A 57,671-nucleotide genomic window follows, 5' to 3' on the forward strand; every position below is an offset into this window, starting at 1 on the left:
CCTTTATAAATATAAATCCTACTATGACTACTAATGATACTATTGTAAATAGTGCTGATAGGTATACTAATAACTTTAATGTATTTTCTCTGAACTTTCTCATCCTAATTTACCGCCTTATTTGAAAGTTTATTTAAAACTAAGTTTAAGATTAATATAAATGTGAACAATACTACTCCAGTTGCAAATAGCATTTCTTGATGTGTACCAAACGCATATCCCATTTCAAGTGCTATATTAGTTGTAAGTGGTCTTACACTATCTGTTATTGAAGTTGGCATAACTGGTGAGTTCCCTGCAACAAGTATTACTGCCATTGTTTCTCCTAAAGCTCTTCCTACTCCTAATACCACTGCAGCTAATACTCCAGATTTTGCAGCTGGTAATACAACTTTAAATATTGTTTCTATTTTTGATGCCCCAAGTGCTAATGAACCTTCTTTATATGCTTTTGGTACTGCTCTTATAGCTGTTTCTGATACAGATATTATTGTTGGTAACATCATTACTGCTAATACTATTACTATTGCTAATAAACTTTGACCTTTTGGAAGATTGAATATGTTTTGTATCATTGGAACTATCACCGCAAGACCAAATACACCATATAATACTGAAGGTATACCTGCTAGAAGTTCAACTGCTGGTGACATTATTTTTGCTAATCTCTTAGGTGCTACTTCTGCTATAAATATAGATGTTAATATTCCTACTGGTACTCCTATCACAAGTGCTCCAAGTGTTGCAAATATTGAAGCTACTATCATAGATGATATTCCAAATTTATTAGCAGAAGGAACCCAATCTGCACCAGTTAAAAAATCTATAAATGAGTATCCCTCAAATATAAATGGTCTTAGACCTTTATAAAATACAAATCCTATTATCAAAAGTAAACTTGCAACTGCTACCAAAGCACTAAGTAGAAAAATATTTTTTGCTACTTTTTCAACTATATATTTTGTCTTGTTGCCATTATTGTCATTTTTTTCTAAACCTACTAACCTAGATTTTACTATCATAATATCCTCCCATTAAAATATACTTATCGATTTTAATTCTGTATTCAAAATTTAAATTTTTATAATTCGTATCAATTAAATTTTCTATACTTTTATTCTACTTTTTTTAAGTTAAATCTATATTAGGATTAAGTTAAACAAGTGTAAAATTATATTCACTTTTTTAACATCGATTTTACTTTTAGAACTATTTTTGACATTTAGTTTACATTATGATGTTATTTGATTATATTAAAATAGCAGATATAAGTAATAATACATTTTCCATGTAACTCATTACTTATATCTGCTATTGATATTTATTAATTAAATTTAGTCCTTTATAACCTATACATTCATATTATTCCTTATTAAAATAGTATCCTGCTCCTCTTATTGTTATAATTTTTTGAGGATTTTTATAATCTTTTTCTATTTTCTTTCTCAATCCGTTCACTGCAACTACTACACTATAATTATCTTCTAAATATTCATTTAACCACACATGTTCATATATCTCTTTAGTAGTTAATGTCTTTTCGGGATTCTCTATAAAATAATTTAATAATTTATTTTCTGTTGGAGTTAATTTTATTATTTTGTCTTCTAATTTTATTACTCCACTAGTTCTATTATATTCCTCTAATTTCGAATTACTTTCATTGCTATTTACATATGAATTTACTCTTCTTAAAATTGCTTTTACTTTTGCATATAAAATTTCCAGATTTAGAGGTTTAATTAAGTAGTCATCTCCTCCAGAATTTAAGGCATTTAAAATACTTTGGTCTTCATTTATGTAAGTCATATAAACAATTGGACAAGTAGTTACATTTCTTATTTTCTTGCAAAGAGTCCATCCATCACCATCAGTTAAGATTATCTCTAAAAATATTAAATCATATCTATTGCTAAATATTTTTCCAATAGCTTCTTCACAGCTATATGCTAAATCTATAGTTATCCCTTTTCCTTCTAAAAAGTTTTTCAATTCCTGGCAATTATTCTTGTCTCCATCTATTATTAATATCTTAGTTTGCATTATAATCACTCCTAAATATCATTATTCTTTTATATTAAATAACCCATTATTATGAAAAACATAGACTTAATTTTATTGTAAAAACAGTTCCTTTTCCTAACTGCGAATCTACAAAAATTTCTCCATTATGTTCTTTTATAATGGACTTTACAATATATAACCCTAACCCTTGACCTGTTGAAATGTCAGTATCTCTTGCTGTAAAGAATCGTTCAAATATCTTTGGTATATTTTCTGGTGGTATTCCTTTACCATTATCAGAAACCTTAATAACTGCAAATCCATCTTCTTTATTCATTGACAAACTTATCTTCCCATCATATGAAGTAAAGCTTAAAGCATTATAAATTAAATTTTCAAATGCTCTAGCCAATCTTTCTTTATTTATCTTTGCATATATTTTTTTATCTAATATACTCAATTCAAAATTTACACCACATGCTTGTGTGTCTGGTAAGTTATTTTCATATATCTCTTTGATGAAATCATTTAGACATATCTTCTCACTAATACCAATCTCTTTATCTTGTGATGTAAATTCTTGTAGACTACGTACTCTATTCTGTACCTCATTTGATTTTTGATTTATGGCATATAGATACGACTTTGTCTCTTCATCTACATGAATATTACCAACCTTTATTAAATCTATAAATGCCTGTATAGCTGAAACAGGTGCTTTTAAATCATGAGCTACATCAGCCAAAAACTTTTTACGTTCATTTAATAGTGTTGTAAGTTCACTAGTTCTTACTTCAACTTCATGTTCAAGATTCTTTGTGAGTTTTTCATTTTCCTTTATTATCATCCTGTTCCTATGTATCATCATAATAGAAAATAAAATTACAATTATAAATCCACAGTATTCTGTTTGCCATCCAGTAAATATAGGCTCAAACCTATTACTCGTTACTGCATCAAATAATACGCTAATACCAAACACAATGTTCACTGAAACTAAAATATAAGAACTTATATGTTTAGAGCATGTCCTTTTGTAGATTGAAACTAGTGAAGACACAAAGATATAAATAAATACAATATATTTATATATATCTATTAATTTTCCATACATGTCAACAAAATATATATCATATGGGAGAAGAACAACTGGTATCACAATAGATATGATACACATTGTAATTCCTAATGGCAAAATTAAAAATCTATATCCCTTTTTTTCTTCTATTTTTGATATACTCCCATTTATACAAATAATACATAAGACTGCTATAAAATATGATGCATCTTCAACTGCATATGTAAAGTTTACTAATGGAAGTCCCAGTAAATGTACAAAAGGATATGAGACATGTATTGCAAAGAAAATACACATACATCCAAAATAAAAGTAGAGTTTGCTTTTTTTTGATAAAAACCAAACAGCTAGTGAAAATACAGCTATTGCAAAAGTTGTGAAACAAATTATACTATAAAAAAGTAATCTATAAAATATCATATTACTTATATCTTTTGTTTCTCCTAATGCAGGTGGATAATACATACCACTATAATAATGTGAGAAATTAGAAACATTGATTATAATTTCTGTATCTTTCTTTGCTACAAAACTCACTACTGAATTTTTAATTTTTGGTCTATATTTTTCTGTTCCTACCTCTCCCAGTTTAGAAACTATTTCTCCATTTATCCATACTTCACTTGCACAAAAAATTTCAGGAATCTCTAGACTCAACACCTTATCCTTACCTTCATTTTTTATCTTCATACGATAAGTTGCATTGCCATATGGTGACTGATTCTCTTTTCTCATAGAAAAATCTGGATATTGACCTATAAAAATGTATTCTGGTTCTATATGTTGCTTTATAAAATCATTCGGTTTAAATATTTTATGATTATAAAACTCCCAGTCATCTATTAGGAAAACAAGTTTATTTTTAGTAAAAGTATCATTATTTATAGTTAAGATTCCATTACTTGCTCTAATAGACTTATATGTATATTTGTTATCATATTTATACAGAAGATTTAATCCTGTTATTGCCAACAGAGAGACTATCAATACAATGAGAGTTCCTTTTAGTATGTTATACTTTTTCATTGCATCAACCACATCTCTTTCATAGTAGTACTAAATAAAACAAGAACTATTTATTGATTACAGCATCTCACTTACGGTACAAACTTATATCCTTTTCCCCATACGGTTTGAATGTATTGATGTTCTCTGCTTAAAGAATTAATTTTTTTCCTCATCTGTGCAATATGAACCTGTACTGTATGTTGTTCTCCAATATCAGGCATTTTCCAAACTTGATTATATATTTCTATTTTTGAGAATACTTGTTCTTTATTTTCAGCTAGAAACAGCAGTATTTCAAACTCCATGGTGGTTAAGTCGATACTTTTTTCGTCAAAAGTTACTTTTCTTGAATTCACATTTATTACTAAAGATGAAAACTTTAACACATTAGGAACTGATGTAATATTTTTATATTGCCTCATACGCGCATATATTCTAAGTTCAAGTTCTTTTAAGCTATATGGTTTTGTTATATAATCATCCCCTCCAGCTAAAAATCCCTGAACTCTTTCTTCCTCATGTTCATAATTAGATAAAAATATTATAGGTATGTTAACCTTTTCTTTTATAGCATTGCATACTTTATATCCATCTAAGTCTGGCAATGAAATATCTAGAATTATACAATCTAAAACCACACTTTCTACTATCTTCATAGCACTTTTAGCTGTCTTAGATGTATATACATTAAAACCTATATTTGAAAAATAAATTTGATTTATATTTAAAATATCAACATCATCATCTACAACTAGTAAGTTATACATTACACCACTCCATTCAAAAATATTTCAATCATAGTCTCAGATTTTAATTATTACAAATTATGATGTTTTATTTTTTATATAACTGGTATTATTATTTTATAATATCTTTACAAACTAGACTATAAAACTTAAGTATTTTTGAATAATTCTTGAATATTGTATTAAATATTAAGATTCATTATTAAATACTAATCAAAGTCTCCGATTGTTGGAAAATGGAGCTTAAAGCAATTTTATATTATAAATTTATTATTTCTCTAGAAACTTGTCAATAAGCCAGTTTGAGTATTGATTTATATGGTTTATATAGTTATAATATAAAATAAATTGGATTATTTTGGTAAATGTATTGTTACAAAATGTTTATATTTCATGTCTTAATATTTATAAAGACTTTATTTTTTTATTATAATTGCATTATACTTTTTTAAAAATTCCCCTTTTCCAACAAATGGCTACTTTAAAAGCCAAATTTCCACGTATCAAATTAAATCTAACTACTAATGCAATAGCTTTTAGATTTTTAAATATTTTTGTTAAATTTAAAACAAAAAAAGGCTATGCAATATAAGATTACATTCATAGCCGGTTGCACCACTAACTCCATATACCTCTAGATGCCCAATAATAAGGTATACTTCTCAGTTTCTAAAATATTTTTGTTAAAAAATTTTAATACATTTTAATAAATTTCCTTTTTATTCTAACATTGTAATATTATTTTGTCAATATTCCAATATTCTTCAGAGATAATGTACTAAAATATCTATTATGTAATTAAAATGTTTATATTTATACCACCAATAATAGACAATACCCTGCAAATAAGCAACATTTTTAGGTGCTTATATTGCAGGGTACTGTATCTATTTTATATTAAATATTCATCTTATTGATTAACTTTAATAAATCCTTTTTCTGAAACAAGAGCTTGTCCTTCATCACTTAATATATAATCTATTAAAGCTTTGCCTTTTTCTGATAAGTTATCTTCTTTATTAACTAGTATAAATGGTCTTGATATTGGATATTTATTAGCTATTACATTGGCATCAGTTGCTTCAACATCATTTACTTTTAAACTATTCACTTTTTCATCAACATATCCAAATGATATATATCCTATAGCATTTTCATTTCCTTCAACTGTAGTTTTTATATTTCCTGAACCATCACTTATTTGTGCATCTTTAGTTAATTCTTCTGATTTGAATCCTACAATTTCTTGGAATCCATCTCTAGTTCCTGAACCTTCTTCTCTTGATACAATTACTATTGGTGCATCATTTCCTCCTACGTCTTTCCAGTTAGTTATCTTTCCTGTATAAATACCTTTAACATCATCCATTGTTAGATTTTTTACTGGGTTAGCAGTATTAGTTATTAATGCTATTCCATCTATTGCTATCTTAGTTTCCTTTAATCCAGCGCTTTTTTCTTCATCTTTTAAATCTCTTGAACTCATTCCTATCTCAGATGTTCCTTCCATAGCATTTTTTATACCTCCAGAAGAACCAATCTGTTGTACTTCTACACTAACACCTTCATTTTTTTCTTGAAACTTTTCTCCTATAGTTTCCATAAGAGGACCTATTGAAGTTGAACCTGAAACAGAAACCTTATTTGAGTCTCCTGAACCTCCTGAACCAGAGCCACATCCTACTGCTAAAACTCCAACTAACATTGTACTAGCTAAAAGAACTCCTATTTTCTTTTTAAACATTTCACTTACCCCCGCTTATATTTTAATTTTTTTGTTTTCATATTTTCTATATTTTAATAATACATATTTTTTGTTAAGTGAATATTAGAGCGAGGTTAAGTAAGTGTAAATATTGTTAAATGCATGTAAAAATTTAATTTCATAGGGTATATTCTAAATTAGTTTAATTTTTTTAAGTTATCTTTGATTGATTTATTATATTCTATAACTCTTTTTCTAGTTTATTAACTAAACCATCAAATACATTCAAGGCTTCCTCTATAGACTCTTTTTTTGTCATGTCTACACCAGCAGATTTTAATTGTTCTAAAGGATACTCTGACCCTCCACTTTTTAAAAAGTTTATATATCTATCTACAGCAGTACTACCTTCTGAAAGTATCTGTTGGCTTAAAGCACTTGCAGCCGAAAATCCTGTAGCATACTTATATACATAGAAGTTTGAATAAAAATGAGGGATTCTAGCCCACTCTATTCCTATTTGTTTATCTACTATTGCAGATTTTCCATAATACTTTTCATTTAATTTATAGTATATGTCAGTAAATTCATCAGCAGTAAGTGGCTCTCCACTCTCTACCCTTCCATGTACAATTTTCTCAAATTCAGCAAACATAGTTTGTCTATGAACTGTAGTCCTAAATTGTTCTAAATAATAATTTAATAGATATATAGTTTCATCTTTAGACTTAGAATTTTCTAATAAATAATTTATAAGAAGTAATTCATTTAAAGTAGATGCAACTTCTGCAACGAATATTTTATAGTCCGAATATAAAAATGGCTGACTTGTTCTTGAATAATGACTATGAACAGAATGCCCTAACTCATGAATTAAAGTAAATAGAGAATTAAGGTCATTTTTATAACTCATTAATATATAAGGATGCGAATCATAACTTCCCCAAGAATAAGCTCCTCCTTTTTTACCTTCATTATCATATACATCAATCCAACCTTCTTCAAATGCACTTTTTATAACTTTCAAGTACTCTTCTCCCAAAGGCTTAAGTGCCTCTAATATGATATCTTGTGCTTTATCATATGGTATATCCATGTCAAACTTATCTGTCAAAGGAACATATAAATCATACATGTGTATTTCATTTAGACCTAAAAATTTCTTTTTAAGTTCAACATATTTATTCAAAGTAGGGAGACTTTCATCTATAGCTGATATAAGATTATTGTAGACATCCAAACTTACATCATCTGAAAATAAAGAAGCTTCTATTGCCGAATTATATTTTCTAGTTTTTGCATAAAATATTTCTGACTTTACACCACCATAAAGTGTTGATGCAAATGTATTTTTATATTTTCCATAAGTTGAAAATACGCCTTCAAAAGCGTCTTTTCTAACTCTACCATTTTTACTTTTTATAAATAAAGAGTAATTAGAATGAGAAAGCTTAACTTTATTGCCTTCTTCATCTTCAATCTCAGGAAATTCCATATCTGCATATGTTAACATATCATATACATTTTCTGGAACCGTCGATAATTCTGATGTAGCTGCAAGTATTTCTTCTTCTTTCTCACTCAAAGTGTGAGGTTTATCTCTTAATATATCCTTGATATACTTTGTATAAAAAGATAACTTCTCATCCTTTAAATATTCATTCAATTTATTCTCTTCTATAGCCAGTATTTCTGGAACTATATAAGAAGTAGCTACACCCAAATCAGTCGATAACATCTCTGTCTTAGTAGCTCTACCTTGATTGTCATTAATTCTAGTGTCTTCATGTTGTTTCATATGAGTATATACATATAGATTTTGAACAATTCTAGATGCATTTTCAGAAATATTTAATACTTTATATAAATTCTCTTTACTCTCAGAAACTTTCCCTTTATATTCTTTTACTTCTTGAATAAGACTTTTTACTTTGCTTATATCTTTTTCGATATCTTCTTTACTAGAATACATCTTATCTATCTTCCACTTATACTTTTCTTCTATTTTACTTCTATCAGTTTCCATATAATACACCTCTATTTTGATTTGATTTATATTTTATTCTCTTTACAAAATATATTGTATATATTTTAGTCCAAATAATCTACATTTATTACTCCTTCTATCATATTTATTTCTTTCATAACATCATGTAAGTGTATTCTCTTGCCATAAGATACAAAAAAATTAACCTTCCAGTATTCTTCATTACGACATTCTATTTCCATGTTTCTTACAATAAGTTGACTTTTTTCAAATTTATCATATAAAAAAGGTATTGAATCCAAATTACTTAATTTTAATATCAAAACATTTTTTTCTTGACTGAATAGAAAAGTATTTATTATCCTAAGTACAAATAATGCTATCATTACAAATAGCCCACCTAAAATTGATAATTCATAATAACCATAACCTACTGCTATTCCGATACATGCAGTTGCCCACATCCCAGCAGCTGTAGTAAGCCCCTTTACTCCACCTTTATTTTTTAAAATTGCTCCTGCTCCTAAAAAACCAATTCCAGATAATACCTGAGCAGGCATTCTTGCTGGGTCGGCATTTGTATATAAATTATAATCAGAAAACAACTGAATTGAAGTTATTGAAACAATACAAGAACCTATTGCTATTAATATATGTGTCCTAAATCCTGCAAATTGCCTTATTTTTTCTCTCTCTAAACCTATTATTCCTCCAATTATTAGGGCTAAAAATAATCTTATTGCTATTTCCTTACTTCCTATATCAACCATAATATAAACCCCTCCTGACTTAATCATAATTATGTCCTACAGATAATTTACACACCAGAAATATTATTTTATATCTTAATATTATTATTAATATATGTAAAATATGGCTATCTGTTAATTTTTGATACAAAAAAACCCACAACTGTGGGCTATTTGCTTAAGTACATGTATTTATTTATTAATATATCTATTTTCTTACTTGATTCTACTAACTCTTCTTGAAATATTTCTGGATATTCTATGTATGTATTTATCTCTTCTCTAACTGCTTCAATCTCATTTTTTAACGCTTCTAATTCACTGTTCGCCATAATAATCACCACTATTACAAATTTGTATATTTTTATATACATTTTATCAAACAATATTATATTTTGTCAATATTATGTCAATAAAACTTACTATAAAAATGCTCCAGCTTGGGTACTGTATACCTAGACACTAAGCCTACAAACATACCCGTTACTAATGATGCCATTAACATAAATGGTAAGTATCCTATAGCAAGTATATTTTCTATGATTAAACTTGCAACTATTAATTGACCTATATTATGTCCTATTGCACCTATGATACTTATCCCTATCAATGATAGACCTTTTATTTTACTTGCTAAATACATAAATAAAAGACTTAGATAAGCTCCTCCTATACTAAATAGAAGATAGGACAAAGGACCTGCGAATATTGATGACAAAATTACCCTGATAGTAACAATTATAACAGTATCTTTGACACCTAACAACATTAATGAAATTAAAGTTATAATATTGCTCAAACCCAATTTTGCCCCTGGAAATATAACTATAAGAGGATTTGGTATATATGTCTCTAATACATATAAAGCTAAACTATACCCTATCATAAGACCTAAAAATGTCATTTTTCTAGTTTTCATTAAGTTAATTCCTCCAAATTTTATCTATCATCTTACATTATAATACAAAAGATATAAAAACACCTAATTTAGATTAAAATATTTTTCAATTTATTTAGAATAAATATTAGGGGTCTCAGTGTTCAATTGCCTCTATAATTCTTGACTTTTTGTATCATACTTGTTACAATTTTAATGATAATGAATTTCATTAGGAGGTGCTAATAATGACTGTTTACGATTTAAAAATAGGAGAAAAAGGACTTATTAATAGTATAGATGGAGATATTAAATTATCTAAAAGATTACTTGCACTTGGATGTATAAATAGTACTGAAATAGAAGTTAAAAAGGTTGCTCCATTTGGAGACCCAATTATAATCAGATTTAGAGGCTTTGACCTTGCTATTAGAAAATCTGATGCTAAAAATATTTCTTTACAATAATAGAGGAGGAGCTACCTGTGATTAATGTAGCATTATTAGGAAACCCAAACGTTGGTAAAACTACTGTTTTCAACCTACTTACAGGTTCAAATCAATATGTAGGTAACTGGCCTGGTGTTACTATAGAAAAAAAAGAAGGATTTATTGGGAAAGAAATAAAGGTTGTAGATTTACCAGGTATATATGCAATGGATACTTTCTCAAATGAAGAAAAGGTTTCTAAATCATATTTAGAAAATGAGGATGTTGATGTAATAGTGAATGTAGTTGATGCATCTAACTTATCGAGAAATCTCTACTTAACGACTCAACTTATGCAATTTAACAAACCTATAGTCATACTTCTTAATATGTTAGATATAGCAGAATCTAAAGGTATTAATATAGATGCTAAAAAATTAGGTGAAGAACTTGGAGTAATTGTTGTTCCAATTATTGCAAAGAAGAAAAATGGTGTTGAAAAAATAGAAGAAGAAATTAAAGAAGCTACTCAAAAATCTTTTATATATCAAACAAACTTTGGAAGTGAAACGGAAACATACAAAAAATTAGAATCCATTTTATCAAGATGTACAAAAACTACATATACAGAAAAAAAATCTATCAGTGATAAAATAGACAATATAGTTTTAAATCCTATATTAGCCTATCCAATATTTATTGGTGTATTGTTCCTCTTATTTAAATTTACCTTTGATTGGGTTGGAGGACCATTACAAGAGGGCTTTGCTGGTCTTATAGAAACTTATATCTCTACACCTGCTAGTGATATGTTATCTAACTCTAGCCCTTGGTTTAAATCACTTATAGTTGATGGTATAATTGGAGGTGTTGGTGGGACTTTACCATTCTTCCCTTTAATATTCACATTATTTTTTGGTATATCATTGTTTGAAGATAGTGGATATATGTCAAGAACAGCATTTTTAATGGATAAAGTTATGAGAAAAGTTGGCCTATCTGGTAAAGCTTTTATACCTATTGTTATGGGTATGGGATGTTCTTCTCCAGCTATAATGGCAACTAGAACATTGGAAAGTGAAAAAGATAGAAGAGTCACAGCTCTTATTGCACCACTTATGACTTGTGGAGCAAAACTGCCTATATATGCACTATTTGTAGCTATATTCTTCCCACATAATGCTGCCTTAGTAACTACATCACTATACTTAGTTGGTATAGTTATGGCAATAGTAATTGCACTATTCTTAAATAAAACAGCATTTAAAACAGAGTCTGAACCATTTATATTAGAATTGCCAGAATATAGAATACCTACTATAGATGCACTTATTAAAAATACATGGAATAAATCAAAAGGTTTCTTAATAAGAGTTGTTACTGTTATGTTTGCAATGTCAGTTGTAATTTGGGGACTTTCTTCATTTAATGTTTTTGGATATACAGAAGATATAAATGTAAGCTTTTTAGCTACCTTAGGTCATATTATAGCCCCTATATTCAAGCCTCTTGGTTTTGATGATTGGAGAACTTCAGTTGCTATTTTAAGTGGCCTTGGCGCAAAAGAAATCGTGGTAAACTCTTTAAACATACTATATGGTAATCTAACTGTTGTATTGCCAACAATATTTAATGGAGTTACTGCATATACTTTCTTGATATTTACTGCTTTATATACTCCATGTATAGCTGCACTTGCAACTATGAAAAAAGAATACGGCAATAAAATGATGTTTGCATCATTTGCATATCAGTTTATATTAGCATGGGTAATGGCATTTATAGTTAAAAGTATTGGTGGAGTATTATTTATGGGTAATTCAATAATGGAAGCTTTGATAGGTGGAATAATTATAGTTCTTGCATTTGTGATTTTATTTAATAAATTCAAGTCTACAAAGAATGGAGATAGCTGTAGTGGATGCTCTGGTTGTTCTGGATGTCCAAGTTCTAATTCTTGCTCAGATGAGAAAGATAATAAAAAAAGCAGTACACACTAATATATGAATATTTTAATTTGAAAATAAATTTAAGGGACTATCCTTTAAAGATAGTTTCTACAAAAATCTTATTATAACAATAAAAGAAGCCATCACACAAACAATTTTAAATTGCTCTGTGATAGCTTCTTTTTTTATAAGTATAAAGAGATATTAAAAAAAGTATTATAGGGATTTATTTTTAATTATTGTCAATCTATTTTAATCTATTAATTATAGACTTGTTCATGTTATTTTCTATCAACTAATATATTATCTAATTTCTCTTTTGCAGTCATTTGTCTAGTAAAAAAATTAACTAACACTAATTTTCTAATTTTATTGTCAAATATAATATATTTTCTTTTCATTAACTAAGAATACCAGAATCACTAAATTTTAGTAGTCTATATTGTGGCCTTATGTTTATATTTTGAAATATCAGTACAACAAACTAGAACTGCGTCTTTCTCACCCTCCCATTTCATTTTTGAAGCTGCTGAATTTACCCATCTATCTAATACCTCAGAATAAATTTCTTCTGATGCATAATGAATTTCATCATTAAAGTTATTTATAGGACAATTTTCGCAAGGTTCCTCTGAACCAAACGCCATTTTATAACAAGATTCTCCAGTACTAAGCCCTAATTCTTGAATTGCACGATTTACATAAAGTACTTCATAGGTATTAGGGTCAATAACATAAACATGTCCATTTAGGTTTTCTACCATCTCTTCATAATTCTTGTAGCTAGTTCGTAATTTTGTTGTTGTAGTGTTCTTAATTAAAAATACAGAAAGAATTCGAGAAATGTATCCAATAATAGCAATCTCCTCTCCTGTCCAACTATAATTCTCTCTACATACGTCAAAACCAATAAAACCAGTCATAACTCCTTCATTATATATGGCACAATGAAGAAGGGATTTTATTCCCTGTGGAGCACAAATATTGCGAATCTCAGGTGTTGTATTTTCAATGTCTTTACAACAAAAAATACCTTCATTACTGTATTGACTTATATATGAAGTAATCTCTCCTAAAGGAATATTTTGTAAAGAATCAATTTCAGATGAGATACCTGGAGCACACCATTCATATGTATTACTAGTCTGCTGTTTTTTTTCATCAATTTCAAAAATGTATACTCTATCCATGTTATATCTTTCACCTAATAAATTTAATATACTTTGAATGCTTTTAGATACATTTTTTGTTTCGTAAAGCATTTCAAAGACACGAAAAGTTATATCATTTTGAAAATATGTATTTAAAAAATTAGTTGTATATTCTACTTGGTTGCTATTATCCAAAAGAGAATTGGTAATATTGTTGTCATATAAAGTATATCTATCTTTTCCATTGTTTTTGGAATTATAAAGAGCAATATCAGCAAAACGATAAAGCATATTAAAAGTATCACCATGTTCAGGATAGAAAGATATTCCGACACTTCCTGAAATTTCATACTTACTTACAGCACCATAATAAGATAATCTAAGTGATTGAGATAAATACTCTGCTTTACTTCTAATTATATTACTATCTGTATAAGGAAAATACACTGCAATCTCGTCACCACCTATTCTTCCAATCATATCTGTTTCAGGAAAAACACCACTTATTTTATTTGCTACATCTATTAATATATTATCACCCAACTGATGACCAAGAGTGTCATTCAATCCTTTAAAATTATCAATATCTATAATAAAGAAAGCACCTAATTTATTATTGGATGATTTTAGAAATTGGTCAATTCTATTTTTAAATTCAGCTTTATTTAATAATTTCGTTAATGGGTCTAACTGTGATTTTATAATTAAGTCATCTAATTGTTGTTTTTGTGCATTAATATTAGAAAATACACCTACAGCTCTAATTATATTTCCTTTACTATCAGAAATAGCAGTTGAACGACAATTCATCCATAAGTAATTCCCCTTAATATCCTTAATTCGATAACTAGATACTGAATATCCTGGTTTTTTATATGTATTTACAATCCATTCTTCAAAAACTTCTAAATCATCTGGATGAATCTTATTACGTACTTCCCTGTTAGTAGTAATATGCCTTGTAAAAGGCGAATATCCAAATAAGGTTTCATACCTTCCAGAAAATATAATTGTATCTGATTTAAAATCCCATTCAAACATAATATCATCACTTTGTTCTATAATAATACGATATTTTTCTTCACTAATAAGAAGTGCTTCTTTGGTTTCTTGTTCAGATGCTATAGATTCTTCCAATTCTTTTATTTTATTTTCTAGAGATTGCTTTAATTGTACAGTTTTATCCAATTCATCTGTAACATCTTGAAATGCATATAAACCAACAGGTCTTCCTTGATTATCAATAATACATGAAGAACGCCCTTGTAACACAATAATCTTTCCATCTTTACGAATAGCACGAGTTTGAAATTTCAATGGCTTTCCACTAGATATAAGTTCCTCTGCATTCTTCTGAACAATATGCGCATCATCTGGATGTGTAAATGCAATTATACTATTATTAAATACTTCTCTAAATTCTTGTCTAGTGTAACCAAGGTATTCTAATGCACGGTCATTGACATACTGAACTGTTGCTTCTCCATCAAGATAACCTTTCATTAGACCCATGTCAATATTTTTACCTAGCGTATAAAGTTCCCAATTATCCATTTGAAATTCTTGTGGAATTACATAAATATGAGATTTATCCTGTTTTTCTTCAGTCTTTCCACTAATATGTTTCTGTATATCTTCAATAACAGAGCCACTATTAACAAAATCGATATAGTTACTAGCAGGCATTGGCTTAGCATAAAAATATCCCTGTCCTAAATCACAGTTTAACTTTTGAAGAAATTTTACTTGTTCATCATTTTCTACGCCTTCCATAACTGATAGGATACGTAGAGATTTAATCAATTCTATAACTTTAGCGATAATAATCTTTCCCTTATCTGTATTAGTGGATGCATTTAAAAATGCTTTATCAATCTTGACAATATCAATTGGAATATCTTTTAAATAATTAAGAGAAGAATAAGCACTTCCAAAATCATCTAGAGATACTTTAAAACCAAGCATTTTAAGTTCAGAAACAATTTCAATTAATTTATTAATGTTGTCTGAAAATAAATTTTCAGTAAACTCAATTTCAATCATATGAGTAGAGACACCTATTCGATTTACAGTTTGAAAAATTTTTTCAACTAATTTATCTGTTTGTAAATGTGCTTTAGAGAAATTAACTGAGATAGGAAGCTGTGGGATTCCCTTTTCTTTGCTACATTTTAGGAAATGGCAGGCCTCCTCCAACATAAAAAAGTCAAGTTGTCTAATAAATCCGTTTTGCTCCATGATTGAAATAAACTTATCTGGATAAATCATACCTAACTCAGAACTATTCCAACGTACAAGTGCCTCTGCTCCAACAACTTCACCCGTTTTAATTAACAATTTTGGTTGTAAATACATTTCAAACTCATGATTTTTCAATGCAAAGTCCATCATAAATGTAATTTGTTTTTTCCATTCAACTTCCTGACTCATTTTATCATCATAAAAGCTAAATGTATTCAAGGTATTTCCCTTAGATTTTTTACGAGCATAGTTTGCTTTATCAAGTAATGCAGAAAGTGTTATGGCATCATCTCTAACCACAATAATTCCTGCACTTGCAACTAAATTATAATGTGGTGGAAGAATATTCTCCAACGCCTTCTTTAAATCTGTAAGTTGTAAAAACATTTGTGATGCAATTACTTGATTGTCTGTATGCAAACAGAATAAAAAATGGTCCGCATGAACTTTACAGAAAATATCATCTCCTTGAAGATGTGTATTAAAATGTTCACTTATCTTTTCTAGTGTTGAATCTCCAGCCTTATACCTAAAGAAGTCATTTATATAATTAAAATTATCAAAATCTAATGTAATTAGTGTTAATGCCTGTTTAGTAGTTTTAATTTTCTTTAATTTTTTTCCTACTTCTTTATAAAATTCTTCTGAAGCAAGCTGGTGGTTTTTTTTATGATTTTCATTACACATACAAATCACCTCTTTTTATCTTTTAAATTTACTTTTTACATAAATCAATATGTGCTCATTATAATAAAATAAAAAAGCTTACTTCATTTTTGAAAAATAAAATAAGTTCCTTAAATTCAAGCTCAAATTTTTTAAATTTGTCTTAATATTATTTTTTAATGTCAATAGGTCCCATTAAAGAAACACTCCAACATAAGACTTGATTAAAATATATCTATAAAAAACATTACATAGTATCTAGAAATAGGTGATTTATTATTGTAATTATTTTAAAATGTCATTAACTTTTTACTAGAAATATGAATAAATATACATCTTCTCAATACCTATTTTAATCTTTCATTAACATCTATTACTTTATCAATATTATGAATACATATTTATAATATTATATAACAAAATACAATAAAAGAATAGATTTTACTAGTTATTTATAGAAAGATTATATTATAGAATAAAATCAAAAATATCAACTCTATAGATAAATTTGTATCTAAATAAATTAGCATCTATTTACATAATTTAAAAGGAAAAAATATAAGAAGTCCTTCTTTTTATAAAATATATTTACTAATATCTATAGAAAATGTCTCAAAACAAACTAAAGAATTTATTTTGAGACATTTATTTTTACATTATTCTTAATTTACTATTTACTCATATCTTTAGATTTATCTGTAGCGGCAACAATAGATTTTATAACTGCTGCTCTAAACCCTTCTTCTTCTAATACTCTAACTGCTTCTATAGTAGTCCCTGCTGGAGAACAAACCATATCCTTTAATTCACCTGGATGTTTACCAGTTTCAAGAACCATCTTAGCTGAACCCATAACTGCTTGTGATGCAAATTTATAAGCTTGTTGTCTTGGCATACCAGCTAATACTGCTGCATCTGCCATAGCTTCTATAAACATAAACACATAAGCAGGAGAAGACCCACTAACACCTGTAACAGTATCCATTAAATATTCTGATACTATCTCTGCCTCTCCAAATGATTCAAATAAAGCCTTAATCATATTTAATTCTTCATCAGTCACATTATTATTTTTACAAAGAGCTGACATACCTTCCCCAACAAGAGCTGGAGTATTTGGCATTACTCTTACTATTTTTTTATCTGAACCTATAATATTTTCCAATGCTTCTATAGTTTTTCCTGCTGCTATTGACACTATTATTTTATCTGCATCTATTAATTCTTTAAGTGGAGCTAAAGCTTTTTCACATATATTAGGCTTAAGTGCCACTAATATTACATCAGAATTTGAAACAGCTACCTTTGAATCAGTCGTAGTGTTTACTGAAAATTCTGCTTTTACTTTATCTAAAGCGATTTGGCTTAAGTCTGATACAGTTATATCTTCTGCTTTTACTAGACCTGATTTTACTATACCACCTATCATTGCACTTCCCATATTTCCTGAACCAATAAATCCTAAAGTTTTCATATCAAATCTCCTTTTTTCTATTAGTTTTTATTTTAAAGTAGCTAAATTAACTATATTTTAACTGCTTAAAATTGTCTTATACACATAAAACTTAATATTATTAATATAAATTATTGCTCTGTATAAAGCTTATTAAATATAAATTTAACGATTTTTTCATTAAACTTAACGAGCTAACTTCCAATTTAGAAAGTTAGCTCATAATTAATCTGAAATTTTTTAAATGGTATCTATAGTATATACTCTATTATACCAGTTGTGTTTTTATATAGTGATAAATTTTGTTTACAAACAATCCTAGAATGTTTGCTCAGTTCTTCCTATTATCTCATCTTGTAGTGTTCTACTTAGATTATTGAAATGGTCACTATATCCTGCAACTCTAACTATTAAGTCTTTGTAATCTTGAGGATTTTTTTGAGCCTCTAATAATACATTTTTATCAAATACATTGAATTGTATATGATGCCCATCCATATTAAAGTATGCTCTTACTAGATTAGCCATATTATCCAATCCTTTTTCCCCTTGAACTACTGATGGCGCAAATCTTTGATTTAATAATGTTCCACCAGTTTTTATATGGTCCATCTTAGCACAAGATTTTATAACTGCTGTAGGTCCATTAGTATCTCCACCTTTTTCAGGTGAGATTCCCTCTGAAACTGGTTTTGCACAAAGTCTACCATTTGGACTTGCTCCCATAATTTCACCAAAGTATACATGACAAGTTGTTGGTAACATATCTACGCTATATTCTCCACCACAAACAGTTGGTCTACCAGTTACCTCATTATAATATGTGTTGAATATATCTTGCATTATTTCATCAGCATAATCATCATCATTTCCATATTTAGGAGTCTTATTTGAAACTAAATTAAGTATAGCTTCATATCCTTCAAAATTAGCATCAAGTGCTTTAAGTAATGTATTCATATCAAATTTTTGCTTATCGAATACATTGTATTTTATTGCTGTTAAACTATCTGTTATAGTTCCTATACCAACACCTTGTATATATCTAGTGTTGTATCTTGCTCCACCTCTTTGATAGTCTTTACCTTTTTCTATACAATCATCAACTATTGTAGACATAAGTGGGCAAGGCATGTGTTTTGCACATATATTTTCTATTACAGCATTTCCTTCTATTTTTATATCAATCATATAGTGTAATTGCTTTTTAAATGCCTCAAATAATTCCTCATAAGATTTAAAACTTCTAGGGTCTCCAGTTTTTATACCTATTTGCTTTTTGCTAATTGGGTCATATCCATCATTTAATGTTAATTCAAGTATTTTTGGAATATTCATATATCCAGTTAAAACATATGCTTCTTTACCAAAACATCCAGTTTCAACACAACCACTAGTTCCACCAAGTCTTGCATCTTCTATAGTCTTTCCAGCTTCCATAAGTTCTTGCACTATTGCCTCAGTATTATAAAATGCTGGTTGACCCCATCCTTTTCTTGATATTTCACAAGCTCTCTTTAAGAATTTCTGAGGAGTTTTTTTACTTATTTGAACGTTTGAACTTGGTTGTATCAACTTCATTTCATCCATAACATCAAGTATTATATAACTAACTTCATTAACACCATCTTGACCATCTGGATTTATTCCACCAGTGTTTATATTTGCGAAGTCTGTATATGTGCTACTTTCTTTTAATGTTATACCAACTTTTGGTGGTGCTGGTTGATTATTAAATTTAACCCATAAACATTCAAGTAATTCCTGCGCTCTATCTCTATCTAGTATCCCACTTTCTACATCTCTTTCATAGAAAGGATTTAAATGCTGGTCAAGTCTTCCTGGAGTAAAAGCATCCCATATATTAAGTTCAGTAGTAACCCCTATATGAACGAACCAGTACATTTGTATAGCTTGGTGATAAGTTTGTGGTTTATGAGCTGGTACAACATCACATGTTTCAGCAATTAGTAATAAATCTTTTTTCTTAGCTTCGTCTGTTTCTTCTTCTGCCATTTGTCTTGCTTTTTCAGCATATCTCTTACCTAATATCACCATTGCATCACAAGCTATTGCCATAGCTTCTAAATCAGCTTTTTTATTATATGCATCTAAATCATTAAGAAAATCTAACTCTTTTAGTCTTGCTTCTACATCTTTCTTTAAATCTAAAAACCCTTTTTTATATATTGTATCTCCACAAACTGTGTGCCCAGGAGCTCTTTGCTCCATAAACTCTGTAAACATACCTGCTTCATATGCTGCTAGCCATTCTGGTGTCATTGCATTTATTATTTTTTCTCTTGTTTGTCTCTTTTTCCAGAAAGGTATTATTTCTTCTTGTTGTATTTTTCTAGCTTCTTCAGATACACTGAAATTTATTATATCTCTGTTATGCATTACATCTAAATCTTCTAATGTATGACAACAAATTTCTGGGTATGTTGGTGCTCCATTAGGAGAATCACCTTTTTCACCTACTATTAATTCGCCATCATTTATGCTAAGAGTTCTATTCTCAATATAATGCTTAAATGATAAAGCACGAAGTACAGGAATCTCTACACTTCCCTCGTATTTTTTATAAGCTTCTGTCATAAGTACTGCTCTTTCAATAGATATGTGTGGTTCTGCATTAACACTTTCTTCTCTTAATTTTTTAGTTCTCTCAAAAGTTCCTCTTGACATTTTATTACCCCCCAATCTTAGTATTGAAATTACTTGCTTCAAACAGCCTTTTTATTTCTTCTAATTTTTCTTCAGTTGGTCTTTGTAACTCTTCTCCCTCATACTTTTTATAAATTTTATCATACTTGTGTTTTCCAATATTATGATATGGAAGAAGACTTACAGCTTTTATATTCAAAGGCTTTAAAAATTCTATCATTTTTTTAACCTCTAAATTTTCATCATCTACATTTACCCCTACAATTAGTGGTATCCTTATATTTATGTTAGCTCCTAATTCACTCAAAAGTTTGACATTTTTTAATATCAAGTCATTTGATTTTCCTGTAAATTTTATGTGCTTTTCTTCATCAATAAGCTTAATATCATATAAAAATAAATCTGCACATTTTGCAACTCTTTCATAATTTTCTGACTTTGCGTAACCACAAGTATCAATTGCTACATGAATCCCCTTTGATTTGCACATATTTATTACTCCACAAATAAAATCCATGTCTTGAGCCATTACTTCTCCACCTGATAGAGTTACCCCTCCACCTGATTCTTCATAGAAAATTCTATCTTTTTCTATCTCTTTAACCAAGCTTTTTACAGAATACTCTTGACCGACAATCTCTCTTGCATTGTTTACACAATAGTCTAAGCAAGTTTCACAAAATTCACACTTATCTTGGTCTAAACATATTTTTGTTTCCCCTTTGAAAATTGCTTTATGAGGACATATGTTTATACATGCTTCACATCTTGAACATCTTTCTTCATTATACAAAACTTGTTTTGTATATGTTTGACTCTCTGGATTATGACACCAAACACATTCAAGTGGACATCCTTTAAAAAAAACTGTACTCCTTATTCCTGGTCCATCATGTATACTACATTTTTGTAAATTTATAACTAATGGATTCATAATTTTTCACCCCTAAATAATATCCATTCCATTTTTTCATTATTATGCAATTCATCTTCATATACTACATCTATGAAAAGCATTTCTACAATTACATAATACTATACTTGTTATTATTTTGTCTATATTTTTTTAGTGATATTAAAAAATTTTATTTTATTATGATATTTATATTGATTTTATAAATTAAATTTAAATATTTATTAAATTTATTTTTATAAGTAAATATAGCTATAACACATAAACAATATATTATTTTTGTTAATTTAGATATATCTGCTATAAAAATTAAATAAAAATAGAGACTACACTTTATCATGTAGTCTCTACCTTTATAGTCATATTTAGAAATTCACATTTATTGTTACTGCTTTTCCGCCTCTATTTACTGTAATTTTTGTACTAGCTCCTTTTGAGAAAGTATATAGTTTTTTATTTAGGTCATTCATACCTGTTATATTTGCATCTCCTACTTTAGTTATAATATCTCCTACTTTTACTCCAGCTTTTTCTGCTGACGAACCAGATATTACTTCTGCAACATAAACTCCTTTATCAGTACTTAATTTTGTACCTGTAGCTGCTTCATAGTTTGATACATCTGTACCTTTTATACCTAAAGTCACTTTTTCATATTTTCCAGTTTTTATTACTTCTTCAACTATGCTTTTAGCTGTATTAATTGGTATTGCAAATCCTAATCCTTCTGCTTGAGAAGCTTTCGCTGTGTTTATACCAATTACTTGACCTTTTTGATTTAATAATGGTCCTCCACTATTTCCTGCATTTATACTTGCATCAGTTTGTAATAAACCAGTCATATTAGTTTTTTCTGTTTGTATAGTTCTATCTAATCCACTTATTATACCTTGAGTAACTGTTTTTTGGAAATCTAATCCAAGTGGATTACCTATTGCTATTGATATATCTCCAACTTTTACTTTATCACTATCGGCAAATTCTGCTGGTGTTAATCCAGTTTTATCGACTTTAACTATAGCTAAATCAAGTTGCTGGTCAAACCATACGACTTTACCTGAAGTTGTTGAACCATCATTAAATAGTACATTTACACTTGTAGCCTGACCATCTGATATAACATGAGAATTTGTAAGTATATAACCATTTGAATCTACTATGATTCCAGTTCCTACACCTTGTGTTTCAGTTGGAATTGCAAACATATTATTAGTATCAACGCTAGTTGTCGTAATACCTACAACAGATGGTGTGGCTTTTTCTGCAACTGCTTGATAAATATTTTGACTCTTACCATCATCATTTACAACTATTGGCGTAGAGCTGCCTGTACTTTTACTTCCTAAATTATCTTTAACTAAAATTATTGTTAGCAAACTACTAAGTATTGAACTTATTATAGCGACTAATATTACTAAACTTATACCTTTCTTTCTTCTTGACATCTCATACCACTCCCTATCTAATATAATATAAATTATCAAAATATATTTTTCCCAATTTTTCATAAAAAAATGAAATCATCTATTTTGAGTAAACTCCTTTTCGATGATTTCATTATATTATTTTAATCTTAATTAAACCTTAACTATTTGAAATTATTTAAGTCTTTTTTCTAATTCTTCTTTTTCTTTTTCATAACCTGGTTTTCCTAGTAAAGCAAACATATTTTTCTTGTAAGCTTCTACTCCTGGTTGGTCAAATGGATTAACTCCCAATAAATATCCACTTATTCCACAAGCTTTTTCAAAGAAGTACACTAAATACCCAAAATTGTATTCATCTAATTGAGGTATATTTATTACTAAATTAGGTACTTTTCCATCTGTGTGAGCTAATAGAGTTCCTTCAAAAGCTTTATGATTGACAAAATCTACAGTCTTACCTGCTAGATAGTTTAGACCATCTAAATCTACTTCTTCTGAATTTATAGTTATATTTCTTTTACAGTTTTCAACATTAAGTACTGTCTCAAATAAAAGCCTTTTTCCATCTTGGATATATTGACCCATAGAATGTAAATCTGTTGAGAAATCTACAGAAGCAGGGAATAAACCTTTATTTTCTTTTCCTTCACTTTCTCCATAAAGCTGTTTCCACCACTCACTTACATAATGTAATTGAGGCTCATAGTTAACCAATAGCTCTACATCTTTTCCTTTTCTATGTAAAATTGTTCTAGCAACAGCATATCTATAACTATCATTACTTTTTAAATCAGGATTTTGAAATGCTTCTCTAGCATCATTTGCACCTTTCATCATAGCATCAATATCAAGTCCTGCAGCAGCGATAGGAAGTAATCCAACTGCTGTTAATACAGAAAAACGACCACCTACATCATCTGGTATTACAAAAGTCTCATACCCTTCTTCTGTAGCTAACTGTCTAAGTGCACCTTTACTTGAATCTGTTGTTGCATAAATTCTCTTTTTCGCTTCTTCTTTACCATACTTTTTCTCTAAATAGTCTTTAAATATTCTAAAAGCAAGAGCTGGTTCTGTAGTAGTTCCTGATTTAGATATTACATTTACAGAGATATCTTTACCTTCAATTACATCCAATAAATCCATAATGTATGTTGAGCTTATATTATGCCCTACGAAATATACTTCAGGAGCCTTTCTCTGCTCTTTTTTAAGTCCATTTCTAAAAGAATGGCTTACCATGTCTATAGCAGCTCTTGAACCTAAATAAGAGCCTCCTATACCTATCACCAAAAGAACATCTGAGTCAGATTTTATCTTTTCAGCTGATTTTTTTATTCTATCAAACTCTTCCTTATCATAATTTTCAGGAAGGTCTATCCAACCTAAAAAAGTATTTCCTAGACCTGTTTTATTATGTAACATGTCATGTGCAACATCTACATATGGTTGCATAACATCTATTTCGTTTTGACAAAAAAACTCCGTAGCTTTACTATAATCAAAATTTATTTTTCCCATTTAAATCCCTCTTTTCAGCATATTCGTTTTAAAGAGATTATAACACAAAATATAGGTGTTTTTTTTAAAAGTTTGCCACAAAATTGTACATATATCACCATTTGTTATCAGGAAATCGATTCTTCTAAATGCTATAACTATCTATAAATTATAAATTTTTAATCAAATAAAATTATGAAAAATCATTACTTGTCTGAATTTTTAGTAAATACTAAAATATATTCATTGTGAATAGTTATACACTCAAGATAACTACATTATAAATAACTAATTCAACAAAAAGAAACTCTAAACTTATCATTTAGAGTTTCTTTTTTTATTGATTTTCTATTTTAATTTTTATATTATTTTTAATCGTTTCCTAATCTCTTAGCTATAACTTGTTGTGCTATGTTGACAGCATGGTCAGATATTCTCTCTAGATTACTTATTACATCTAAATAAATAACTCCATTCTCTATACTACATAAATTATTATTCAATCTATACATATGATTAGCTCTACAAGATTTCTCCATTATATCAACTTGCTCTTCAATTTTTATAACCTTGCAAGCCAAATCTACATTATCAGTTCTCATTGATTCTAATGCATAAGTATATGCTGAAACAACTTTGTTGTACATAACATCAAGTTCAGATTGTCCTTCTTCGGAGAAAGAAATATTTGAATCTATTGCAACTTGTGATAATTCAGCTATATTTTTAGCATGGTCACCAATTCTTTCTATATCATTAACTGTGTTAAACAAGGTATCCACAACTTCTCTTGAATCATCATCTAAAGGTGCTTTTGAAAGTTTAAGTAAGTAATTCAAAATAGCTTTTTGTAAATCATTGATTAATCTCTCTCGTCTATATGTCTTGTCTATTTTTTCAGTTGAATGTTCTACTAAAGCTTCCATAGATGCATTTAAACTTTCCTTAGCCTTTTCACCCATACGAAGTGCTTCTTTTATCGTATTTGCAAGGGCTATAGAAGGAGTTTCTATCATTCTATCATCTATATATTTAATAGTCTTAGCTTCATCTTCATCTATATCGCCTTCTTTATCAGGAACAAGTTTTATTGCTAACTTTATGATAATCTTTGTAAATGGTAATAGTATTAAGACAGATATTATATTAAACAGTGTATGTGTGTTAGCTATTTGTCTTGCGACATTACTTGGGTCCCAACTTGTAACCAGGTTTACTACTGGTTTATTTAATAATATTAGGAATATCACCGTCCCTAAAACATTAAAGATTAGATGCATCATAGCTGCTCTTCGTGCGTTTTTATTGGCTCCAATACTCGATAACAGTGAAGTTACACAAGTACCAATATTTTGACCATAAAGAATTGGCAATGCTGCTGATAATGGCACTAGACCTTCTGCTGCCAATGCAACCAACATCCCCATAGACGCACTTGAACTTTGTATTATTGCTGTAATCCCAAATCCCAATAATAATCCAAGTAGTGGATATCTACCAAATGTAACTAGTAAGTCAGTAAATCCTTGATAGTCTCTTAGTGGCTCAACTGCCATTTTCATAAAATCCATACCTGTAAATAATATACCAAAACCTATAAGTATTTCAGCTATATTTTTTATTCTAGGCTTATTTCCAAATAAATAAAGTATGATACCTATTCCTAATGCTACTGGAGCCATACCAGTTAAATCAAAAGATACCAATTGAGCTGTAACAGTAGTACCTATATTGGCACCCATTATAACTCCTATTGCCTGTTTTAAGGTCATTATACCTGCATTTACGAAACCAACAACCATTACAGTAGTAGCACTTGAACTTTGTATTACTGCTGTAACTCCTGTACCTACTAGAACTCCCATAAATAGGTTACTAGTAAGTAATTTTATTATCTTTTTTAGCTTTGTCCCAGCAGATTTTTGTAGACCTTCTCCCATAAGGTTCATACCATATAAGAACAGACCTAATCCACCCATTAGACTTATTATAATGTTCAAATTATTTCCTCCTTGTAAAGAGATTAATGTTTCTAAAAATTTTATAACCTATTGTATTTTATCAAATTATAGGAGTAGTAATGTTAAATTTATGTTAAATATTAAAAAATCATTAAATTTATGTTAAATTTTTGTATTATTGCTGTATTTTTGTATTATTTTTTCTGCACATTTTATACCATCAACTGCTGCTGTAACTATCCCACCTGCATATCCAGCACCTTCTCCACATGGATATAGATTCTTAACACTTATTGACTCTAAAGTCTCCTCATCCCTTACTATTCTTATTGGAGATGAAGACCTAGTTTCTACTCCAGTTAAAACAGCATCATACATCGCAAATCCATTCAGTTTTTTATCAAGAGATATGAATGCTTCTCTCATAGTTTCTGTTACAAAGTCAGGTAGACATTCACTTAAGTTTGTAAGTGTATATCCAGGTCTATATGATGGCTCAACACTACCTAAATTTGTAGAAGTTTTATTATTGATAAAGTCTCCAACAAGTTGAACTGGTGCATTGTAATTTTTTCCACCTAATTCAAAAGCTAATTTTTCATATTCTTGTTGAAAATGTACACCTGCTAGAGGATTATCACTTTTAAAATCTTCTGGAGTTATATTTACTAAAAATGCACTGTTCGCATTTACTTTATCCCTAGCATGTTCACTCATACCATTAGTAACTATTTCAAAGTCATTGGATGCAGATGCTATTACACTACCACCTGGACACATACAAAAAGTATATGCTGTCCTTCCATTTGAAACATGCTCTATAAGTCTATAATCAGCTGCTCCTAGTCTAGGATGATTGTAAAACTCCTTATATTGTGCTTTATTTATTAAATCTTGTGGGTGCTCAACCCTAGCTCCTATTGCAAAAGGCTTTTGAATTATTTTTACACCTCTCGAATACAACATTTCATAAGTATCTCTTGCACTATGTCCAACAGCTAATATAACTGTATCTGTATCTATCTTTTCAGTATCATTTATTATTACAGATTGTATAGAATCATTTGATACGACTACATCTGTCACTTTTGAATTAAATCTAACCTGACCACCTAGATTTATTATTTCATTTCTTATATTTTTAACTACATTTTTTAATATATCTGTTCCTACATGTGGCTTATGTGAGTACAATATTTCATCTGGTGCCCCAAATTGAACTAGCTCTTCTAGTACTTTTCTACATCGTATATCTTTTATTCTAGTTGTAAGTTTGCCATCTGAAAAAGTTCCTGCTCCGCCTTCACCAAATTGAACATTTGAATTATTTTTAAACTTTCTAGTTGTCCAAAAATCACTTATATCTTTAGTTCTATTGTCTACATCAAGACCTCTTTCAAGTATGATTGGTTCATAACCCATTTGAGCCAAAATCAGACCTGCAAACAAGCCTGCTGGTCCACTGCCAATTACTAAAGGACTATTCTTTAATTTTTTATCACCTATGGTTACATTTACATATCTGATTTCCTTTATTTTCGTTACATCTTTTATTTTTGAACTGAGTATTTTATCTTCATCTTTAACTTCTACATCTACAGAATAAACAAACTCCATTTTTCCTTTTTTTCTAGCATCTATAGATTCTTTATATATACTATATTTAACTAAGCTTTTTTCTTTTATTCTTAGCTTCTTAAGTACAATATCTTTTAATAAAGATATATCTTTATCGATTCCAAGTTTTATATTAGATACTCTTAACATATTGTTTTCCTCTCTTAGATTGTAATATAAAAAAGCTAGGGTTATTCCTAGCTTTCTACAAATATAACTTCTATATTCTCTTTTACTAGATTTTCTACCCAAATCTCGTCTAACACAAAATTCTTTATTTTATTTACAACAATTGCTTTATCTAAATCTTTTTTCAAATTTTTTACTAAAACCATTGCTTCAACTGACTTATTCAATCTTTCAACATACAGAGAATTCACTTTAATTAATACAACCCTTAATTCACACACATATAAATCGTCACTACCTAAAGTGATTTCATCATCATATTTATACACACTAAATTCATATACATTTTCATAAGGTGTTATATTTTCTATTCCTACATAGTCCATTTATTTATCCTCTTTTAGTTATAAGACCTCTTATAACTTTCATGTTATTAAACACCTTCTCTAAGAAGTTTTCTGCTTCTTCATTATCTAAAAGATTTATTTCAAGATTCTCATTTTCTATAATATCTTTAGATTTACAGTATTCTTTTGCTATCTCTATTAGCTCATTTTTTTTATCCATAGACAAATCAAACTCTTTATAGTCTATTATTATATATTGTTTGGTATCAGGTGATACACCATTATTATATCCTATTTCTATATGATAAATAACTGCATATATTTCTTCTCCATTGTACACAGGTACTGCTGGATTAGATTTTATAAAGTTCGTTGACACAGCAATTGCATTTCCTAAACTAAGACTCATTATTAATACCTCTTTCTCAACATTATACATATATTATACTATATATTCTTTATCTATGACTTAAAGCTTTTTATAATTAATTAAGATATTTTTAAATCTTTGTATCTTTTTCCTAATGTACTAGAACTTATATCATATTTTTTTGATATTTGTACTTGAGTTATAGGTTGTCCTGCTTCTTTCTTAACATAATATTCAACAGCAGCTGCCCAACCATTTTCAGCTCCTTTTATATTTTCATGTTTTTTCTTATACTCATTCCAAAACTCTATACAGGCATCTATATTTTCTTCTTCTACATTTTCTTTAAGAGTATCTAAAACTTTGCACTCTATTTCAGCTAATTCATTTTCTGAATTAACTTTTGTGCCTTTCTTATCTCTTTCTCTCTTTAAGTATTCAGCTATACTTGGGTCTAAAAGCTGTTGTATATACTTGTATAGTATATGTGTATGATAAATTAAGAAAGTCTTCATATCCTTGTATAAGTCTTGATATTGATTAAATAAATTCATAACATCTTTTAATATTATGTCTTTTACTTCATTTGATATACTTATAGTTACATCTATCAGTATGTTAGTTCCTTCAATATCAACAATTCTAGCTATCATACAACTTCCGCTTTTAAAACTTCTTAGAAGTTTTACATCTTCTGTATAAAGTTCATTCCCACTTAGACAATCTTTTAAGACTATTCTTCCCACAGAAACTTCTTTTACTTCATAAATACTTACATATGATTCAAAGAGACTCTTTAATATCGATACTTCTGATTGACTTAGGTTTGCACCATTTTCTTCAAGAAAACCAACTGTCATTACCTTTTTATTTTCCATTATATGGTCTTGTATTAAATAAGTATTAAAAAATCTTTCAAATTTTTCATTTACACTATCATTTTGCATTATATAAAACATTTCTTTAGCTTTTTCACATTCGTCTTTGAATCTATCCTGTCTTGAATAATCATATAACTTTGAATATAAATCTGTATATTGTTTTTGTGAAAGTTCAGTTCTTCTGTATGCTCTTTCTGAAACAATATCTTTATTTAAACAACACTTCTTGTATTTTTTGCCACTTCCACAAGGGCATAGCTCATTTCTCCCTAACAATATGACTTCCACTCCCTTATTATTAAATTAAAGTACAATTTGTTATTATACCATTTTTTTATTAATCAATCTATAGTATAAATAAATATTCTCTTAAATTCACTTATATTTTGGTATAATATATTAACTTTAATTAGGATTTCGATAAAATCACTAACAATCCCTCTTGTAGAAATGGATTATCGTAAAACTAATTCCTCTATAAAATTTTATTAATTGATAATAGTTTTTTACTTTGTCTATTCTTTTTTGTTATATGACTCTAATTGTCATTTTACATTCAACAATATTGTCTTTTTCTTGTTTATATTCATTAGAAATATTTTGAATATCTAAATTACTCGTTTTTAATTTGCTAATTTCTATTTTTTCAAATTTATCATTTAAATTTAAATTCTTCATTAAACCTTCTATTTTCAATACATTCTCAAGTTCACCATTAACTTTTATTTCTAAATTAACTTGTTTTTTATTATTATTATCTAAACTATTTTCTTGGTTAATATATTCTATATTCACTACATCTTTCAATTTATTTTCTACTAATAACACCATATCTTTATTTGTTTTTTTATCTAAAAATGAATTATTAAAATTACTTTTCAATTCTTCATTTCCATTTAATTCAACATTTTCTATATATTTATCATCTTTATAACTATTATCCTTTATTTGATAATTATCTTGCTTATTTATTTTATTTATTAGATTTTGTTTTTCTTTCTTCAAACTGGTTAAGTTTTGTTCTAATGGACTTAATATTATATTAGTAGCTAATACAATAATTAATATTAACAATATTTTAAGTAAATTTTTTTCTCTATTATTTAACCTCAAAAATAATCACCCATCTAACTTTTTATTCTAAACTTATAGTTATCTCCATCTCTTACAATACTGTCTATATAATAACCTTTTATGTACTTTATTTTTCTTAGATTATTTAAAACATCTAAATCATTACATACACCTTCCATTTCTAGCTTATTTTTATCTATTGATATTTTAGTAATATTATTTATTCCTACAGTTTCATATATTTTTTTTACTTCATTAAATCTTATTTTAGGAAATTTCTCTCTAGTCTTTTCAGCAACTGGTATAGTCTGTTTTGGCTCATTTATTAAATTATTTTTACTTATATAACTTTTAAGTTCGTTTATAGATTTCACATATATAAACGATTTAAATAAAACACATGTTAAAATTAAGACTATTACTGCTTTATATACCTTATTATAAGGTTTAATTTCTTTTAATCCATTGAGAAAGTTTATAGTTTTACAAGATTTCATTTAAACAATCATTCCTATATTACTTATATAATTTATACTGCTATTTTCTAAATTTCTATCAAAATTATTTTCTATCTTTACTTTATCTTTTAATTTCAATGGACTTATTTCTATATACCTGTCTTTATCTTCAAAGTATTCTTCAATAAAATTATTTTCTATTCCATAGTAATAAACACACTTAAAACTACTTAATAGCTTCTTTACTGATTCATATGATTTTATTTCTTTTGATAGTAAATAAGTCTCTTCTATCTTTTTACCTCTTGTTATATTTATAATGAACTGATTTTTTTTACACTCTATAAAAACTCCTTCTTCTAAAAAATTCTCTATCAAGTCTAGGTTTATGAGTTTTTGTAATATATCAAAATTTATATTTATAGCTTTTGGGTTCAAGTTTAGATTTGTTGAAATGCTCTTAATTAATTGAATAATAATCTTTGGAAAAAGAATTACTTGTATATTTAATTTATCATGACTAGAATTTATAACTTTATATTTTATTGAATAGTCGTTTATATTTATTGGAATGTATTGTGTTATTTCAAATTCAATCATATTTAATATATCTCTTTTTTTATTAGTATCTAGAATTTCAATATTTCTAATTACTATATCTTGAGTTTGAATATTAAAGTATAAATTTTTATATGATATTTTTAATTTACCTATCTCCTCTTTTACAAATCTAACTACATCTTCTATATATCTAACCTTAATAACATCTTTGCTATCGTTTTTTATATTAAAATTTATTTCTTTTGTAATTGATTTATCTATAAAAATTTTTTTGTGATTTTTTCTTAAAAATACAATCCTTATATAATCATCATTTATCTCTAAATTTAAAATTTTTTTAATTATAACCATCTCCTTTAATTAAGCTATAAAAATGCATATATAAAAATACTACTTAGGATAAAATTGTTTAGAGTTTACATTTACACTTATATCTGCACCACTATCACTTATAACAAGTTCAAATTTGCCAGATGTACTTTGAGGAACTGGAACAGTATTCAAATACCCTTTTTCCTTTAGAGATTCTACGCTTAAAGATTGTGTTATGTTTTCATCATCATTAATAGCCATACTCGCTGCTGTTACTATGTTGGCAGCATTTGTATAATCTGCATTTAGTTTTGCACTCTCTTGAACCTTACTGTACTTAACTAATGCTATACTAGATATAACACCTAAAATTGTTACTACTACAATCATTTCAACAAGTGTAAATCCCTTTCGTTTTTTATTTATCAATTAAATATTCTCTCCTTTTAAAAATTTTATTAGATAAAATTTATTTTTTTCTTAAAAACTAGTAACTGCATCGAACATGGGAATAACCATAGATAAAATAAAAATTCCGATAATTAATCCCATAAATATAATTAAAATAGGTTCTATAAATTTCATTATTTGCTCTATTTTATTATTTAATTCACTTTCATAGAATTTATTTATTACATCTAAGCTTTTATCTAGTTTTCCACTTTCTTCTCCTGTATTTGTCATTGAAATAAATAATTTAGGAAAGATATTTGCTAAATTCAAAGACTTACCTATACTATTTCCCTTTTTTATATAGTTATTGGAAATATTTAATCTTTCACAAATAAATTCATTATCTACAACACTTGCTGACATTTCTATAGCTTCCACTATTTGTATTCCACTACTAATTAAAATAGATAAAGCTCTAGAAAATCTGGTTGTAACTACTAACTGATTAATTTTTCTTACAAAAGGCATTTTAAATTTCATAGAATTAATCAATTTTTTTATATTATCATTTGTTCTAAGAAAATAAACAGTTGCTATTAAAAATAATAAAAGACCAAGCATAAGATAACCTATGTTATTTGTAACTATTGTGGATATTCCTATTAAAACTCTTGTTATTAAAGGTGGTTCAATTCCATTACTTGCAAAAACCACCTGAAAATTAGGTATTACAAATATGAATATAAATATCATTGACATGATAGATAATGCTATGAGTATTATTGGATAGATTGAAATATTTATTATTTTCATTTTTAATTTGTATTCTTTATCATAATAATTAGATAAATCATTCATTATTATATCTAAGCTTCCACTAGTTTCCCCTGCTCTTATCATGCTTATAAAGAATTTAGAAAATGTACCTGTTACCTGAAATGAATCTGCTATTGAGTTACCTTTTTGGATGTGATTTGATACTATATTAAGCAAATTTTTTACTTTTTTACTAGACTGACCCTCAATGACTTCAAATATCTTTGTAATTTCACATCCAGATTCTAATAATATACCTATCTCTTTGCAAATTACTCTAACTTCTTTATCACTAATTCTATTTAATATTAAATAAAATTTCTCTAAATTATAAAATATACTTTTAGATAATCTCATGAACTATAATTCCTTCCAAATTATATTAATTGCAATTAAATAAACACAATATTTTTTAATTTAATACATTTAATTTTGTCTAACTTAAATATAACTTATGTTCAAACATTTTAATTAAAGTAAATTAAATGAAGTTAACTATATAGTTCAATTAAATCATTTCATTTACTACTAAACATTCTTCTAATGTTGTTATTTTTTCATTTATTAGTCTTTTACAACTATCTTCAAATGTTATCATTCCATTTTTTTGTGCCACTTCTTTAATACTACTAGAATCATCTATATTTCTTATACATGTTTTTATGTCATCATTTACTTCTAGTATTTCATAAATTGCTGTTCTTCCAAAATACCCTTTGTCATTACATCTTTCACAACCTACAGCTACTTTAGTATTTACATCTCCACTAAAATTGTCTTTTATCATAATCTCATGACTACAATGATTACAAACTTTTCTAACCAATTTTTGAGAGATAACACCTATAAGAGACGCATTTAAAAGATATGGTGGTATTTGCATTTCTAATAATCTAGCTATAGAAGACACTGCATCATTAGTGTGCAAAGTACTTATAACTAAATGACCTGTTATAGCTGCTCTTACTGCTATTTTAGCTGTTTCTGCATCTCTTATTTCTCCGACCATTATTATATCTGGGTCTTGTCTTAATATTGCTCTAAGACCCACCTCAAAACTTAATCCTATTTTTGAATTTACTTGTATCTGACTTATTCCATCCATCTTATACTCTACTGGATTTTCTATAGTCATTATATTTTTATTTATACCTTTTAAATCATTTAATAAGGAATATACTGTTGTAGTCTTTCCGCTGCCTGTAGGGCCTGTCACTAGTAATATTCCTGCTCTTTTACTTATTATATTACTTATAGACTTTATTGCTTCCTCTGAAAAGCCCAGTTCTAGCTTATCTTTTAAGAAAGTATCTCTATTAAGTATTCTTAAAACAATTTTTTCACCATATACAGTTGGTATTGATGAAACTCTAATATCAATTAGGTCACCTCCCAACTTTATATCTACTCTACCATCTTGTGGAAGTCTTTTTTCCGTTATATCCATTGAGGCCTTTAATTTCACTACAGTAGATAATGATGGATATATATCGATTAAAAACTTTGATACTTCTTTTAATTCTCCATCTACCCTCATTCTCACTATTAAATGCTTTTCAAATGGCTCTATATGTATATCACTTGCATTTTCTTTTATAGCTTTTTCTAAAAGATTTTCAAATAATTTTTTTGCATAATCTTCATCAAGTTCAAAGTTATTGTAATATTTATCAATCTTCTCACTTATAAGTTCTTTTTTCTCTTTTTTCAATATAATTTCTTTACCTGTAGCCAATCTCAAATCCTGTATGGCATATATATCTTCATCTTCTATTTCTACTACTAAATTATCATCTTGAAATTCTACTGGAAATACATTATATTTTTTTGCAAGCTTTTCTGGTATTAACATTGGTAAACTGCTTTCCTCTAATATAATCTTAATCACCCTTTATATACTTTAATTTATTAGGTATATTCATTTTTTTCATAGAGATATTTTCTTCAGTTTTTATACTTACTTTCATTGGATAAGTCGTTTGTATACTATCTAAATATTCACTACCTTTATCCACATAATCAGAGAGTTTATCCTTATCCCCAATGCATTTTATTTCATAAGGTTGCGCTACAGGAACTCCATTTATATTTATATGGCTTCCTGCAAGTACAACTTCTGAATACTGATTGATTCTTTGACCATTTATTTCTATGTATTTTGCTCCATTTACTTTTAGTTCATTTACAACTTTTACAAGTATTTTATTATAGTCTATACTATTTGCTATATTTCCTGTTTTTTCATCTATAGCATCTATACTTACTATTATTCCACTGCCCTTTACATCTGAATATGATAGATTTTCTCTAAGAGCTTCTATTTCTGAGATTTCTTTAGAATTTTTTTGATTACTTTTCATTGAATCAATTTCTTTATCTAATTTATCCTTTTCCTTTTTTAATTCCTTTATAGACTTTCCTGTCAATTTTATTTCTTTTCTTATTGACTTATCTTTACTTGTATAAACTGTTTCTTCATTACTATAATCTCTAAATATGGTTCCAACAAGTATACCTAAAATAGTACTCGCTAGTATTATAAACACATATGGTTTTTTCATACTGTATTGCTCCTTACAAATTTATTTTTATATGATAATTTTCTTTAATTAAACCTTGAGCCTTTATATATATTTATTATATCAAACTTATATATTAAAATTCATCTTTAGTATATAATATCATACATCAAAAAAAGCAAAATGGCATAGCTTCAAAGCTACACCAATTTACTAAAAGTTATATTTTATAATTATCATCTGATTTAAGATATATATTCTTATACATTTTTCTCATATTTTGAAATTCTATTAACTAGTTTATCTCTTAATTTTCCAACTTCATCAAATCTCATATTAGGGATATAGTAACTTTCTATAATATCATGTTTAGATTTCGCTCTCTTAAGATTTAATACAGCCCAACAAATTAAATCATCCAAAACTTTCTCATCAAATTTAATATCTTCTTCATATTTAAGTAATTTTTCTCTATTTAAAAATTGATTTAAATTAATGGTTTCCTCTTCTTTAAAAGTTGCGCTTGTAGTTATACCAATATCTAAGTCAGTCAATAGTACAGTCTCAACTTTTTCTGGTATAAGTGGATAATGATAAACTTCTACATTTAAACCTTTTTCAATAGCTTTCTTATACACTTTGTTTAATAATGTAGTTTTTCCAGTGCCTATTTCACCATCTAAATAATAAACCTTATTTACATCTTTTAATATGTTTTCTGTATAATCTAAACATCCTACAGGAGTTATAGCTGAACCAAATAAATGCTTCTCTCTTTTCAAATTTCCTGTGCTTTCAACTCCATCAAACAATTTTTTAATAAATTCTTCTGTAACTAGATTCACTTTACCATAATCCATACAATCAGAATATTTTTCCTCTATATCTCTAAAGATTGGTTCTGATGCTTTTAAAAATTTAAACGCTCTTTTAAATGCATTACTAATATCCTTATCGTATGCCGATATTTCTTGTCTATTTTTTTCCAACTCTTCTGTGTTCCAGTAATCACCTAAATTAATTATCTCGTCCAAAGCTCCTGGTAACTTTGGGTCCATAGTGTGTGGAGCAGTTGCATCCATAAGTACCACGCCTAATTCCTTTATAACTACACCGTCCAATGAACTTGGGTCAGAAGGACAGTTATATAATTCAATATCATATCCTCTACTTAAAAATTCTTTATAAATTTTTTTCATAAGTGAGGATTTTCCTACTCCAGGACCACCTTTTAAACAAAAAACCCTTTTTACATTTTCAGGAATTATATATTCAAAAAAAGAATATGAGCCTTGTGATGTGTTTCCACCTGGAAATGCCTTCTTTACCTTTCCTTCCATATTAGCGCCTCCTCATAATTTACAATATCTCTTAATTAAGATATTAATATTATACGAGTTTTGTTACAACTTTATGCTTTTGATAAATCTAAAACTTATCATTTAATACCAATAAAAAATTAATTTTATCTAATTATAGTAGATTCTATACTATGTGATTTAACTTTTATATGCTTTTATCTGGAAGTCTAATTTAACTCTTTATACAGTAATATAATAGTTGTATCTTATTCAAATCCAATTGTTTCCATTATGATTTTATGTTAAAATAATATTACAAAATACATCTGTTTTTCTTCAGAAACGGGTGAAATTCCCTATCGGCGGTAAAAGCCCGCGAGCCTTATGGCATAATTTGGTCAGATTCCAAAGCCGACAGTAAAATCTGGATGGTAGAAGAAAATAGTATATGAGTACCTTTATGTAATTTTACATGAGTAATCTATACAACTCCTTCAACTACCGTATTTATTCATGAAATTAAACACATTCGAGGTACCTAAGATGTAGGTGCTTTTTTTGTTGTTTATTTTATAACTATTCTGTACTTATAAAATCTATTATATAAAAGATTGGAGTGTTATCATGAAACAAAAATGGATAGTATTAATTATAATCTGTATTGGTGTATTTATGTCTACTCTTGATGGAAGTATACTAAACATTGCAAATCCTACAATTGCTACTGACTTTAAAATTAATATGTCACAGATTCAGTGGGTTGTAACAGCTTATATGCTTGTCGTGACAGCAACTATGTTATTTTTTGGAAAGCTCGGTGATAAAGTAGGTTCAAATCGTCTATACACATTAGGATTTTTTGTATTCACAATAGGTTCTTTTCTGTGTAGTGTATCACACAACTTATCTACATTAATTTCTTCAAGAATATTTCAAGCAGTTGGGGCAAGTATTTTAATGGCAACTGGACTTGGTATAGTTTCTAATGCATTTCCAGCAAATGAAAAAGGAAAGGCTATAGGAATCACTGGCGCTGTAGTTGGTATAGGAAATATGAGTGGTCCTGTAATTGGAGGTATACTTTTAGAACATTTTGGATGGCCTTCTATTTTTATTATCAATATACCTATTGGTATCATAGCAGTTTTTCTTGGAATTAAATTTCTTCCTAGACCTGCTTTAGATGAACAAAATAAGAGCTTTGATATTCCAGGTCTTCTGCTATTTGCAACTTGTACTACACTTATATTACTTGCGATGAATGGAAAAGGAAACACAAGATTGTATCTAGGTATAGCATCACTTATCATCTTCTTATTATTAGCATTAAGAGAAGTAAAATTTGAACAGAGCTTTATTGATTTACCTTTATTTAAAAATAGAAATTTCACTGTAGGCAATATTATTGGAATCGCTTGTTACTTCCCTCAAATGGCAGTATCTTTCCTACTTCCATTTTATTTAGAACAGTTAAAAAATCTATCTCCTATGATGGCTGGTTCTGTAATGACTGTCCATCCACTTATTATGGTACTTATAGCACCTATTGCAGGTTCTCTTTCTGATAAACATGGTGCAAAGAATATTCTAACAACATCTTTTTCATTTATGACTATTTCACTCGTTGGAATGGCACTTTTAAAAGCAGATTCACCATTATATCTTTTAATTGTATGTTTAGTTATTTTTGGACTAGGACTAGGTGCTTTTAGTTCACCAAACAATAGTAGCATTCTTGCAGATGTTCCTCCTCAGAAACAAGGATATGGAGGTAGCTTTCTTGCAACAGTTCGTAATTTATCATTTGCTCTTGGAACAGCATTTTTTAGTAGCTTCTTTGCACAAAGCCTTACATATAATCAAAATTTCAAAAGCCATACAGCAGCCTATGTTATAGCTAGTAATCAATCTTATTGGATTGCTGCAGCAGTATGCTTTATAGGACTTATACTAACTATTTTCTTTATGAGAAAAACAGAGAAATCTATTTCTTAGATAAAATTTATTTCTGATTTCATCAGTGACTAAGTTTTTAAATATACTAATTTATATCAAACCTTGCAGTTTTTTTAATTTATAACAATAAATTGCTAATATCTATTGTTTATAAACAACAAGGATGCCAAAAAATATCCATTAGAACTATTTTGAGGCATCCTATATTTTATTTTGATATTAATATAGTTATAACTAATCTACTGTTATCTCATATCCATGTTGATTATATTGATTTACAATTTCTTCCCATAGTTCTTCAACACCAGTCTTTTTTAATGAGGAAACAGGGATTACTTTTTCGCTACTTTCCATTTGCAATTTTTTTCTTATTATGCTTATATGTTTTTGATATTGTCCTCTAGATATTTTATCTGCCTTAGTTGCAATAATCACACAGTTATATCCGAAGTGTTTTATCCATTCATACATAAGCTTATCATCTGCTGTAGGCTCATGTCTAATATCTACAAGTAGAAATATAGAACATAATTCTTGTCTACTTTCTAGATATCTTTCCATTATGCCTCCCCATTTTTCTTTTTCAGACTTAGCTATCTTTGCATATCCATAACCTGGAAGGTCCACAAAATAAAATTCATTATTTATTAGATAAAAGTTTATAGTTCTAGTTTTTCCTGGTGTTTGACTAGTTCTAGCAAAGTTTCTTCTATTAAGCAATGTATTTATTATTGATGATTTCCCAACATTTGACCTACCAGCTAATGCTATCTCTGGAATACCTTCTGCTGGATACTGTGATTTATTCACAGCACTCATAGTTATCTCTGAACTTCTAATTTTCATTCTTCTCACCACTCTTTAACAAAGCTTGTTCTAATACTTCATCCATATGTTCTACAAGTACAAACTCCATTTTTTCTTTTACATTTTCTGGTATCTCATCTAAATCAGCTTCACATTCTTTAGGAATTAATACTTTTGTTATACCAGCTCTATGAGCTGCTAATAATTTTTCTTTAACTCCTCCTACAGCTAATACTCTACCTCTTAAAGTTATCTCTCCTGTCATAGCTATATTGCCTGGGACAGGTCTTTTAGTAAGTGCTGAAATTACTGCAAGAGCCATAGTTATACCAGCTGATGGTCCATCTTTTGGAACAGCACCTTCTGGAATGTGTATATGAATATCATTTGTCTTGTAAAAATCTGGGTCTATATCAAACTTGTCCACTATTGACCTTATATAAGATATACCTGTCTTAGCAGATTCCTTCATAACATCTCCTAGCTTCCCAGTCAATACAATTTCGCCTTTACCTTTAAGTACATTTACTTCTACTTCAAGTGTAACTCCACCAACTGCTGTCCATGCAAGACCATTTACTAATCCTATTTGAGGATTAACTTCTGCAAGTTGATACTTAAACATGTCTTTTCCAAGATATGTCTCTAAGTCAGACTTATTTACAATAACTTCTTCAAGAGTTGGGTCTTCAACATATTTTTTTGCAACTTTTCTACAAATTTTACCAATAGTTCTTTCTAGTGTTCTTACACCTGCTTCTCTTGTATAATGATTTATTATACTTCTTAAAGTCTCATCATCCATTTTTATGAAGTTTTCTTTTAAAGCATGCTCTTTAATTTGTTTTGGAAGTAAATATTTTTTTGCTATATTTAATTTTTCCTCTTCTATATATCCAGATACTTCTATTATTTCCATTCTATCTAATAATGGTCTTGGTATATTACCTAGACTGTTTGCTGTTGTAACAAATAGTATTTTTGATAAATCAAAAGGTATTTCTAAGTAGTGGTCTACAAAATCCTTATTTTGCTCTGGGTCTAATACTTCTAGCATTGCTGAAGCTGGGTCACCTTTATAATCTGCTGCCATTTTATCTATCTCATCAAATAAAAATACAGGATTTTTTGTTTGTGCTTCTTTTACTCCATTGATTATTCTTCCTGGAATTGAACCTACATAAGTTCTTCTATGACCTCTTATTTCTGCTTCATCTCTAACTCCACCTAAAGATATTCTTACAAACTTTCTATTCAACGCTCTAGCTATTGATTTTACTATAGATGTCTTTCCTGTTCCTGGAGGACCAACTAGACATATTATAGGACCTTTAAGTGATTTAGCAAGTGTTCTTATAGCTAAGTATTCTAGTATTCTTTCTTTTACTTTCTCTAATCCATAATGGTCTTCATCTAGTATAGCATTTGCCTTATTTATATCCAGCTTATCTTTTGTTTCCTTATTCCATGGCAATGAAAATATAGTATCCAAGTAGTTTCTACTTACAGATACATCTGGAGACATTGAAGATATCTTTGAAAATTTATCTATTTCTTTTTCTATTTTTTCCTTAGTTGTCTTAGGTGCTTTTATTTTTTTAAGCTTTTCTCTGTATTCATCAGCTTCAGAATTTATATCTTCTTCTTCACCTAATTCTTTTTGTATTGCTTTTAGTTGTTCTCTAAGGTAATATTCTTTTTGAACTTTATTCATCTGTTTTTTAACTCTTAAAGTTATCTTCTTCTCTATTTTTAGTATATCTATCTCTTCTAATAATATAGAATAAATAAGCTCAAGTCTTTTCTTAATATCAAATTCTTCTAATATTTCTTGTTTTTGGCTTGACTTTAGATATATATTGGCAGCTATCGTATCTATAAATCTATCAACATCTTCTATATCAGCCAAAGATATTAATATTTCTGGTGATACTCTGTTTCCGATATTTATATACTCTTCAAAGGCATCAAATACATTTCTTACAAATGCTTCAATTTCAACTTCTGTCTCACTATCTAAATTGTCACTATCAAAGACTATTTCTTCTATTACTGCTTTGAAATACCCTTCTTCTTGTTCTATTTGTTTTACCCTACCTCTTGATACACCTTCAACCAAAACACGAACTGTATCTCCTGGTAATTTTATCATTTGTTTAACTTTACAAATTGTCCCTACATGATAAAAATCGTCTTCTCCTGGCTCATCAACTTCAGCTTCTTTTTGAGATGTTAAAAATATAAGTTCTTCCTCCATCATAGCTTGGTCTAAAGCTTTAAGAGATATCTCTCTTCCTATATCAAAATTTAATATCATATATGGAAATATTGCTAATCCTCTTAGAGGAATTAGTGGTAATTCATGATCTATTTTAGTATAATTTTGTTCCATCAACATTACTCCTTTTCTAGTCTAATTATTTTGATTTTAATATTATATATTCGAACAAGTTAATTTTCAACATTAATGATAAATTCTTAGCATATTATATTACTATTTTATTATGATATAATATTAATGTTAGTATACTTAGATGTTATTTATCTTTTGGAGGTTTCTATTATGTTGAAATTGTTTTTAACTTTTTTAAAAATCGGTGCGTTTACGTTTGGTGGTGGATACGCTATGGTTCCTCTTATACAAGATGAACTTGTAAACAAACAAAAGCTTTTAGAGCAGGAAGAATTTATTGATTTTCTATCCATAGCTCAAAGTTACCCTGGAGTACTGGCAGTTAATATATCTGTATTATTAGGATATAAACTTTATGGTATACCAGGAGTTCTTATATGTACCTTAGGCTCTGCTTTACCATCATTTTGTATAGTATTAGTCTTATCATATCTATATTTTAAAAATTCATCATCTAAAATTTTAGATGGATTTTTTAAAGGAGTTGCCCCTGTCGTAATAGCTCTTATATTGTATTCTTTTACGAGCATGTTTAAGAAACTGCCAAAGTCTAGAACTAACATACTACTATTAATTATAGCAGTTTTATCTGTTGGTGTATTCAATATAAGCCCTATTTATTTAATAATTGGAGGAGGTGTATATAGTCTATGTCAGAAATAACACTACTCTTTTTAATATTCCTTAAAATAGGAGCCTTTAGTTTTGGTGGTGGATATGCCATGCTGCCATTTATTCAACAAGAATTTATATCTAAATACCACCTAATAACTAATCAAGAATTCTTGGATTTACTTGCTATATCACAATCTACACCAGGCCCTGTAGCAATAAATAGTGCTACATTTGTAGGGTTTAAGACTGCAGGTTTTTTTGGTTCTCTGTCTGCAACTATTGGTGTAACGATTTTTGCATTAGTAGGTCTAACTATTATATCAAAGTTATTTTCTAAGTTCAAAAATAATAAAAAAGTAGAAAACTTATTGATGGTTCTTAGACCAATTACTTTAGGATTCATATTATCGGCAGCTTTTTCATCTGCCAAAGAAGTTAATTGGGACTTATATGGAATAATTGCATTTATAGTATCCTTTTACCTTTTATATAAAGGAAAAATTGGTTCTATTGCAATTGTATTCGTCTTTGGTGTTCTAGGTATATTACTCTCATTTTTATAATGTAATATCTAGTTTTATATTAAGCATATTAACATAAAAAAAGGAGCCTTTAAAGCTCCTTTTCATCATCTTATGCACTTTCCTCTTGATCCTTAAGTACTATGATAGGATTTACTGAGTCTTCGTTCACAGATTTCTCTGTTACTATAACCTTCTTTATATTATCTCTAGATGGTACCTCAAACATAGTCTCCATCATTACGCTTTCAACTATACTTCTAAGCCCTCTAGCTCCTGTATTTCTTTCTATAGCTTTTTTAGCTATTGCACGAAGAGCACCTTCTTCAAATTCTAGTTCAACATCATCCAACTCCAATAGTTTTTTATACTGTTTTACTAGAGCATTTTTAGGTTCCTGTAATATCTGCATCAATGCATCTTCATCCAGTAATTCTAAAGTAGCTAAAACTGGTATTCTTCCTATAAATTCAGGTATTATACCATATTTTAATAAATCCTCTGGAAGTACTTTTTCATATAGCTTTCCTAAATCTAATTCTTTCTTACTTTCTATCTTAGCTCCAAAACCTAGTGTTTTATCTCCACCACGTTTTTGGATTATTTTTTCTAATCCATCAAAAGCTCCACCTAGTATAAACAATACATTAGTAGTATCTATCTTTAGGAATTCTTGATGAGGATGTTTTCTTCCTCCTTGTGGTGGAACATTTGCAACAGTACCCTCTAATATTTTTAGAAGGGCTTGTTGAACACCTTCACCACTTACATCTCTAGTTATAGATGGATTTTCAGATTTTCTTGCAATTTTGTCTATCTCATCTATATATATTATACCTCTTTCAGCTTTTTCTATATCAAAATCAGCAGCTTGAATAAGTTTTAGAAGTATGTTTTCAACGTCTTCTCCAACATATCCAGCTTCAGTTAATGATGTAGCATCAGCCATTGCAAAAGGTACATTAAGAGTTCTTGCTAGAGTTTGAGCAAGTAATGTCTTTCCAGAACCAGTAGGTCCTAGTAAAAGTATATTACTCTTTTGAATTTCTATATCCTTGTTACTAGATTTTTTACTGTATATTCTCTTGTAATGATTATAAACTGCAACTGATAAAGCTTTTTTAGCTTTTTCTTGACCTATTACATAATCATTTAGAATCTCCATCATTTCCTTTGGCTTTGGTAATGATGTAGTATCTTCATCTATAGTATCTTCTATTTCTTCTTGAATAATTTCGTCACAAAGTTCAACACACTCGTCACAAATATATACATTTGGACCTGCAATTAATCTTCTTACTTGATCTTGATTTTTACCGCAGAATGAACACTTTAATTGTCGTTTTTCTTCATATTTAGACATATTAACACCTCTCTCTATCTACGGTCTCTTTGTAAATACTTCATCTATTAAACCATATTCTTTGGCTTCTATTGCACTCATGAAGTTATCACGTTCAGTATCCATTTTTATTTTCTCTAATGGCTGACCAGTTCTTTCAGATAATATCTCATTTAGAGTTTCTTTTATTTTTAAAATTCTTTTTGCATGAATTTCTATATCTGTCGCTTGACCTTGAGCTCCACCTAATGGTTGATGTATCATTATCTCACTATTTGGTAGTGCTAGTCTTTTTCCTTTTGCTCCTGCTGCCAACAAGAATGCTCCCATAGAAGCAGCCATACCTATACATATAGTGCTTACATCTGGTTTGATGTATTGCATAGTATCATATATAGCCATTCCAGAAGTTATACTTCCTCCTGGAGAATTTATATATAAATGTATATCTTTGTCTGGGTCTTCAGCTTCTAAAAATAATAGCTGTGCTACTATAAGCCCTGCTGTGGCATCGTTAACTTGATCTCCTAAGAAGATTATTCTGTCTTTTAATAGTCTAGAAAAAATATCATAAGATCTTTCTCCTCTTCCTGTTTGTTCAACAACTACAGGTACTAATGCCATGGTTTCATACCCCCTTTATTCTATATAATTTACAGTAGCTTTTTTTAAGCTACTGTAAATTATTATACGCATTTAACTAAATTATATTTGCACATCATTATATACTAAACATTCTATAACGTCAACTATATTAGTTAGCGTTTATTTTATTAAGCTATTGTTGCATTCTCAACTAATAAATCTATTGTTTTTCTTATCTTTATTTGTCCTTTTATATCTTCTTTATCAGCATCTCTTAAAGAAGCTTCTATTTTGTCTATTTCCATATTGTAAGCAGAAGCCATTTTTTCTAACTCAGCTTTAAATTCTTCTTCTGTTGCTTCAATTCCTTCAGCTTTAGTTATTGCTTCTAATACTAGAGAAGATTTAACTAATTTTTTAGCATCTTCTTTTCTTTCTTCTCTTAATTCTTCCATAGTTCTACCAGTCATCTCTAATAATTGTTGTAATCCAAATCCTTGATATTGTAATTGGTAGTTAAGTTCATTTAACATATTATCTATTTGATGTTGTACCATAACTTCTGGTATTTCTATTTCTGTATTTTCAGCAACTTTTTCTACTACTGAATTTCTAGTTTCTGCATCTGCTCTATTTTTAGCTTCTTCTTCTAATTTAGCTCTTACATCTGCTTTTAATTCATCTAAAGTGTCAAATTCGCTAGTATCTTTAGCAAATTCATCATCTAATGCAGATAATTCTTTTACTTTTACATCATTTATTTTCACATTAAATACAACTGGTTTTCCAGCTAAATCTTGTGAGTGGTATTCTTCTGGGAAAGTAACATTAACTTCTACTTCTTCACCAGCTTTTTTACCTACTAATTGTTCTTCAAATCCTGGTATAAATGTGTTTGAACCTATAACTAAGTTATAATTTTCACCTTTACCACCTTCAAAAGCCACACCATTTTCAAAACCTTCAAAGTCTATTATAGCTGTGTCTCCATCTTCTAAAGCCTTATCTTCTACACTTACTAATCTAGCATTTTTTTCAACCATTTCTTGTAGTTTAGCTTCAACATTTTCGTCACTTACAGTATTCTCAACCTTAGCTATTTCTATACCCTTGTAGTTTCCTAATTCAAACTCTGGTTTAACTTCTACATTAAGAACCATAACTAATCCATTATCTTTGCTTATTTCCTCTATATCTAAATCTGGATTGTCTATTGGGTCTATATCTAATTCCTTGATAGCTTCTGGATAAACTTCTGGGAATAATATTTCTATAGCATCATTATAGAATATGCCTTTTCCGTATTGAGTCTCTATAACAATTCTTGGAGCTTTACCTTTTCTAAATCCAGGTATATTGTATTTATTTCTGCTTTTATTATAAGCCTTATTTACTGCTGCTTCAAATTTATTGTTATCTACTGTTATTTTTAAAGTAACTTTATTACCCTCTTTTTTAATTAGTTCTGCTTTCATCCTTCTAATCCTCCTAGTGATATTTATGTAATACCCGATAATGGTATCATAATTCATTCTATTTATAATTCAACCACTTAATTATATCACATAAGTTTTTTTATTTACAAGTGTTCCATTAATATCGTTGCACTTATTTGATAAAATTTAATTTTTTGAGTGTTTTTTGCCGTTTTTTTGGATAAATACACCCTTATATACGTATTTCTTCAATATTTATGTCATCATCTTCTATGTCCATAATAACAAAACTTTTATACGATACTCCTCTTGGAAGTGAAGTACTTCCAGGATTTATGTAAAGCACATTATCTTTAATTTCTCTAAACGGAGTATGGGTATGACCAAATATAACTATATCAGCTCCAACTTCACTTGCCTTGTTTTCTAACATCTGTGTTCCGTATTTTACACCATACTTATCTCCATGGCATAAAAATATAGTTTTATTTGCTACTTCAAAGACAACTTCTTCCTCAACAGCATCAAAGTCACAATTACCTTTAACTGCAATGATTCCCACATTAGTCATGCTGTAAATATATCTTGAGTCTGTAAAATTGTCTCCTGCATGAATTATTAGGTCACATTCTTTCAAATATGGTATTGCTTTTTCCATATTTTTAATCATCATATGTGTGTCACTTACTATACCTATCTTCATTACTTCACTACCCTTTTTATAAACTCTTGTTTCATAAGTTTTAGTGCATTTGCTCTGTGGCTGATTGAATTTTTTATAACACTAGGTATCTCACCAAAGGTTTTATTATATCCTTTTACTATAAATAAGCTATCATATCCAAAGCCATTTTTACCCTTTTCTTCAAAACCTATTGTTCCTTCACAGATTCCTCTTACTACAAACTCTTTTCCATCTGGGAAAACTACTGCTATTGCAGAGACGAATCTTGCATTTCTTTTACTAATTGGTATATTTTGCATAGATTTTAATAGCTTTTCTCTATTTTCTTCATCTGTTGCATGTTCTCCTGCATATCTAGCTGAATAAACACCAGGTTTTTTGCCTAAAGCATCTACTTCTAAACCTGAATCGTCTGATATTGCTATAAGTTTAGTTTTTTTAGCTATTGTTCTAGCTTTTATTAATGCATTATGCTCAAATGTTTTTCCATCCTCAACTATTTCTATACCTGCTAGGTCAACATCTTTTAAAGAATACACTGTATATTCAAAGTCTTTTAAGATTTCACCTATTTCTTCTAGCTTATGAGCATTATTAGTAGCAATTACTACTTCATTACCATACTCCATACCTAATATCTCATCTGCTATTTCACCTAAAGCTTCTCTTTGAAACTTTATTAATTCTTTATTCCCTTTTTCTCCTAACTCTAACAATAAATTTAAATCTTTTCTCGAAAAAGGTTTCTCTTCTCCAGTCCCCTGTACTTCTACAAACTCACACTTATCAGTCATTATTATATTCATATCTACCTGTGCTTTAGAATCTTCTTCATAACATAAATCCAACATATGTGTTTCATTTACTATTCCAACACTGATTGCAGATACAAAATTTGTTATTGGCATTTCTTTTATTGTCTTTGCTTTATATAATTTATATATTGCTTCTGCAACTGCCACAAATGCTCCTGTTATAGAAGCTGTTCTAGTTCCTCCATCAGCTTGTATAACATCGCAATCTACCCAAATAGTTCTTTCACCTAATTTATTCAAATCTACAACAGACCTTATTGCTCTTCCTATTAATCTCTGTATCTCTTGTGTTCTTCCGTCGATTTTCCCCCTAGATGCATCCCTTATCTTTCTTTGTTGTGTTGCTCTTGGCAACATAGAATATTCAGCATTTATCCATCCAGTACCACTATTTCTCAAAAAAGGAGGTACTTTCTCTTCTACTGATGCAGTACATATAACCTTTGTCTCTCCCATTTCTATAAGAACAGAGCCTTCTGCATACTTTGTATAATTTCTGCTTATCTTTACAGGTCTTATCTGGTCATTACTTCTATCATAACTTCTGGTCATTTTTAATATCCTTTCTTATATTTTTTATATTTTATAAAGTTATTTTTTATAATTTTTAATTTAATCAAATATTATATTGTTTTTTTATAATCTCATTAGCTTACTGAACTATTCTATCATTAATTATAGTAGTTTTCTAGTAAATTAAACGACTTTTTAGCCCTCTAATATAGCTTTTACTTCATCTTTCGATGATAAATTCAATAATTCTAAAAAGCTATCTTCATCTATAACTTTAATTCCTAAATCATTTGCTTTAGCAAGTTTAGAACCAGCTTCCTCCCCTGCCAAAACAAATGTTGTCGATTTACTTACACTAGATGTAGCTTTTCCACCTCTTTTTTCTATCATATCTTTTGCATCATTTCTTTTTAATGTAGGAAGCGTACCAGTCAATACTATTTTCATTCCTTCAAATATCTTTTCTACATTTTCTCCTGTATTATTCAATGATTTTGTGTTTACTCCTACACTTTTCAACTTGTTTATAACATTTATATTTTTGTCTTCCTTAAAAAACTCGACAACGCTGTTTGCCATTATACTTCCGAATTCCTCTAATTTTTCCAGTTGCTCACTTGTTGAAGAAATTACATCATCTAAGTCCTTAAAGTTAGATGCAAGTATTTTAGCTGCTTTAACTCCTATAAATTTGATACCTAATCCATTTATAAGTCTCCATAAATCATTTTCTTTTGACTTTTCAATTGAGTTTATTAAATTATCAGCAGACTTTTCACCCATTCTCTCTAGGTCGACTACATCTTCCTTTTTTATATAGTATAAATCAGATACATCTTGGATTATTTTTTCATTTAACAATAACGTAATTATAGATTCTCCTAGACCATCTATATTCATTGCATCTCTTGATACAAAGTGTATAATTCCCCTTCTTATTTGAGCTGGACAAGACATATTTATACACTTTACAGCAGCCTCCCCTTCTAATCTTACTGTTGGTTCTGAACATACAGGGCATTTTTCTGGCATCTTAAAATCTATTTCATCTCCAGTACGTTCTTCTGTTATAACTTCTAAAACTTGAGGTATTATATCGCCTGCTTTTTGAACTAATACTGTGTCATTTATCTTTATATCTTTTTCTCTTATATAATCTTCATTATGAAGTGTAGCTCTACTTACAGTAGTACCTGCAAGTCTGACTGGTTCAAGTATTGCTGAAGGTGTTATTGTACCTGTTCTACCAACTTCTACTATTATATCTATTATTTTAGTTTTTTTCTTTTCTGCTGGAAACTTATATGCAATTGCCCATCTAGGGCTTTTTGCTGTATATCCCATTTCTTCCCTCTGTTTTATATCATTTACTTTTATTACCATACCATCTATCTCATATTCCAAATTACCTCTATTCTCCGTCCAGTATTCAATATGTTCAATAACTTCATCGATATTTTTACAAACTTTATAACTTTGGCTTACTGAGAATCCTAATTCTTCTAAATACTCTAGGGATTCACTGTGACTTTTTAAATCATATTCTTCTATATTTTCCATATTAAATATAAATATATCTAAAGGTCTTTTGGCAGTTAATTTTGGGTCTAATTGTCTTAATGAGCCTGCTGCAAGGTTTCTTGGATTAGCAAATAAAGGCTGTTCTTGTTCTTCTTGTTGTTCATTTACTTTTCTAAAATTATCTTTTGAGATATATACTTCTCCTCTAACTATTAGTTCTTTTTTGTCATTTATTTTAAGAGGTATACTTTTTACTGTCATCAAATTGTGAGAAATATCTTCTCCTACAATCCCATCTCCTCTAGTTGCACCTTTTTCGAACTCTCCATTATTATAAGTAAGACCTACAGAAAGACCATCTATTTTAAACTCAACAACATATTCAACATTGTCTCCTACATATTCTTGAACCCTCTTGTCAAAATCTTTTAAGTCCTGTTCTGAAAAAGCATTCGATAGACTTAACATAGGAGTTTTATGGACAATTTGATTGAATTTATCTAATGGCTTACCTCCTACCCTATTTGTTGGAGAATCAATTCTCTTTAGTTCTGGATTTTCTTCTTCCAAAGAAATTAATTCTTTCATTAATTTATCATATTCATAGTCTGATATTTCTGGGCTATCCTGATTATAATACCTTTCATTATGGTAGTTTATTTTTTCTATAAGTTTATTAATCTCATCTTTAACGCTCACTTTTGCACCTCTTTATATTTTTTAAATTAAATTATTTTAAGATTTCCTTATAATTGATTATTTCCTATTTATACATTTTTTAGTATATCACTTTTTTGACTTTAAATTTATTACAAAAAAGTGCTTATCCAAAAATCTACACATAATGTAGGAACTCTTCCTCTATTCTGTAGATATTGTTAGAAAGTATAATTATTGTACCACTTTGTTTTCAGCTACATAATTTTCATATTAGAAATACTATATATTGGGATATTAGGTTGTCAAGGAACATAAAATAGTCATAATTTGCTAAATATAAAAAAGCGACTGCTCTGAAAAATCAAAGTAGTCGCTTATTAGAAATACAGGAAAAGTACTATTGATGTTATTTGTGAGAAGACTTTTTTCGTTTTATCCCTTTTTTCTTAGATATAGCCATAACTTTATCATAATTTGGTGTTAGTGCAAGTAGAATAGCTGTCACTATTAAAATCACAATTAAAGTCATTACACCAATAAGTGGCTGATAAACAATACCCCCGCCATTGTTATATCTAGAGAGACCAAGCCCTGCTGTGATTGGATAAAAGTCTGTTAGATTTCTTCCTGCGACAAATACACCACAGAAGCTATAGACAAATGCAATTCCTACACCTGCAAGAAATGTATTTTGTTTACAACCAAAATAAACAATAATTGGTAAAACAGCAACATAACAACACAGATTAACAATCAAAAGCTGAAATAAGGATTTTACAACGATTATAACAGCTATATTGATATGACAAAATATCAATCCTAAAATAACTGTGCATAAAAAGCTAAAAAAACTTAGAAGGACAGTAAGTCCTCCAATCACAATTAGTTTTCCCACTAGCAATTTACGCAATGAAACAGGAATAGTCAGTATGTTCTTTAAGGTTTGATCTGTATACTCACGATTAATAAGATATCCTCCAATCAAAGTAATAACAAATGGAAAAGCAAGGCTGAAATTATTCCAGATGACTCCATTAGCAAAACTTTCATACGTTAGAGGTTCGTTACCATGAGAGCTTATAATCTGAAAAACTGCCAATAGTGCCGAAAATATAACAGCAACAATACCCACCCATAGAATATTATATCGTTTTATTTTTTGAAATTCCGTAGTAATTATATCAAACATAGATACCTCCTAATTCTCCTGTTTCTTATAAATCATGCATATCAACAGGGCTGCCATAATTGCTATCAAGCATAAAGCACTTACACAAGCAAAAGTTGAAAGTAAATATGGTTGTCTAAGTGTTGTATATTTTCCAGTGGGGTCTCCCCAAGATGCCATCCACCATCGCATAATAATTGGAGAAGGCAATATGCTTAATAGTGGGTTATTTGGTTCAAAATTAATAATATTTAAGGATATACTAAAATTGAAAATAGCATATACAAAAGAAAGTATAATGGAAAAAATATAGCTACGGTTGAAATATACAATGAACACTACAATTGGAAGTGAAACAACAAAAAACATAATACCAAAAGTAATGCTCATCCCTAATTTTATAGCAATTTCCTCTACTGTTCCAACAATGAGTCCACCAATAATGGTAGCACTCAATCCAACAACGGAATAAAGCAGTGAAACCAGCAATAAAACAATGAGTTTTGCCAAAGCCAGTTTCTCTTTTGGTACTGGTACTGTCGCTAGATTTTTTAATACATCATTATCCCTCTCTATAAAAAACAGCTGACTAGCAACGATACTCAATACAACTGGTAGTAGCAAAAAATATCCAAAATTGATAACTAATTTGAACAATTGCTCAAAAGGCAAGTTGTCCTTTGCAATCAAAATTGTCGAAGGAATTGGAAATAAACAAGCACTTAAAATAGAAATCATGATAAATTTTAGCCTTTTGAGTTTTGAAAATTCACATGAAACCAGATCAAGCAATTCCTTCACCTCCTGTTACTTTCTTGAAGTAATCTTCAAGAGTGTCCTCACACAAATGAGATTCTGATACATCAATTTGATTTCGAATGAAAATGCGATTTATTGAAGCAACTGAGACATCTGTATTATAAAGCATAATATTGTGATCGTCTGCTATTTTGAAATTTTTCAAGTGAAGTTGCGTTTCCAAAATCCTTGCCGCCTGTGCTGCATCTGACACACCAAAATGTATGTATTTACTATTTTTTACTTCCAGTTCCGCAAGACTTTCTTCTTCCAGTAAAATGCCCTGGTCAATAATGCCAATGTCATCTGCCAGTAAAGAAATTTCAGAAAGAATATGACTGGATATCAAAATAGTTTTACCTTGTTCTGTACAAAGATTGCGAATAAATGTTCTTACTTCTGCAATGCCAATTGGATCAAGCCCATTGATAGGTTCATCCAAAATAAGCAGCTCTGGGTCATGCATAATGGCAAGAGCAATCGCCAGCCTTTGTTTCATACCAAGAGAATATTGAGAAAATAACTTTTTATCATTGTATTGTAAACCTACTACTTCCAATGCTGATTTCACTGCATTTTTCTTTGGTATCCCTCTAAGTCTTGCAAATATTTTGAGATTTTCTGTCCCTGTCAGATTAGGATAAAAACCTGGTGATTCAATCAGACATCCAATTCTAGGAAGAAGTTTATTTTCATTCTTCTGAATATCTTGACCGAATATCTTAATTTCCCCAGTAGTTGGTTTTGTTAAACCCAATAACATTTTCATTGTGGTTGTTTTACCTGCACCATTTCTTCCTAGTAAACCATAAATACGGCCTTTTCGAACGTGAATATTCAAATTAGAAACGCTCTTTTGAGCGCCATACTGTTTCGTTAAATTTTTCGTTTCAACAATTAAATTATTCATAGATAGTAAAAGCCTCCTTTGTTTATCTAAAATTATCATACAACTTCAATCTTGCATTAACCTTACAACAACCTTGTACTAACCTTGCAATTTTAGAATTCACAAAAAATCCCCCTGTGTATGTACACCACATAGGGAGAAATAGCTTTATATTAATGGTAAACTGACTGTAAATACAGTGCACTTTCCAATGTCACTTTGTACAGAAATGCTACCACCCATTCGCTCTACCATCTGAGCTACGATGGATAGTCCCAAACCACTACCTTTTGCTGAATGACCCTTGTCACACTTATACAGTCGCTCAAATATGTACTGTAAATTTTCTTTGGCAATCCCCACACCATTATCCTCAACACTGAGTAATACCATTTTAGAATATTCACTCATAGTAATCTTAATTTGGCTTGCTTGACTGTGAGCAATAACATTTTGAACTAGATTATTAATCACACGTGAATATCCATCTGGATCGAGATTGACCATAAATCGCTTTTCTGGAATATCAATTTCAAAATCCAACTTATTCTCACAGAAGATAGGAATCCAGTCTTTCAGAATATTGCGTGACAACTCTGAAATTTCCACAGATTCTATTGATAGCGTAAATTCATCAGAGTTAAACCTAAACCAGTCAAAAATCACATCAATATAATCCTTAAGATCATATGCTCTAAGTCTTGCTATTTCAATGTATTCCTCACGCTCTTGTCCAATTACGATACCACTATGTGCAGCATCCATATAGCCAATCAGAGTTGTTAATGGTGTACGAACATCATGAGATAGATTAGTCATAAGTTGCTTGCTAGTTTCATCCGCCTTTTTTAAAGAAAGTAACTTACTTTCATAATCGTAGACAATCTCATTAAGCTTATAAACCAATGGAGCCATCACATCGTGTGGCTTAACCAATATTTTGCGATTTCCGTTTCCATTTTGTACATCTTCAAGTGTTTCTTCTATATCTTTTAGGCTGCGTCTAACATGACCAAGTTTGGAAAATGCTAATATAGAAAAAAGAAGCAAAGCAATCGACAACAAGAGTAACAAGAGAATAATTGTTTTCGCATCCATTTTCATACCTCCATATTAAATTGATACCCAATCCCTTTTATTGTTTGTAAATACTTTGGGGATGACGAGTCTAGTTCAATTTTTTTACGCAAGCGACTGATAATAGCCATGATATTGCTATCATCATAGACATATGGTTCACCCCACACTGCTTCATAAATCTGCTGCTTCGTCAAAATCTTTCCCTGATGCCTTGCACAGAAAAGAAGCACACCAAACTCCTTTGGCGGAAGTAATATAGTTTTACTTTCAGTAGTCACTGTATGCTGGTCAATATCAATCAATAAACCTTTAAAAGAAAGTTGTTGTGGCTCTTCATTATTAGGATTAAAACGAGTGTAACGTCGGATTAGAGATAGGACACGAGCAGTAAATTCGGCAATCTCAAATGGCTTAGTCAGGTAGTCATCTGCACCAGCCCTCAAGCCATTCACTTTGCTATAATTATCACTTTTCGATGTCAGCATTAAAATGGGGATATTGCTGTATTTTCGTATTTGTTCCATTGTTTTGAAACCATTCATACCTGGCATCATAACATCAAGAACCACTAGCTGATAATCTTGTTTTGAAAGTTCAGTTAGTCCATCTTCTCCAGAATTGCAATAGTTAGCTTCAAGCTGTTCAACAGAAATGCTTTTTTTCAGCAAGATGCAAAGATCTTTATCATCATCTATAATTAAAACTTTATTCATCTGAGCTCCCCTTTCTATAGCCATCAGTTGTGTCCTTGGGAATTATCCCTACTATAGCAGTACTAAGACAACGCAATAGTAATTTATCATACAAGGAATTATACCCCATTTTTATTTGATTTTTCATTTTTCACTTGCTTTTTTTAGTATAATGTAATTCGTATTTGTACATTAGACACCCATTAGTATATTTCATCCTTTCTAAAAAATCAAGTATTCTACAGTTGTATATTTATTATATGTGTGATTGGAAAATTTATCAAATTAAAACGTCATGAGGATATACTTACATCAATATTAGGTATATACAAGGATTAAATGTTCCAAAGTCTTTACTAAATTTAGAAGGTGTAGTTAAGTTTAAGATATTAATAAAATATAAAAATTCAAAAAGGGTTTAGACTTAAAATTTAATTAGAAAAAATCAAATTTAAGACAACCCCTTTTATTTTTATTAAATTTTTTTATGTTTAATAACCTCTTGATATATCTACAACATTATCTATAGGTTTATTCTCCATTATATAGTGTTTCAAATTATTATAAACCATATTAAAGGTTCTTTCCTTATTCTTATCAGATACCCAAGAATTATGAGGAGTTACTATGACATTTTCGCACTCCCATAACTTATTCTCTTGGCTTAAAGGTTCACTTTCAAATACATCTAATGCTACTCCTCTGAATTTTTCTACACATTCTTCTAAATCTTTCTGATTAACTGTATTTCCTCTACCAACATTAATAAACACAGAACCCTCTTTCATAAGTTTAAACATGTCTTTGTTTACTATCCCATCTGTACTTTTTGTAGAAGGCATTGCTACTACAACTATGTCACATTCTTCAAATACAACATTCATATCATCAGTAGCAAAACATTTATCAAAGTATTTTTTACTACTTCCATCAGTATTTACTCCCCATATTTCTAAGCCAAAAGCCTTCAATCTTTTAGCTGCTTCTGATGATATAGTACCTGTTCCGAGAAATCCAACTCTTTGCCCATATAATTCTGATACAGAAAAATCCATCTTCCATTCTTTGTTTTGTTGCTGTTTAAAAAACTTTGCACTATTTTTATAGATTTCTAAAATATACATAACTATGCTTTCACCAATAGGTATACTATATCCACCTCTATTATTTGCTATTTTAATATCTCTCTTTAATACTTCTTCTTTTGGAAGTTGGTCTATACCTACACTAGTTGTCTGTATATACTTTAAATCTTTCATTTTAGAAATATCTAGTCTGCTAAATGGATTATATGTAACTAGTACATCTGCAGTATTTACATCTTCATTATTTTCAATACTATCTTCAGAGTAGTGTATAACATCATATCCTAATTCACTTATTTTCTCGAACTTCTCTTTTCCATAATTTATTGTAAATAAAACTTTCATCTTAATCTCCTCCATCTACTCACATTAAAACTTTTATATCCTACAGTACAATATGATACTTAATGTATATTAGTTAAACTCACTAGAAGATGTCTCAAATTTATTTATGCTCAATTGTTTTTCCTAAGACCATTGCATTACGTTCTTGAACTAAATTTTCTATTAAATTATTTAATGTCCAATCAATAGATGTTTCAGTTACCATAGCTGTAAAAGGCTTATTTATCCTCACTTTTTTTAATCCTTCTAAAAATGCATTCACTTGTGTACTTGGAATGTTATTAAATATCACAGACTTACTCTTAATTCCATTTTCACATTTATTTGATGTATTTCCATCCAAAATATCTCTAATTATGTCATCCCCATTTTTATCGCTTAAGATAATGTGGTCTCTTATTCCAGCAAAATTACTAACATTTTTAATTAGTGATAATTCTTTTTTATTAAAATTTAC

49 protein-coding genes and 2 riboswitches (2 of these 51 cut by a window edge) are annotated in these 57,671 nt (G+C 28.9%); of the genes, 5 read left to right on the plus strand and 44 right to left on the minus strand.

The window, feature by feature from the left end; translation table 11 throughout:
• From pstA to Q3304_RS11355, 10 genes are all read right to left on the minus strand, one after another.
• On the minus strand, window positions 1-103 hold the start of the coding sequence (pstA, locus tag Q3304_RS11310; protein WP_054271710.1) for a phosphate ABC transporter permease PstA. The gene continues 722 nt to the left of window position 1, outside the view; only the first 103 of its 825 coding nucleotides appear in the window; its start codon is at window positions 101-103; the stop codon falls past the left edge of the window.
• 1 nt (window position 104) lies between these two features.
• Window positions 105-1,022, minus strand: a complete 918-nt coding sequence (gene pstC / locus Q3304_RS11315) for a phosphate ABC transporter permease subunit PstC (RefSeq protein ID WP_054271711.1) — start codon at window positions 1,020-1,022, stop codon at window positions 105-107.
• 340 nt (window positions 1,023-1,362) lie between these two features.
• Window positions 1,363-2,043 (minus strand): response regulator transcription factor, encoded by a 681-nt coding sequence (locus Q3304_RS11320; protein ID WP_021386210.1) that lies wholly within the window; start codon window positions 2,041-2,043, stop codon window positions 1,363-1,365.
• 49 nt (window positions 2,044-2,092) lie between these two features.
• Complete coding sequence (locus Q3304_RS11325; RefSeq protein WP_407814954.1) at window positions 2,093-4,108, minus strand: sensor histidine kinase; 2,016 nt, start codon at window positions 4,106-4,108, stop codon at window positions 2,093-2,095.
• A 71-nt stretch (window positions 4,109-4,179) separates the two neighbouring features.
• On the minus strand, window positions 4,180-4,857 hold the full coding sequence (locus Q3304_RS11330; protein ID WP_054271713.1) for a response regulator transcription factor: 678 nt from the start codon (window positions 4,855-4,857) through the stop codon (window positions 4,180-4,182).
• A gap of 574 nt (window positions 4,858-5,431) precedes the next feature.
• Window positions 5,432-5,515: riboswitch (cyclic di-GMP riboswitch) on the minus strand.
• A 231-nt stretch (window positions 5,516-5,746) separates the two neighbouring features.
• Window positions 5,747-6,580: a phosphate ABC transporter substrate-binding protein gene (locus tag Q3304_RS11335; RefSeq protein WP_054271715.1), complete on the minus strand. Its 834-nt coding sequence runs from the start codon at window positions 6,578-6,580 to the stop codon at window positions 5,747-5,749.
• Window positions 6,581-6,782: 202 nt separating this feature from the next.
• Entirely contained in the window at window positions 6,783-8,567 is a 1,785-nt protein-coding gene (gene pepF, locus Q3304_RS11340; protein WP_167639831.1) for an oligoendopeptidase F, read from the minus strand.
• A gap of 65 nt (window positions 8,568-8,632) precedes the next feature.
• Window positions 8,633-9,298: an MgtC/SapB family protein gene (locus Q3304_RS11345; RefSeq protein ID WP_054271717.1), complete on the minus strand. Its 666-nt coding sequence runs from the start codon at window positions 9,296-9,298 to the stop codon at window positions 8,633-8,635.
• Between the two features lie 149 nt (window positions 9,299-9,447).
• A complete protein-coding gene (locus Q3304_RS11350; RefSeq protein ID WP_161803447.1) occupies window positions 9,448-9,609 on the minus strand; it encodes an aspartyl-phosphate phosphatase Spo0E family protein in 162 nt (53 codons plus the stop codon).
• A gap of 77 nt (window positions 9,610-9,686) precedes the next feature.
• Window positions 9,687-10,196: a Gx transporter family protein gene (locus tag Q3304_RS11355; protein ID WP_054271718.1), complete on the minus strand. Its 510-nt coding sequence runs from the start codon at window positions 10,194-10,196 to the stop codon at window positions 9,687-9,689.
• 206 nt (window positions 10,197-10,402) lie between these two features.
• Here Q3304_RS11355 and Q3304_RS11360 point away from each other — a divergent pair, with 206 nt between their 5' ends.
• Window positions 10,403-10,621 (plus strand): ferrous iron transport protein A, encoded by a 219-nt coding sequence (locus tag Q3304_RS11360; RefSeq protein WP_021386230.1) that lies wholly within the window; start codon window positions 10,403-10,405, stop codon window positions 10,619-10,621.
• A gap of 17 nt (window positions 10,622-10,638) precedes the next feature.
• Window positions 10,639-12,582 carry a ferrous iron transport protein B gene (gene feoB, locus Q3304_RS11365; protein ID WP_407814953.1) on the plus strand — a complete coding sequence of 648 codons (1,944 nt, stop codon included), beginning with the start codon at window positions 10,639-10,641 and terminating at the stop codon, window positions 12,580-12,582.
• 386 nt (window positions 12,583-12,968) lie between these two features.
• Here feoB and Q3304_RS11370 read toward each other — a convergent pair whose 3' ends face one another.
• The 19 genes from Q3304_RS11370 to Q3304_RS11460 all read right to left on the minus strand — a co-directional run bounded on the left by Q3304_RS11370 (window position 12,969) and on the right by Q3304_RS11460 (window position 37,327).
• Window positions 12,969-16,610 (minus strand): EAL domain-containing protein, encoded by a 3,642-nt coding sequence (locus Q3304_RS11370; protein ID WP_407814952.1) that lies wholly within the window; start codon window positions 16,608-16,610, stop codon window positions 12,969-12,971.
• A 649-nt stretch (window positions 16,611-17,259) separates the two neighbouring features.
• Window positions 17,260-18,063 (minus strand): pyrroline-5-carboxylate reductase, encoded by an 804-nt coding sequence (gene proC / locus Q3304_RS11375; protein WP_054271721.1) that lies wholly within the window; start codon window positions 18,061-18,063, stop codon window positions 17,260-17,262.
• A 297-nt stretch (window positions 18,064-18,360) separates the two neighbouring features.
• On the minus strand, window positions 18,361-20,730 hold the full coding sequence (gene hypD, locus Q3304_RS11380) for a trans-4-hydroxy-L-proline dehydratase (protein WP_407814951.1): 2,370 nt from the start codon (window positions 20,728-20,730) through the stop codon (window positions 18,361-18,363).
• Window positions 20,731-20,734: 4 nt separating this feature from the next.
• A complete protein-coding gene (locus Q3304_RS11385) occupies window positions 20,735-21,643 on the minus strand; it encodes a trans-4-hydroxy-L-proline dehydratase activase (RefSeq protein ID WP_054277647.1) in 909 nt (302 codons plus the stop codon).
• Window positions 21,644-21,987: 344 nt separating this feature from the next.
• Window positions 21,988-23,067, minus strand: coding sequence for a S1C family serine protease (locus tag Q3304_RS11390; RefSeq protein ID WP_054271724.1), 1,080 nt, complete (start codon window positions 23,065-23,067; stop codon window positions 21,988-21,990).
• 153 nt (window positions 23,068-23,220) lie between these two features.
• The gene (locus Q3304_RS11395; RefSeq protein ID WP_407814653.1) at window positions 23,221-24,570 is read right to left on the minus strand and encodes a glucose-6-phosphate isomerase; all 1,350 of its coding nucleotides are present in this window, start codon (window positions 24,568-24,570) and stop codon (window positions 23,221-23,223) included.
• 350 nt (window positions 24,571-24,920) lie between these two features.
• Window positions 24,921-26,549, minus strand: a complete 1,629-nt coding sequence (locus Q3304_RS11400; protein ID WP_054277650.1) for a Na/Pi cotransporter family protein — start codon at window positions 26,547-26,549, stop codon at window positions 24,921-24,923.
• Between the two features lie 123 nt (window positions 26,550-26,672).
• The gene (locus Q3304_RS11405) at window positions 26,673-28,277 is read right to left on the minus strand and encodes an NAD(P)/FAD-dependent oxidoreductase (protein ID WP_407814654.1); all 1,605 of its coding nucleotides are present in this window, start codon (window positions 28,275-28,277) and stop codon (window positions 26,673-26,675) included.
• 47 nt (window positions 28,278-28,324) lie between these two features.
• Entirely contained in the window at window positions 28,325-28,642 is a 318-nt protein-coding gene (locus Q3304_RS11410; RefSeq protein WP_407814655.1) for a hypothetical protein, read from the minus strand.
• Between the two features lie 4 nt (window positions 28,643-28,646).
• On the minus strand, window positions 28,647-29,012 hold the full coding sequence (locus tag Q3304_RS11415; RefSeq protein ID WP_054271729.1) for a hypothetical protein: 366 nt from the start codon (window positions 29,010-29,012) through the stop codon (window positions 28,647-28,649).
• 80 nt (window positions 29,013-29,092) lie between these two features.
• Window positions 29,093-30,130 carry an SEC-C metal-binding domain-containing protein gene (locus Q3304_RS11420; protein ID WP_407814656.1) on the minus strand — a complete coding sequence of 346 codons (1,038 nt, stop codon included), beginning with the start codon at window positions 30,128-30,130 and terminating at the stop codon, window positions 29,093-29,095.
• A gap of 252 nt (window positions 30,131-30,382) precedes the next feature.
• Window positions 30,383-30,967, minus strand: coding sequence for a hypothetical protein (locus Q3304_RS11425; RefSeq protein ID WP_054277653.1), 585 nt, complete (start codon window positions 30,965-30,967; stop codon window positions 30,383-30,385).
• A gap of 14 nt (window positions 30,968-30,981) precedes the next feature.
• Window positions 30,982-31,425, minus strand: coding sequence for a hypothetical protein (locus Q3304_RS11430; RefSeq protein ID WP_407814657.1), 444 nt, complete (start codon window positions 31,423-31,425; stop codon window positions 30,982-30,984).
• Window positions 31,426-32,298 (minus strand): pilus assembly protein PilM, encoded by an 873-nt coding sequence (locus Q3304_RS11435; protein ID WP_407814658.1) that lies wholly within the window; start codon window positions 32,296-32,298, stop codon window positions 31,426-31,428.
• A 39-nt stretch (window positions 32,299-32,337) separates the two neighbouring features.
• On the minus strand, window positions 32,338-32,688 hold the full coding sequence (locus tag Q3304_RS11440; protein WP_054271734.1) for a type II secretion system protein: 351 nt from the start codon (window positions 32,686-32,688) through the stop codon (window positions 32,338-32,340).
• A gap of 51 nt (window positions 32,689-32,739) precedes the next feature.
• Window positions 32,740-33,825 (minus strand): type II secretion system F family protein, encoded by a 1,086-nt coding sequence (locus tag Q3304_RS11445; protein ID WP_407814659.1) that lies wholly within the window; start codon window positions 33,823-33,825, stop codon window positions 32,740-32,742.
• 151 nt (window positions 33,826-33,976) lie between these two features.
• Window positions 33,977-35,356, minus strand: coding sequence for a GspE/PulE family protein (locus Q3304_RS11450; RefSeq protein ID WP_161803387.1), 1,380 nt, complete (start codon window positions 35,354-35,356; stop codon window positions 33,977-33,979).
• The gene (locus Q3304_RS11455; RefSeq protein ID WP_054277657.1) at window positions 35,349-36,029 is read right to left on the minus strand and encodes a DUF881 domain-containing protein; all 681 of its coding nucleotides are present in this window, start codon (window positions 36,027-36,029) and stop codon (window positions 35,349-35,351) included. The genes Q3304_RS11450 and Q3304_RS11455 overlap by 8 nt, the downstream gene beginning before the upstream one ends.
• 218 nt (window positions 36,030-36,247) lie before the next feature.
• Window positions 36,248-37,327 carry an ATP-binding protein gene (locus Q3304_RS11460; protein ID WP_407814660.1) on the minus strand — a complete coding sequence of 360 codons (1,080 nt, stop codon included), beginning with the start codon at window positions 37,325-37,327 and terminating at the stop codon, window positions 36,248-36,250.
• Window positions 37,328-37,616: 289 nt separating this feature from the next.
• Window positions 37,617-37,732, plus strand: a riboswitch (FMN riboswitch).
• A gap of 180 nt (window positions 37,733-37,912) precedes the next feature.
• On the opposite strand from Q3304_RS11460, the gene Q3304_RS11465 reads away from it, so the two are divergent.
• The gene (locus tag Q3304_RS11465) at window positions 37,913-39,283 is read left to right on the plus strand and encodes an MFS transporter (protein ID WP_407814661.1); all 1,371 of its coding nucleotides are present in this window, start codon (window positions 37,913-37,915) and stop codon (window positions 39,281-39,283) included.
• Between the two features lie 195 nt (window positions 39,284-39,478).
• On the opposite strand, the gene yihA is transcribed toward Q3304_RS11465, so the two are convergent.
• Both yihA and lon read right to left on the minus strand, forming a co-directional pair.
• Window positions 39,479-40,090: a ribosome biogenesis GTP-binding protein YihA/YsxC gene (yihA, locus tag Q3304_RS11470; RefSeq protein ID WP_054271740.1), complete on the minus strand. Its 612-nt coding sequence runs from the start codon at window positions 40,088-40,090 to the stop codon at window positions 39,479-39,481.
• Window positions 40,080-42,443, minus strand: a complete 2,364-nt coding sequence (lon, locus tag Q3304_RS11475; RefSeq protein WP_054277659.1) for an endopeptidase La — start codon at window positions 42,441-42,443, stop codon at window positions 40,080-40,082. The genes yihA and lon overlap by 11 nt, the downstream gene beginning before the upstream one ends.
• A 171-nt stretch (window positions 42,444-42,614) precedes the next feature.
• Between lon and Q3304_RS11480 the strand changes: the two genes are divergently transcribed.
• A complete protein-coding gene (locus tag Q3304_RS11480; protein ID WP_021386213.1) occupies window positions 42,615-43,127 on the plus strand; it encodes a chromate transporter in 513 nt (170 codons plus the stop codon).
• A complete protein-coding gene (locus Q3304_RS11485; RefSeq protein ID WP_054271742.1) occupies window positions 43,115-43,642 on the plus strand; it encodes a chromate transporter in 528 nt (175 codons plus the stop codon). Before Q3304_RS11480 ends, Q3304_RS11485 begins: the two co-directional genes overlap by 13 nt.
• A 70-nt stretch (window positions 43,643-43,712) precedes the next feature.
• Here the strand turns inward: Q3304_RS11485 and clpX are convergent, their stop codons facing one another.
• The 13 genes from clpX to Q3304_RS11550 form a co-directional block, all read right to left on the minus strand.
• A complete protein-coding gene (gene clpX / locus Q3304_RS11490; RefSeq protein ID WP_054271743.1) occupies window positions 43,713-44,963 on the minus strand; it encodes an ATP-dependent Clp protease ATP-binding subunit ClpX in 1,251 nt (416 codons plus the stop codon).
• A gap of 18 nt (window positions 44,964-44,981) precedes the next feature.
• A complete protein-coding gene (gene clpP, locus Q3304_RS11495; protein WP_021386274.1) occupies window positions 44,982-45,566 on the minus strand; it encodes an ATP-dependent Clp endopeptidase proteolytic subunit ClpP in 585 nt (194 codons plus the stop codon).
• A gap of 149 nt (window positions 45,567-45,715) precedes the next feature.
• Window positions 45,716-47,002: a trigger factor gene (tig, locus tag Q3304_RS11500; RefSeq protein ID WP_054277661.1), complete on the minus strand. Its 1,287-nt coding sequence runs from the start codon at window positions 47,000-47,002 to the stop codon at window positions 45,716-45,718.
• Window positions 47,003-47,195: 193 nt separating this feature from the next.
• Complete coding sequence (locus Q3304_RS11505; RefSeq protein ID WP_054277662.1) at window positions 47,196-47,666, minus strand: metallophosphoesterase; 471 nt, start codon at window positions 47,664-47,666, stop codon at window positions 47,196-47,198.
• Complete coding sequence (gene rph, locus Q3304_RS11510; protein ID WP_407814662.1) at window positions 47,666-49,015, minus strand: ribonuclease PH; 1,350 nt, start codon at window positions 49,013-49,015, stop codon at window positions 47,666-47,668. The genes Q3304_RS11505 and rph overlap by 1 nt, the downstream gene beginning before the upstream one ends.
• A 156-nt stretch (window positions 49,016-49,171) precedes the next feature.
• Window positions 49,172-51,196: an NAD-dependent DNA ligase LigA gene (gene ligA / locus Q3304_RS11515; protein WP_407814663.1), complete on the minus strand. Its 2,025-nt coding sequence runs from the start codon at window positions 51,194-51,196 to the stop codon at window positions 49,172-49,174.
• 367 nt (window positions 51,197-51,563) lie between these two features.
• Entirely contained in the window at window positions 51,564-52,346 is a 783-nt protein-coding gene (locus tag Q3304_RS11520) for an ABC transporter permease (protein ID WP_407814664.1), read from the minus strand.
• Between the two features lie 9 nt (window positions 52,347-52,355).
• Window positions 52,356-53,126: an ABC transporter permease gene (locus Q3304_RS11525; protein WP_407814665.1), complete on the minus strand. Its 771-nt coding sequence runs from the start codon at window positions 53,124-53,126 to the stop codon at window positions 52,356-52,358.
• Complete coding sequence (locus Q3304_RS11530) at window positions 53,110-54,033, minus strand: ABC transporter ATP-binding protein (RefSeq protein WP_407814666.1); 924 nt, start codon at window positions 54,031-54,033, stop codon at window positions 53,110-53,112. The genes Q3304_RS11525 and Q3304_RS11530 overlap by 17 nt, the downstream gene beginning before the upstream one ends.
• 147 nt (window positions 54,034-54,180) lie before the next feature.
• The gene (locus tag Q3304_RS11535) at window positions 54,181-55,116 is read right to left on the minus strand and encodes a sensor histidine kinase (RefSeq protein ID WP_407814667.1); all 936 of its coding nucleotides are present in this window, start codon (window positions 55,114-55,116) and stop codon (window positions 54,181-54,183) included.
• Window positions 55,113-55,805, minus strand: coding sequence for a response regulator transcription factor (locus Q3304_RS11540; protein ID WP_407814668.1), 693 nt, complete (start codon window positions 55,803-55,805; stop codon window positions 55,113-55,115). Before Q3304_RS11540 ends, Q3304_RS11535 begins: the two co-directional genes overlap by 4 nt.
• 470 nt (window positions 55,806-56,275) lie before the next feature.
• Complete coding sequence (locus tag Q3304_RS11545) at window positions 56,276-57,214, minus strand: phosphoglycerate dehydrogenase (RefSeq protein ID WP_054271748.1); 939 nt, start codon at window positions 57,212-57,214, stop codon at window positions 56,276-56,278.
• Between the two features lie 100 nt (window positions 57,215-57,314).
• Window positions 57,315-57,671, minus strand: the 3' portion of a protein-coding gene (locus tag Q3304_RS11550; protein ID WP_407815430.1) for a DUF3783 domain-containing protein. The gene runs 66 nt beyond the window's last position; 357 of the gene's 423 nt are visible here — the last part of the coding sequence; the start codon falls outside the window, past its right edge — the gene reads right to left on this strand; its stop codon occupies window positions 57,315-57,317.

The sequence above is a fragment of the Clostridioides sp. GD02377 genome, assembly GCF_045899875.1.
Classification (GTDB): Bacteria; Bacillota; Clostridia; order Peptostreptococcales; family Peptostreptococcaceae; genus Clostridioides; species Clostridioides difficile_A.

Excerpts from the sequence above, each read along its gene's own strand:
- pstC (WP_054271711.1), bottom strand. The coding sequence starts at position 1,022 with ATGATAGTAAAATCTAGGTTAGTAGGTTTAGAAAAAAATGACAATAAT.
- Q3304_RS11320 (WP_021386210.1), bottom strand. The coding sequence starts at position 2,043 with ATGCAAACTAAGATATTAATAATAGATGGAGACAAGAATAATTGCCAG.
- Q3304_RS11325 (WP_407814954.1), bottom strand. The coding sequence starts at position 4,108 with ATGAAAAAGTATAACATACTAAAAGGAACTCTCATTGTATTGATAGTC.
- Q3304_RS11330 (WP_054271713.1), bottom strand. The coding sequence starts at position 4,857 with ATGTATAACTTACTAGTTGTAGATGATGATGTTGATATTTTAAATATA.
- Q3304_RS11335 (WP_054271715.1), bottom strand. The coding sequence starts at position 6,580 with ATGTTTAAAAAGAAAATAGGAGTTCTTTTAGCTAGTACAATGTTAGTT.
- pepF (WP_167639831.1), bottom strand. The coding sequence starts at position 8,567 with ATGGAAACTGATAGAAGTAAAATAGAAGAAAAGTATAAGTGGAAGATA.
- Q3304_RS11345 (WP_054271717.1), bottom strand. The coding sequence starts at position 9,298 with ATGGTTGATATAGGAAGTAAGGAAATAGCAATAAGATTATTTTTAGCC.
- Q3304_RS11350 (WP_161803447.1), bottom strand. The coding sequence starts at position 9,609 with ATGGCGAACAGTGAATTAGAAGCGTTAAAAAATGAGATTGAAGCAGTT.
- Q3304_RS11355 (WP_054271718.1), bottom strand. The coding sequence starts at position 10,196 with ATGAAAACTAGAAAAATGACATTTTTAGGTCTTATGATAGGGTATAGT.
- Q3304_RS11360 (WP_021386230.1), top strand. The coding sequence starts at position 10,403 with ATGACTGTTTACGATTTAAAAATAGGAGAAAAAGGACTTATTAATAGT.
- Q3304_RS11370 (WP_407814952.1), bottom strand. The coding sequence starts at position 16,610 with ATGTGTAATGAAAATCATAAAAAAAACCACCAGCTTGCTTCAGAAGAA.
- proC (WP_054271721.1), bottom strand. The coding sequence starts at position 18,063 with ATGAAAACTTTAGGATTTATTGGTTCAGGAAATATGGGAAGTGCAATG.
- hypD (WP_407814951.1), bottom strand. The coding sequence starts at position 20,730 with ATGTCAAGAGGAACTTTTGAGAGAACTAAAAAATTAAGAGAAGAAAGT.
- Q3304_RS11385 (WP_054277647.1), bottom strand. The coding sequence starts at position 21,643 with ATGAATCCATTAGTTATAAATTTACAAAAATGTAGTATACATGATGGA.
- Q3304_RS11390 (WP_054271724.1), bottom strand. The coding sequence starts at position 23,067 with ATGTCAAGAAGAAAGAAAGGTATAAGTTTAGTAATATTAGTCGCTATA.
- Q3304_RS11395 (WP_407814653.1), bottom strand. The coding sequence starts at position 24,570 with ATGGGAAAAATAAATTTTGATTATAGTAAAGCTACGGAGTTTTTTTGT.
- Q3304_RS11405 (WP_407814654.1), bottom strand. The coding sequence starts at position 28,277 with ATGTTAAGAGTATCTAATATAAAACTTGGAATCGATAAAGATATATCT.
- Q3304_RS11410 (WP_407814655.1), bottom strand. The coding sequence starts at position 28,642 with ATGGACTATGTAGGAATAGAAAATATAACACCTTATGAAAATGTATAT.
- Q3304_RS11415 (WP_054271729.1), bottom strand. The coding sequence starts at position 29,012 with ATGAGTCTTAGTTTAGGAAATGCAATTGCTGTGTCAACGAACTTTATA.
- Q3304_RS11430 (WP_407814657.1), bottom strand. The coding sequence starts at position 31,425 with ATGAAATCTTGTAAAACTATAAACTTTCTCAATGGATTAAAAGAAATT.
- Q3304_RS11435 (WP_407814658.1), bottom strand. The coding sequence starts at position 32,298 with ATGGTTATAATTAAAAAAATTTTAAATTTAGAGATAAATGATGATTAT.
- Q3304_RS11445 (WP_407814659.1), bottom strand. The coding sequence starts at position 33,825 with ATGAGATTATCTAAAAGTATATTTTATAATTTAGAGAAATTTTATTTA.
- Q3304_RS11455 (WP_054277657.1), bottom strand. The coding sequence starts at position 36,029 with ATGAAAAAACCATATGTGTTTATAATACTAGCGAGTACTATTTTAGGT.
- Q3304_RS11460 (WP_407814660.1), bottom strand. The coding sequence starts at position 37,327 with ATGGAAGGAAAGGTAAAGAAGGCATTTCCAGGTGGAAACACATCACAA.
- Q3304_RS11465 (WP_407814661.1), top strand. The coding sequence starts at position 37,913 with ATGAAACAAAAATGGATAGTATTAATTATAATCTGTATTGGTGTATTT.
- yihA (WP_054271740.1), bottom strand. The coding sequence starts at position 40,090 with ATGAAAATTAGAAGTTCAGAGATAACTATGAGTGCTGTGAATAAATCA.
- lon (WP_054277659.1), bottom strand. The coding sequence starts at position 42,443 with ATGGAACAAAATTATACTAAAATAGATCATGAATTACCACTAATTCCT.
- Q3304_RS11480 (WP_021386213.1), top strand. The coding sequence starts at position 42,615 with ATGTTGAAATTGTTTTTAACTTTTTTAAAAATCGGTGCGTTTACGTTT.
- Q3304_RS11485 (WP_054271742.1), top strand. The coding sequence starts at position 43,115 with ATGTCAGAAATAACACTACTCTTTTTAATATTCCTTAAAATAGGAGCC.
- clpX (WP_054271743.1), bottom strand. The coding sequence starts at position 44,963 with ATGTCTAAATATGAAGAAAAACGACAATTAAAGTGTTCATTCTGCGGT.
- clpP (WP_021386274.1), bottom strand. The coding sequence starts at position 45,566 with ATGGCATTAGTACCTGTAGTTGTTGAACAAACAGGAAGAGGAGAAAGA.
- tig (WP_054277661.1), bottom strand. The coding sequence starts at position 47,002 with ATGAAAGCAGAACTAATTAAAAAAGAGGGTAATAAAGTTACTTTAAAA.
- Q3304_RS11505 (WP_054277662.1), bottom strand. The coding sequence starts at position 47,666 with ATGAAGATAGGTATAGTAAGTGACACACATATGATGATTAAAAATATG.
- rph (WP_407814662.1), bottom strand. The coding sequence starts at position 49,015 with ATGACCAGAAGTTATGATAGAAGTAATGACCAGATAAGACCTGTAAAG.
- Q3304_RS11520 (WP_407814664.1), bottom strand. The coding sequence starts at position 52,346 with ATGTTTGATATAATTACTACGGAATTTCAAAAAATAAAACGATATAAT.
- Q3304_RS11530 (WP_407814666.1), bottom strand. The coding sequence starts at position 54,033 with ATGAATAATTTAATTGTTGAAACGAAAAATTTAACGAAACAGTATGGC.
- Q3304_RS11535 (WP_407814667.1), bottom strand. The coding sequence starts at position 55,116 with ATGAAAATGGATGCGAAAACAATTATTCTCTTGTTACTCTTGTTGTCG.
- Q3304_RS11540 (WP_407814668.1), bottom strand. The coding sequence starts at position 55,805 with ATGAATAAAGTTTTAATTATAGATGATGATAAAGATCTTTGCATCTTG.
- Q3304_RS11545 (WP_054271748.1), bottom strand. The coding sequence starts at position 57,214 with ATGAAAGTTTTATTTACAATAAATTATGGAAAAGAGAAGTTCGAGAAA.